Consider the following 47,821-nt stretch of genomic DNA (forward strand, 5'->3'; position numbering starts at 1 on the left):
GCGGTGTGTTCTCGTGGGCGTCGAGCCAGGCCCCCACGGCGGCGGGGTCGTCCGGGTCGACACCGTCGGCGGTCAGCAGCGACGCGTACCAGCGGTGCCAGGTCAGATTCGCCGGGTCCGCCATGGCGCGGCGGAAGCCGGGCACGGCGTCCTCGACGGCGGCGAGCAGGCGTGCGTGACGCTTGGCGTTGAGCCGGCCCGCTGCCCGGACCCGGTCGGCGAGGGTGCCGAGGACGCCGGGCAGGGCGTCCAGCTCGTCGTCGCCGGCGCACAGCAGCTGCGGCAGGTCCTCGTGCAGCACCTGCCGCAGCAGGCCGGGGGTCGGCTCCGGCACGCCCGCCCTGCGGTCCGCTCCGCGCAGCGCGAGCATCGTCAGCACAGCGTCCGTGAGGCGCGCCGGCAGTGCGACGCCTCTCTCCCCCGTCGCCCAGCTGAGGAAGTCGTCGCGGCCGGTTTTCAAGGCGTTCGTACGAGTCACTCGTGGAGCGTATGAGTGCGGGCGGCCCCGGTGATCCTTCCGGGCCCGGGGTTAGCCCGATCGGGCGAGTGATACGTCTGTGCGGCCCGCTCCCCGGCACACCGGGCGGAGCGGCGGCGAGGCCGGTCGGAGCCCGGAACCGGCAGGGGCGGGGCGAGGTGGGGGCGGGGCGGGATTCGCGTGGTGGTGATGAGTTCGCGTCGGGCGGGCAGCCAGCACTGCACATGGACACCTCCGACACCACATCCCTGCCCGATCTCACTCCCGCCGCCCAGGCGGTGACGCAGCTGCTCGGCGCGATCGGCGACGAGCGCCTGGGCGCTCCGACCCCGTGTCCCGAGTACGCGGTGCGGGAGCTGCTGGCCCACATCGAGGGGCTGTCCCTCGCCCTCCGGGACGCGGCCCGCAAGGATCTCGGGCCGACGACCGACACGTCGCCCACTGCTTCGCTTCCGGTCCTGGAGGGCGGCCGGCGCGCCAGGATTCCGGTTCGGCTGGACGAGCTCGCCGGCGCGTGGCGGCGGCCGGAGTCCTGGGAGGGCATGACCCGCGCCGGAGGCGTGGACCTGCCCGCCGCGGTCGCGGGCCGCGTCGCGCTGAACGAGTTGGTGCTCCACGGCTGGGACCTGGCCAGGGCCACGGGGCAGGAGTACGACCCGGGTGAGGAGAGTGCCGCGGTGTCTTACGAGATCGTGCGGCCGACGGGTGACGACTCGCTGCGCGACGGGATCTTCGGCCCGCCGGACGACGCGCCGCTGCTGCTGCTGGACCGGGTGGTCGGACTCAGCGGACGGCGGCCCCACTGGCGTCCTGGCGACTGACTGACAGCGGCTCGTCCCGCCTCGGAGCGGGCCGTCGCACCGGACAGCGACGTCGCCTCGGCGGCGCCGTCGGCCGGTGGCGGGCAGACGGCGCCGGTCCGACAGCTGGCGCAGTTCGTCGGCAGGCATCTCGAACTGGAGCAGGATGTTCCCGAGACGCAGGCCGTCCAAGCTCTGCACGCCCGTGCCGAGGCACTACGGCTGGGGTTCAACCCCGGCCCGTAGCCAATGGGATCGTACCTTGGGCGCGAGCCCATTAACTGTCAGAGGGCATTACTGACTTCGGCGTTTTGGGGTCGGGCTGGGGCTGATCCTGTTGGCGTCTCCCGGATGCGGCGGTAGACCGGGAGGTATGAGGTACGCAGACGGTGGCGGGATGAACGCCAAAGAGCGTGCACGGCGTGAGGCGGTGCGCCTGCGGGCGGCCGAGCTGTTCGCGGCCGGGATCGGCGCGCCGGAGGTGGCCCGGCAGCTGCGGGTGTCGCCGAAGTCGGTCTGCCAGTGGCGACGGCCAGGGCCGCCTGCTCTACTCCGCGGCGGAACGGCCCGGCCGGATGCACGACCAGACCGCCGTGCGCACCGAGGGCATCGCCGAGCGGTTCCGGACCCGTCCCGGAGTGAAGGCCAAGGTCGACTCGGGCTATCAGGGCCTGGCCAAGGAGTTCCCCGACCAGGTGACCGCGTCGCCGAAGAAGCCGAAAGAGGACGCCTGCGACGGCGACAAGTACGCCTGGCGCGAGGCGAGGCGACGGCAGTCCTCGGCCCGGATCTGCGTTGAGCACGCCAACGCCAAGCTGCGGCAGTGGGCCCCGATGCGGCGGTTCACCGGACGCCGCGAGGCCTTCCCCGAGACCCAGCGGGCCATCGCCGCCCTGATCTCCGACCGGGCCGCCAAGAGGCCCACCCGCCACGAGCACAGCACCGAACTCGTCCTCGCCCGCGACGCCGCCTGCTGATCACCCACCAGCCGAACCGTCAGGCCAGCACGCCCCGAACTCAATCGCGGGGGAGGTCGTTACTGCTACACCGGCCTGCCCCTGCCCCGACCGGGAACGTCCGCCAGGGTTGGGGCATGGTGGTGGATGATGTCGCGGGCTGCTTGCCGGGTTGCTTCGAAATCGATAGACGCCCTTCGGGTTGGTCGGCGAGTATTCGTGGGTGACAGATGGAGCCGATCACCAGAGACCGTCCATGCGGAGCCCGAAACAGGTCCGTTTTGTCGAGCTGAACGGCGGGGTGATGTCCGCATTGCTCGATGGAGACCTGCCCGCAGCCAGCAGGATGGCCGGGGTTTCGCTGACCGAGCACTTCGTGACGGACAGAGCGCGGTGGCTGTGGCAGTTCCGGCTCGATCAAATGGCCGCCGATCCTGACCATGCGCGGTGGATGGTGCGGCAGGCGGTCGTCGACGATAAGGGTCTCGTCGTGGGACACGGTGGGTTCCACGGACCGCCGGATGAGGTCGGCATGGTCGAGATCGGCTATGCCGTCGCCAGGGATACGCCCGTTCCACACTGATCGAGTTGCTTCGCCGGGCAGCAGCCGAAACCGCGGTCACGACCGTGCGGGCGACGATCAGCCCCGACAACGTGGCATCCCTGGCCACGATCTCAGGCTTCGGCTTCGTTGAGATCGGGGAGCAGTGGGATGAAGAGGACGGTCTCGAACTCGTCTTTGAGGTCCCTGCCCGCCGGGTTCCACCCGCTTGATGGGAGGGTTCGCGGTCGGCTGTGACTGGGGCGTCCGGCGAGGTAGTCAGGCCACGGCAGCGAGTGGGCGTCCTCCCCAGCAGCGAGTGGGCGTCCTCCCCAGCAGATGCCCTACTCGCTGCGGATGCGGGCGCCTTCGCGTCGTTGAGTGGCCAGCACGTCGGGATGGCGGGCATTGGCATTGCGCCGTATGACGGAACAGATGTAAGGGCTTCGCAGGGTGCGGCCCGGCGGCCGTTTCCAAAACTGATCCGCCATTGCGCGATTTCATACTCACAAGTATATTTTTCAGTATAGTAAGCGGTGATACTTTGTCGCATTTTGCGCATTATTTCCGCAGGGGGAATTTTTTGTGTAGATCGCCAGTGCGTTATCCGTCGGCATTGCGGCAGCCCCGCGATCCGCGCCCGCAGCCGTGGCGCGACCGTGTTGTCGGCTTCGTACGCCTGGAGGAGATCTCGTTGGAGGTGCCTGCGAGGGAAGGGAAACGTTCATGCACCTCGTCCCGCACACTTCTGCCCAGATCGTCCCGGGCGGTTTGTTTTGGGGAGTTGCGCGTCGGTCATCCCGTACGCGCAGGAGGTCCACGGCGCGTGGGGTCGGCCCTCGGGCGGTAGGTGAGGGCGACCGGGGTCCGGACGAGCGAATCCTCGTCCGTGCCGCGTGTCTCCACCGGTCCAGCCTCGCGCTGGCAATCTGGTAAGTGAGGACAGTCCATGGAGTTCCATCATTTACGGGCGTTCCAGGAGGTGGCCCGGACGTTGAGCTTCACCCAGGCCGGCAGGAACCTGCACTGCGCGCAGTCCACCGTGACCGCGCAGATCAAAAGTCTGGAGAGGAGGATCGGCGTGCTGCTCTTCCACCGCAGAGGGCGCTGTCCCATCAAGCTCACCGAGGCCGGCGTCCTGCTGCAGGAGCACGCCACGCTCATCCTGGACGCGATCGAGTGCGCCGACCGGGACGTCCGCCTCGCCGCCGTCCCGCGGCCGCGGGTCCGGTAACTCGGCCGCAAGCCGCCTGCCCCTCCCGACGGCGTGCGGGCTGCTCACCGGGGTACCTTCACCCCGGTAGTCGCAACGGATTGGACAGGGGAGGGTCCAGCTTGGTGGAGCGCGCGCCGTGCGGGACGGGCCGGCTTCCGGGACCACTGCGCGCACGGCCGCCGGAGAGCTGCCGCCGTGCGGAGGGCAGCGTCAGTCGGGAATGCGCTGCAGGGCCGGGAGCACGGTGTCCCACATCGACCGCAGCGCGCCCGCGGCGTCGTCCCGCCCGATGCCGAGGCCGGATTCATGAGTGCCGAGCACGAGCGCGGTCAGTAGCCGACCGAGCAGCTCCGGGCGATGCCCCACCGGGATATCCCCCTGCTTCTGGGAGAGCAGCACCAGGGACGTCATCAGGCCGTGCAGCTCGGCGAGGTGGGGCACCTCGGTGCACGCGGCCCGGGCGGCTTCCATGGTCAGGCGCAGGCCCGCCATGAACCGTATGTCTTCGGCCATACGCCGAGTCAGCTCCAGCGCCAGCCAGGTCAGCGTCTGCAGGGCGGGGCGGGCGCTGTGCCGGGCGTCGGCCGTCATTTCGCGCCAGCTCGCCTCGAAGGACTCGATCACCGCCGCAGCGAGTGCCGCTTTCGAGGGGAAGTGCCCGTACAGCGCGCCTTTGGTGAGACCGGTACGGGCCGCCACCCATTGGAGGTTGGTGGCGGCGAAGCCATGGGCCGCGAAAACCTCACCCGCCGCGTCGAGGATCACCGTGTGAGTAAGGCGTGCCCTCGCCTGCTTCATCTGGGCGCTCCTTCAGTTCAGACAGGTCGGCCGAGAATATCGTCGCATTCGCATCTTTTCTGATCCCTGTTCGTACTTTCAAGCAGTGACTCCATATTTCGGTAACAGTCCAGTTAATCCCCTTCATTAATCCCCTTCGGGTGTTGAGAGTCTGCTTTCGGACGAACGTGGCCGGTTCTCGTGGTGGTCCTGTATGCCTGTCGGCCAGGACTGGAGGCGCACGAATGACCCGCGGGAGTCACCGAAGCCGACCGATGATTTTCTGCCATTCACGCCGTGCGAACATCCCGCGGCGCCGCGGGATCCGCGGTTCACCAGCGCTGCGTCTCCGCGAAGAAGTCCGGCACCGCGAGGGCCTTCCCCACGGCGCGGGCCCGCTGGTGCACGAAGGCCCCGAGCGCGAGGTCGAGGATGCCGAGACCGAACGGCGAGAAGACCACCGGCCGGTTGTCCGGCACGGACACATCGCCGTTGAGCACCCCGGCCAGCGTCCCCGTGACGAACTCCCGTCCGCCCGTGGCCTGCTCGGCCAAGTGCGGCGAGGTGTTGGCCTTCATGCAGTGTTCGACGTCGTCGAAGATGTTGGACGCCGCAAGGATCACCTTGGGGGCGAGGTCGCGAAGCGACAGGTTCAGCACGATCTGGCTGGGCTTGAACGGCGTGTGTACATAGGGCGTGCCGGCGGTGGTGGTGAAGACGACCGTGTCAGCTTCCAGCGCGGTGCCGAGGTCGTCGGTGAAGCCGGCGTTCTCCCCGAGCTCGTCGTTCAAGTGGTCGACGAGCGCCTGTCCGGACTCGGCGTGCAGGTCGTGCACCACGTACGCATCGGGAGTACAGCCGGCCGCCTTGAGGTACTCGCACACGTTGCGGGCGATGATGCCGGCGCCGATCACGGCGACGCGGGTGCCGCGGTGGTCGCCCGGCCGCAGCGCGATGGCCGCGACGGCCGCGGACGCGGCGGTACGGGCGGCGCTGATCTGGGCCGCCTCCAGGCAGGCGATCGGGTAGCCGGTCTCGTAGTCGTTGAGGATCAGTAGGGCCGAGGCACGCGGTATGGACTTCTTCGTGTTGGACGGGAAGCTGGAGATCCACTTGATGCCGGCGAGCTGCACGTCGGCGCCGAGGAAGGAAGGCAGGGCGATGATGCGCGCGTCGGGCTTCTCGGGGAAGCGCAGGAAGTAGCTGTCGGGGTTGACCGACTCGCCGGCCTCGTGGTCCAGGTAGGTCTGCTTTACGAGATCGAGCACGGCAGGGCGGTTGCCGGTCAGGACCTCGTGGACCACCAGTCCGGGGACCAGGTCGAACTCGAACATGGAAGTGTTCTCCCTCTGTGGGTCGTGCTGGAGATCGCCGCTTGTCCGCGCGGGAAGGCGGCTGCCGTCGTGGCTTGGGGGGGTCACTACGTACGGGCCAGGGGGAGGAGCGCCTGCGGTCCGAAGTGCTGGAGGACCCAGGCGTCGTTGTAGACCGTGTCGAGGTAGCGGTCCCCCATGTCCGGGGAGATGCACACCGCGCGCAGGGCGCGCTGCGGGTCGTTCCGGTCGAGCCAGGTGCGGGCGCCGTCGACGACGGTTCCGGTGGAGCCGCCGAACAGCAGGCCCTGCGCCGACAGGGCGCGGCACATCCGGATGGCGGCTTCCTCGGGGACGTGCACCACATCGTCGAAGGCGTCCGGGTCGAGCATCGGTGGTACGACACCCGCGCCAAGGCCCGGTATCAGGCGGGTGGCGGCGGGGGTGCCGAAGCTGACGGACCCGACCGAGTCGATGGCAACGACACGGGCGGTGCTGCCGAGGTCGCGGAAGTAGCGCACGCAGCCCATCGCGGTGCCCGACGTGCCGACACCGACGAACAGGATGTCCAGGTCGGGGAAGTGCTTGAGGATGCCCTTCGCCGTCTCTTCGTAGTGGACCAGCCAGTTCGCCTCGTTGGAGTATTGGTTCAGCCAGACGTGGCGGTCGTCCTCGGCGCAGCGGTGACGTACGAGGTCGAGCCTGGCCTTGAGGAATCCGCCCTCGGGGTCCGGTTCGTCGACCACCACGAGTCGCGTACCGAGTGCCCGCATGACGGACGCCGTCAGGTCGTTGCACCTGCGGTCGGTCACACAGGTGAAGGGGATCCCCTTCGCCGCCGCGATGATGCTGAGGGCGACGCCGAGGTTACCGGAGGAAGACTCGATGAGGACGGAATCCTCACGGATGAGGCCGTCCCGTTCGGCGCTGGCGACCATGCTCGCCGCCGCCTTCATCTTGATGGAGCCGCCGAAGTTCAGTCCTTCGCACTTGATGTAGAGGCTGCGTCCCAGTAACGGTTCGAGGTCGACGTACAGATCCGAGTCGACCAGTTCATGCGGTGACGTGATGATGGGCACTGGCTGCTCACTCCGCGGTGACGAGGGACGGTTCGGGGCGGCGGGTGACGCGCACGACGGTGTCGGCGAGGGCGAGCAGGTCCGGATTGTGGGAGACGACCACCCACGCGCCGGGCCACATGCCGGGCACGGTCTGCCAGATGTCGCGCGCGGTCGGGCCGTCCAGCGACGAGTCGCAGTCGTCGACCAGGTAGACCTCGGCCGGACGGCACAGCATGCGGGCCAGGGCGAGGCGTTGCCGCTGTCCGCCAGAGAGCCGACTGGCCTCGCCCGAGTCGAGGAAGGTGTCCAGGCCCTCGGGGAGTTCGGGGGTGCCGGGACGCAGGTGGACGGCGGAAAGCGCCCGGTTCATGCGCTCTTCGGTGACCGTGTCGTCGCCGAGCCTCAGGTTGTCGCGGACGGTGCCGGCGACGAAGCGGGGCGACTGGCGGGCGTAGCCGATGTGCGGGGCGCCGAGCCGGCCGCGGTCACCGGTGATGTCGGTGTCGTTCCAGTGGAGCCGTCCCGCCGCGTCGGGTTGCAGCGCGAGCAGGGCGCGTACGACCGTGCTCTTGCCGACGCCGATGTCGCCCGCGATCGCGACGAGTTGACCGGGTCGGAGGGTGAAGTCGACCGGCTCGGGGGCAGGGCCGCCGTCCGGGGCGTGGCGGGTCAGACCGGTGGCCGTCAGCTCGCGCAGCGGCTCGACGAGGGCCGGCTGCGCCGGGGTCGGCTCCGCACCACTGCTCATGCCGGTCAGGCGCTGGTAGGACACCTTGCCGCTCTGGTAACGGGCGAGGATCTTGCCGAAGAAGAACATCTGCTGGCCCAGCCAGCTCGAGTACGTCATGAACAGTACGAGCTTGCCGACGGTGAAGTCGCCCGCGGTGATCCGCACGCTCGCGGTCAGCAGGACCACAGCTGTGCCGATCATGACCAGGTTGCGGAACAGGTCGGAGAGCAGGTCAGCGTAGACCTGGTACTTCTGCTGCAGACGGCGACGCCCGGCGAAGCTCTGCTCCAACTTGGCCATCCGACCGGTGATGGCGCCGGACAGGCGCAGATCGCGGATCCCGGTCAGCGTGTCCGTGATCGCGCCGCCGATACGGCCCTGCTCAACACGGATCTGCGTCTGCAGGGACGCCACCCGGTTCTTCAGGAAGATCGAGACGAGCAGTCCGCCGAGCAGCAGGACCAGCGGTACGGTCATGACCAGATCGGTACTGGCGAGCACGGCGACCGCGATGACGACAAGCACCGACCGGTAGATCAGATCGGTGGTCCACTCCAGCAGCCCCCCGATCTCCTCCGTGTCGTCGCGCAGCCGGTTGATCGTCTCGCCGTTGCTCACGGCTTTGTCGCGGACGGCGGGGCGGCTGAGCAGGCCTCGCAGGACACACACTTTGAGCCAGGCGCTGGTCTTGAAGATCAGCGTGAAGGTCAATTGCAGTCCGCCCCAGAGGACGACGGCCCGCAGCGCCATCAGCCCGACGGCGAGCGCGAGCAGCCACCAGGTCACGGAGTCGACGGAGCCGCCCCCGGCGCGGTCGATGAGCCGGGAGATGGCCAGACCGACGACGAGCGGGAGGGCGTAGATGACTGTCCAGCTCGCGATCGCGCCGAGGTAGAGGCCCCCCACCAGGCGGCCCGCATGGAACAGGAACCGGTTGAACGGTTGTGAATCCAGGTGGAGTTGATGCTCCCCGGGCGGGGCGGTGTCGGTGGACGGGCTCACTTGGCGGCTCCTTCGCGGGGACGGTCGACGTATGTGATCCGACCGCCGGCCATGGCGATGATCTGGTCAACGCCGTTCAGGGCGGCCTGGCGGTGCTCGACCATGACGACCGTGCGGTCCTTCGTCACGGTCTCGAGGAGGGCCGACCAGGTGCGCTCCGCCTCGGGATCGAGTTTGGAGACTCCTTCGTCGACGACGAGCAGGCCGACCGGCCGGATCAGGGCGCGGGCGCAGGCGACGACCTGCATCTCCCCCTCCGACAGGGCTCGCCCTGCCGTGCCAATGACGGTGTCGAGGCTGTCGGGCAGCGCGCGGATCCAACCGTCCGCGTTGAGCTGCTCCAGGACCTGCCAGATCCGGTCGTCGGAGACGGAGTCCTCGAAGAGGGCGACGTTGTCACGTACGGATGCGGCGAAGACGTGCGCGCGCTGGCTGAGCACGGTCAGCCGCTCGGCGAACTCGGCGGGGGCGACGCGGTCGACATCGACTCCACCGATCATTACGCGGCCTTCGTCCGGTGAGGCGAGCCCGCAGAGCAGGTTGATCAGGGTGCTTTTACCGGCGCCGGTCTGTCCGACGATGCCGAGGCTACGCCCGGCCGCGACCGTGAAGGACACGTCGCGAACCACCGGGGTACCGCCGTAGCCGAAGCTGACGTGCTCGAAGGCCACGTCCAGCGGTCCCTCGGGGAGGGAGCCGGGCGGCAGTGTGTCCACGCCCTCGCCAGCTGTCGGCTCCTCCAGGGTACGGGCCGCGGTGCCGAGGACGGCCATGGTCTTCTGCAACTCGCCCCACTGGGAGGACATCTCCTCCACCGGCTTCTGCAGCAGATCCACGTACAGGTAGATCATCGTCAACGTGCCGATGGATAGGGAACCTTGGCCGAGGCCCTGCAGCCCGAAGCCGAAGCCGAGACCGAAGGCGACGGCGAAGAACAACTGGGTCAGCGGCCAGAACGCGCGGCCGCTGATGTAGGCGCGGCCCTCGGTGCGCAGCAGCCCGGCCAGCTTGTCCTGGATGGTGTCGGTGGCCCAGACGGACTTGCCCAGCGGCAGCAGATCGTCCCGGGCGGCCAGCGAGTCGCCGACGAACCCGAAGAGTTCGGCCTGCTGTTGGCGGGCCAGCTCCCAGCGGGTGACGGCGCGTCGGGCCAGCCGGGTGAGGAGCAGGCACACAGCGACGATGAGCACCGCGATACCGGCGCCCGCGGCGGGGACCGCGACGACCATCACGGTGAGTGTGCCGAAGACGATCGCCACGTTGCCGATCATCTGGAAGCCGGCCTCGGCGATGGACTTGCCGACGATGTCGCAGTTGCCCTCGACCTTCTCCAGCACCTCGCCCACGGGGCGGCTCTCCACCTCCAGCACGGGGCGCTCGACGGCGGTCCGGCGCAGCAGCCGGGTACGCAGGCTGTCCGCGATCTGCCAGGCGCTGCGCACCGCCAGGTATCCGGCACCGATGCGGGCCGCGCCGCCGACCAGCGCGACGGCCAGATAGACCAGCGCGACGGTGACAAGCACCGACTGGGTGCTGCCCTCGGTGGCGCGGTCGACGAAGTACTGGACGAGCAGCGGGCCCGCCAGTGTGGCGAGGACGCTGACGATCAGCACGCTCAGGGCGCCGGCCACCACGGATCGGACGGGGCGGATCTCCTGGCGCAGCAGTCGTGTTGCTGTGTTCTGTCCACGGTTCATCCGGTTGGCGTTTCGGCGTGCTGCGACGTCATCGCTTCTCTCCTCACTACGGTGCCTGGCTGCGGACCTGTGCACAGTCGGCTGGAAGAAGAAGAACAAACCTCTTTCGACGGTTTCAAATGAGATCAGGCATCTCGATCGAAGTTCAGCTCCCTGAATCACACACGATTCATTTGATCGAGATGTCCGATCTCATTTGAAACCGTCGGGAAAGTTTTGCTGTCCTGGCAGCCACGGCGGCGGGCACGACGCCTCCACCGGATGCAGATACGCGCAGTCGAGCGCAGGCGCAGATGCGGACAGAGGGGCGATTTTGAACGAGTCCAGTGGGCTGATACAGCAGCTGCTCGCGGAGCAGGTCAGGACCCGGCCGGACAGCGTGGCCGTGGAGTACGGCGACGAGCGACTCACGTACGATCAGCTGCTCACGCGCGTGCGGTCGCTGGCCTGGTCTCTGCGCGAGGACCACAGGGTCGGGCGGGACACCTTGGTGCCGCTGCTGTTCGAGCGCTCCCTGGACATGGTCGTCGGCATCCTCGCCGTCATCGAGGCGGGCGGCGCCTGCCTGCCGCTGGACCCCAAGCACCCCGTCGCGCGGCACCGGTTCATCCTGAAGGACTGCGGAGCACGCCTGCTGCTCGCCAACACCGACTCGGACCCCGGCCTCGGCGAACTCGTCCATGTCCTCGACCTTCGCGAGGAGCCCTCCTGGCCCGAGCGGAACGCGGAGCTGCCGGTGGTCGGCACCACCGACGACCTCGTCTACTGCCTGTACACCTCCGGTTCCACCGGCGAGCCCAAGGGCGTACTCATCGAACACCGCGGGGTGCGCAACGTGGTGCGGTGGGGCGAGGAGTACTTCAAGATCACACCCGATGACCGGGTACTGCAGAAGACGACCTACACCTTCGACATCTCCATCATGGAGCTGCTCCTGCCCCTGATCAGCGGCGCCCGGCTCGTCCTGCTGGAAGCGGGTGCGGAGACGTCGCCGCCGGCGATCCGCGAGGCCGTCACACGACATGGCATCACGTTGATCCAGTTCGTGCCGTCGGGACTCGCCTCGTACCTGGCCGTCATGGACGTCGTCGATCCGCTGCCCGGTGTCCTGCGCTGCCTCGTAGCGGGTGAGCCGCTCAAGCCCGGTCTGCGCACGGCGTTCTACGCCGCCACCACCGGCTGCGACCTGTTCAACCTGTACGGCCCCACCGAGACGTCGATCTACGCGACGGCCTGCCTGGTGGACCGCGAGGCACCCGTGACGGTGGGCGGGCCGCTCGCCAACACGACGCTGCTGATCGTCGACAAGGACAACGTGCCCTGCCCGGTGGGCGCGACCGGTGAACTGCTCATCGCGGGTGAGGGGTTGACCCGCGGCTACCTCAACCGGGACGAGCTCACCCGCGAGCGGTACGTCCGTGACCCGACCGGCAGCGGTGACCGCGCGTACCGCACCGGGGACCTGGCGACCCGGTTGGAGAGCGGCGAGATCGACCTGGTGGGCCGCATGGACCACCAGGTCAAGATCCGCGGCTACCGCATCGAGCTCGGCGAGATCGACAGCGCGCTGTCCGCGCTGCCCGGCGTGCACAACAGCGCGGTGGTCGCCGCCGACATCAACGGCCGGCAGGAGCTCGTCGCCTACTGGGTCGGCGACGGCCGCGCTGACACCGCGTCCCTGCGTGCGGGCCTGTCCGAGTCGCTGCCCGCCTACATGGTGCCCGCCCGCTTCATGCGCCTGGACGCCTTCCCCCTGACCTCCAGCGGCAAGATCCAGCGCGCCGCCCTGCCCGCGCCGGACCTGGACGCCGAGTTCGACGGCACCGCGTACGTGGCGCCGGTCGATGAGATGGGCCGCGAACTGTGCGGCATCCTCCAGAAGGTCCTCGGCTGGGGGCGGGTGGGATTGGCGGACCGGTTCCTCGACCTGGGTGGCGACAGCCTCAAGGCCGTCCGCGTCGTTCTGCTGGCCCGCAAGCGGCTGCGGCGCGAGCTGGGCATGGACGCTCTGCTGCGCAACGAGACCGTCGCCGAACTCACCGCCCGCCTCCACGAGGCCGGGCAACAGGGCGCGGGCGACGCGCCGCCGGCGATCGGTCCCGCCGCCCCCGCCCCATGGCACCCGCTGTCCTCGGGCCAGCTGTCGATGTGGCTCCTGGAACAGGCCGGCGTCCCCCACGCGGCCTACACCGTGCCCGCCATGTACGAACTGCGCGGCACCCTGGACCGGGAAGCCCTGCACGGCGCGCTCGCCAGGCTCCTGACCCGTCATGAGTCGCTGCGCACGGCCTACGGCGAGGTCGCCGGGGTGCCCATGCAGCGGGTGCGGGAGGGGGCCACCCTCGACTGGCAGGTCACGACCGCCGCTGACGAGGACGCGGCGCAGCGCACGATCGCCGCCTTCATCCAGCGGGACTTCGACCTCACGGCGGGCCGCCTGGTCCGCTTCCTGCTGGTCGAGCGCGCCCAGGACCACCACGTCCTCGTCCTGAGTGCCCACCACATCGCGGTCGACGGCTGGTCGCTGACCGTACTGATCGACGACGTCATCGCCGCGTACAACGCCCTGCTCGACGGCCGGCAGCCCGAGGAGGCTCCTCCGGAGGTGCAGTACAAGGACTACGCGCACTGGCAGCAGCGGCTGCTGGACCAGCCGGCCGCCGAGGAGTCGCGCGCCTACTGGAGCCGGAGGCTCGCCGAGGCCGCCGAGCCGCTCGATCTGCCCGCCGACCGCTCGCGCCCCGCCACCCGCAGCTACCGGGGCGCGGTCCTGCGCCGCACGGTCTCCTCGGAGTGCCTGCAGGGCCTGAAGTCGCTGTGCCGCGAGGAGAGTTCGACCCTGTACGCGGGCCTTGGCGCGGCCCTGCGCGTGCTCTTCTACCGCTATACCGGTCAGCGCGACATCGTGCTCGGCACCTCGGCGCTCGGCCGCCCGGTGGAGGCCCTGCACGACCAGGTCGGCTACTACGTCAACAGCCTGGCCCTGCGCGCGGAGGTCGCCGCCGGCACGTCGTTCCGGACGCTGCTGCGTACCGTGCGGGACTCCCTCACCGAGTCCGTCCGGCACAGTGACCACCCCTTCGACCAGGTAGTCCGCGACACCCGCGCGGTCACCACGGGCAATCACAACCCGCTGTTCGACGTCATGGTGATGATGGATCCCGCGTGGGGCACACCCACCTCCGAGGCCACCGGACTGCAGATCCGGCACCTCGACCACCCCGTCCAGCACAGCAAGATGGACCTCACCCTCTTCTTCAAGGAGACGGACGAGGGCCTGAAGATCACCGCCGAGTACGCGACGGACCTGTTCGACAAGGTGCGCGTCGAGCGGTTGCTCACCCACTTCGAGACGCTGCTCACCAGCGTCACCGCCGCGCCTCTGGCCCCCGTGGAAGAGCTCGAACTGCTCACCGCGGCCGAGCGCGCGCTGGTGCTGACCGACTTCAACGCCACGGACACCGGTTACGAGACGGACACCACGGTCCAGCGGCTCTTCGAGCAGCAGGCGGCCCGCACCCCGGAGCGCACCGCCACCGTCGACGAGCACCGCGCCCTGACCTTCGCCGAGCTCAACGCCAAGGCGAACGCCCTTGCGTGGACGCTGCGCGAGGACCACGGAGTCGGTGCCGGCACCCTGGTCGCCCTGTACCTGGACCGGAGCGTCGACATGACGGCCGCCGTCCTGGGCGTGCTCAAGGCGGGCGGTGCCTATCTGCCGCTGTCCATCACCGACCCGGCCGACCGCACAGCCGCCATCCTGGAGGACTCCGGTGCCACGGTCCTCCTGGCCGACACGGCCCGCCTCCGGACGATGGCCGCACCCGACCGCACCGTCGTCGACGTCACCGCCTTCCCGGCGGACGCCGCCCGCGCCGACAACCCGCCACCGCTGGCCGGCCCCGACGGCATCGCGTACTGCATCTACACGTCCGGCTCGACCGGCGTGCCCAACGGTGTCCTGGTCGAGCACCGCGGCCTGGTCAACCGGCTCCGCTGGACGATCGAAGACCTGGAGCTGACCGAGCGGGACGTCATCCTGCAGAAGACGCCGTACGTCTTCGACGTGTCGGTGTGGGAGCTGCTGCTACCTGCCGTGACCGGTGCCCGCCAGGTGATGCTCGCGCCCGGCCGTCAGTCCGACCCGGCGCTGATCCGCGACACCGTCGAACGCCACGGGGTGACGGTGTTGCACTTCGTGCCGTCGATGCTCAGCCAGTACCTGGCCGCGGTCGAGCACGGCTTCACGGGCGTGCGCAGCGTCGTGTGCAGCGGTGAGGAACTCGGCAGGGACCTCGCCGCCCGGTTCTTCGCCGCCACCGCGGAGACGGGCACGCGGCTGCACAACTACTACGGGCCGACCGAGGCCACCGTCGATGTCTCGTTCCTCGAGGTCGCCGACACACCGGGGCCGGTCACGATCGGCCGCCCCGCCGCCAACACCCGCCTGTACGTCCTCGACGGGTCGGGCCGGCCCTGCCCGGTCGGCATCGCCGGCGAGCTGTACATCAGCGGCGTACAGGTGGCCCGCGGCTACCTCAACCGGCCCGGGAAGAGCGCCGAGAGGTTCACCGCCGACCCGTTCCGGCCCGGGGCGCGCATGTACCGGACCGGGGACCTGGCGCGCTGGCAGGAGAGCGGCGAGGTGCTCTACCTCGGCCGCCGTGACCACCAGGTCAAGCTGCGCGGCTTCCGTATCGAACTCGGCGAGATCGAGCAGGCCCTGGCCGGGCAGGCGGGCGTCGAGCGTGCCGTCGTGATGGTGCAGAAAGACCCGGCCGGCGCCGAGGGGCTGTGCGCGTACGTCGAGAACACGGTCCCGGGCGCGCCCGCGGCCCCCGCCGAGCTGCGGGCCGCCCTCGGCGCGCGGCTGCCGGAGTACATGGTGCCGACGTACTTCGTCTTCACCGACGCCATCCCAGTCACCCGCAACGGCAAGGCCGACCGCCGCGCCCTGCTCGCGCTGAGCGGCACCGCACAGGTCGCCAGCAGCCGGTACGTCGCACCGCGCACCGACGCCGAGCGGCGGCTGGCCGGAATCTGGACGGGGCTGCTGCCGCTGGAACGGGTGGGCGTGGAGGACGACTTCTTCGCGCTGGGCGGCAACTCGCTCAGCGCGCTGCAGCTGTCCACCCGCATCGGCCAGGTCTTCGGCGTCGAGCCGAAGCTCGCCGCGCTGTTCACCCACCGCACCGTCGCCGCCCAGGCCGGGCTGATCGCCGGCTCAGCGAAGTCGACATCGTCCGCGCCGGTGCCGACGCGCGTCGCGCGCGGCGAGCGGCACGTCCTGTCGTTCGCCCAGGAGCGCATGTGGTTCCTGCACATGCTCGACCCCGACAGCGGCGCCTACAACATCCCCGTCCTGGCCCGCCTCGACGGTGCGATCGACGCTGAGGTGATGGGGCAGGCCGTCGTGAGCCTGGTCGCCCGGCACGAGATGCTGCGCACGACGTTCACCAGCGAAGGCGGAAGCGTCTTCCAGACGGTGCGCGAGGACCTCCCCGTTCCGTACGAGGTACGGGACCTGGGCGACCTCCCGGCCGAGGCCGCACGCGCCGAGGCGGCCCGGCTGGTGCGTGAGATCGGCTCCACGCCTTTCCACCTCGGGGACTCCTCGCCACTGCGGGTCGTGCTCTGCCGGATCGACGACGGGGAGTGGCTGCTGCTGGTCGTGGTGCACCACATCGCGGGTGACGGCTGGACGCTGCGCCTGATGACGCAGGAGCTCTCCAGCCTGTACGCGCAGCACGCCGTCGGCGCCGGCGACCGGCTGCCCGCCCCCGCCGTGCAGTACATCGACCACGCGGCGGCCGTGCGCCACCCCGGCAACACGGCAGCCATCGAGGGTGACCTGACGTACTGGGTGGACCGTCTCGCGGACGCCCCGCCCCTGGAACTGCCCACAGACGAGCTGGACAAGGCCGTACTCGACGAGTCCGTCGGTGTTACGACCGTGCGGGTCGGCGCCGAAACCGGCCGCAGGCTGCGGGAGCTGGGGTCGCGCACCGCCACCACCCCCTTCGAGATCACGATGGCCGCCCTCAACCTGCTTCTGTCACGTCTGAGTGACCAGCAGGACGTGGTGGTCGGATTCCCGGTCCTGGGCCGGCCAGACATCAACCTGGAGGGGACGGTCGGTCTCTTCCTCAACACCATGGTGCTGCGCACCGACCTGACCGGCGCCCCCACCTTCACCGGCCTCCTCGAGCAGGTCAGCACGGGGGTGCGGGAGGCGTACGAGCACCAGACCGCGCCGTTCGAACTGCTCGTCGAGCGCCTCAATCCGGTGCGCGACCTGGACCGCACGCCGGTGTTCGACGTGCTGCTGAACTATCTGGGCGATCTGCGCGAGGACCTGACCATCGACGGCGTCACCGCCGAGGTCGACGACCACGCTTTCGACCTCCGGGCCAAATTCCCGCTCACCTTCTACGTCCGCGACGAGCCGGACGGCGGCATGCTGATCGAGCTGGTCCACCGGACCGACCTGTTCTCGCCCGCACGCGCCAGGACGATGGCCGCCCAGCTGGCCGAGGTCCTCGGCCTCGCCGTGACAGACCCCGGGCAGCCGATCACCTCGTACTCACTGATGGCCGGGGCCGCCGGGAACCAAGGGGCGGAGCTCGCGGCACCGCTGGAGCAGCCCGAGCAGCGGCCGGTGACCGAGCTGATCGCCCGCGCCGCCGCAGGCCATCCGGACCGGGTCGCCGTCCAGCAGGGCGGCAGGACGCTAACCTACGGCGAACTGGTCGCCCGCAGCGAGGCCGTCGCCCGCCGCCTGGTGGCGCGTGGCTGCGGGCGCGGAGATGTGATCGGGGTGACCGGCCCGCGCGGGATCGGCTTCGTCGTCGGCCTGCTCGGTGTGCTGCGCAGCGGGGCCGTCGCGTTCCCGGTGGACCCGGCGCTGCCCGAGGGGCGCAAGCGCCACCTCCTGGAGATCGGCAGGCCTGGTCTGTTCGTGAGGGTCGTGGACGGTGCCGACGACCGGGCGGCGGCCCCCGTCACCGGCGGCCTGGAGACCGTCGACGTCGATGCCGGTGGGCTGTCCGCGCACGACACGGACGGAGCCGCCGCGACACGGCTCCCGGTGGTGTCCGCTGCGGACCCGGCTTACCTTTTCTTCACCTCCGGCACCACCGGCCTGCCGCGGGGGGTGCTCGGCCGACACGGTTCGCTCAGCCACTTCCTCACGTGGCAGGCCGCCGAGTTCTCCCTCGGTGAGAACGACCGGTGCTCGCAGCTGACCAGCGTCTCCTTCGACGTGATGCTCCGCGACACGTTCCTCGCGCTGGTCTCGGGCGCCACGCTCGTGGCGCCGGAGGCGGCGGACGAACTGGGCGGCAAGGCCATCTTCCGCTGGCTGGACCGCGAGCGGGTCACCGTCCTGCACGCCGCCCCGACCGTCCTGCAGACCTGGCTCCTGGACGCCCCCGACGACGCCCGCCTCGAAGATCTCCGGCTGACGTTCTGCGCGGGCGAACCCCTGAAGGCCGCCCTGGTGGAGAACATCCGCGGCCGCTACCCGAGCACCGAGGTGGTGAACCTGTACGGGCCGACGGAGACGACGATGGCGAAGTTCTTCCACCGCGTCCCGGACGGGCCGCTGCCCCCGATCCTTCCGGTCGGCACGCCGCTGCCGCAGACGCAGTGCGTCGTGATGCGCGACAGCGGCGACGGCGCCGTGCTGTGCGGTGTCGGTGAGCCCGGCGAGATCATCATCCGCACCCCGTTCCGCACCTACGGCTACCTGAACGACCCGCGGTCCACGGACGCGAGCTTCTTCCGAAACCCGCTGCGCGAGGACGAAGCCGATCTGCTGTACCGCACCGGTGACATCGGGCGGCTGCGCCCCGACGGACTGCTGGAGATCCTCGGCCGCGCGGACCACCAGGTGAAGATCAGCGGGATTCGCATCCAGCCCGCCGAGGTCGAGAACGCCCTCACCGGGCACCCGGCCGTCTCCACGAGCATCGTCGTCGCCCACAAGGACCCGCGCGGAGAGGCCCACTTGGTCGCCTACGTGGTCCCCGAAAATCGCGACCGGGACGGGCTGGTCCTCGCCGCGGAGCTGCGCGCCTATCTGACGGGCCTGCTGCCCGGGGCGATGATCCCCGGCGAGTACATCGCCCTGGACCGTGTCCCCACCAACGCCAACGGCAAGCCCGACCGTGCCGCCCTGCCCGCGCCGCGCTTCGTGCAGGACCTGCCGCCGAGCGTGTCGGCCGCCCCCCGCACCGACGGCGAGCGCGGCATCGGCGACATCTGGGCGACCGTGCTTGACCGTCCCGTGCCGGGGGTCGAGGACGACTTCTTCGCCCTGGGCGGTACGTCGCTGAAGCTGCTGCGCCTGTACGCACTGCTCGACGAGCGCTTCCCGGGCACCTTCCGCGTCGCCCAGCTGTTCAGCCACCCCACGATCGCCACGCAAGCGGCGCTGGTCGCGCCCGTCCCCACCCAGTCTGAAGACGAGGTCACCGAGCATGAGTTCTGAGATCAACGCGAGCGGCGCGGCCCGCGGCACAGGTGCCGTGGCGGGTGCCACCGGGCCCGCGGCCGGCGCCGGCCGGGACATCGCCGTGATCGGCATGGCGGCCCGGCTGCCCGAGGCGGACGACCTCCATCAGTTCCTGCGCAACCTGCGCGGGGGCCGCGACAGCGTCCGTCAATTGACCGAGGACCGCATCACGCGGACCTCGCTCTCGCCGACCGAGCAGTACCAGCTGTGCGGCTTCCTCGACGACATCGACACCTTCGACCACGCCTTCTTCGGTATTTCCAGGGGCGAGGCGCACAACATGGCGCCCGAGCACCGGCTGCTGCTCCAGGTCGCCTACCAGGCGGTCGAGAACGCCGGCTACGCCCCCAGGACGCTCGACGGCGTGCGTGGTTCGGTGTACGTCGGCGACACGAAGATCGAGTACGACCAGCTGGCGCTCGACCCCGAACCGACGATGGTGATGGGTACACATGTGTCCGCCATCGCCGGGCGGCTGTCGCGCTTCTTCGGCCTGCATGGCGCCTCCGCCATGGTCGACTCGGCCTGCTCGTCCACCCTGCTCGCCGTGCACCACGCGGTGAACGACCTGCTGCTCGGCGAGTCCGAGCTGGCCATGGTGTGCGGAGTCAGCCTCAACGTCCTGGCCGACCGCAAGAGCGGTGACCTGGACATCGGCATCCGCTCGGCCGACGGCAAGGCCCGGGCCTTTTCCGCCGACGCCGCCGGCACCGGCTCGGGCGAGGCCGTCGCCGCCGTCCTGCTCAAGCCGCTCGACGCAGCCCTGCGCGACGGCGACACGGTGCACGCCGTCATCAAGGGCACCGCCGCCAACAGTGGTGCGTCCCGCTCCAGCACCCTGACCGCTCCGGACAGCTCTGCCCAGGCCGAGGTCATCGAACTGGCCTGGCGCAAGGCGGGGATCGACCCGGCGACCGTCTCCTACGTCGAGGCCCACGGCACGGGCACCCGTCTGGGCGACCCGATCGAGATCGAAGGACTCGACCTGGCCTTCGGGCGGGTGACCGGGCAGAAGAACTTCGTCGCCCTGTCGACCGTGAAGTCCAACCTCGGCCACACCTGGAGCGCATCCGGTCTGGTCGGCCTGATCAAGGCGGCCCTCGCCCTGCGCAGCCGGCAACTGTTCCCGAGCCTGCACGCCGCCGAGCTCAACCCGCTGATCGACTTCGCGAACTCGGCCGTGTCGGTCACGCGGGAGCTCACGCCCTGGGAACCAGCCGTCGGGGTACGCCGCGCGGGCGTCAGCTCGTTCGGCGTGATGGGTACCAATGTGCACGCGGTCCTGGAGGAGGCACCCGCCTCCCCGGCCCCGAGCGCGCGGGGCTCCGGCGGAACGTACTTCGTCCCGCTGTCGGGCAAGAGCGCTGCCGCCCTCGAAGCCAACGCGGCCGCGCTGCGCCGCTGGATCGAGGAGCGGCCGGAGCTGGAGCCGGCGGACATCGAGCGCACGCTGACGGCGGGCCGCGACCACCACCCGTACCGCATCGCCCTGACCGCGAGCAACCTGGCCGGGCTCACCGACGCCCTCGCCGCCGCGCCGCTCGCCTCCACCACGCCCACCGGGCCGGTCACGACGGCACTGCTGGTCTCGGGTTCCTGCCAGGCCACGCCCGCGCTCACCGCCGGGCTCCGGGCCCGCCACCCGCACTTCAACGGGCTGTACCAGGAGGCCCTGGACGCGGCGTCCGGGCTCGGCCTGTGGGACGAGCAGTTCGCGTTCCAGTACGCCTTCGTGGGCTTGCTGCGCCACATCGGCCTGGACTTCGAGCACGTCGTCGCCCAGAGCGCGGGCAAGCACGCCCTGGACGCCGCCAATGGCCGCGTCGGTCTCGGAGAGGCGCTGCGCCGCGCCGCGGCCGAGGACCGGTCCGTGCCCGCGGACCTCGACGCCCGCGTGGACCGGCTCCTGGGCAAGCTCACCGGCCCGCGGCGGGTCCTGTTCGTGGAGGCGGGCCCGCTGTCCACGATCTCCCGGTTGCTGACCGAGCGCGCGGGAGAGGGCTACGACGTGGTGGCCGTGGACGAGACCGGCTTCGCCGGCTTCCTGCGCGGCCTGTACGCGGCGGGTGCCCAGTGGCGATGGGACGCCCGCACCGGTCCGGGCAGCCGCATCGAGCTGCCGTCGTACCAGTTCGACCGCATCCGCTGCTGGCTGGACGACAGCAAGGTCCGCACCGGCTCTACGACGGCCGCCGACGTGACCACACCGTCGGCCGTGACCGGACCGGCGGCCGTGACCGAGCCCCTGGAGGCCGTCCTGGAGGTGTGGCGGGACGTCCTCGGCCTCGACTCGCCGGACACCGACGCCTCCTTCTTCGACCTGGGCGGCGACTCGATCAGCGGCATGCAGGTCATGAGCCGCCTCAGCGCCCTCTTCGCCGTCGAACTCGACGAATACGCCATCTTCGACCACGAGACCCCGCAGCAGCTCGCCGCCCACATCCAGGCAGCCCTGTCCGTCCCCGTGGCGGCGCCCGTGGTGGACACCACTCCGTCGGAGGCGTTCCCGGCCTCCCCGGCCCAGCTGAACATCTGGCTCGCCTCGCAGTTCGAGGGCGGTTCCGCCGCCTTCAACCTCACCCGCAGCTTCCGGCTCGACGGGCAGGTGGACACGGACGCTCTGCGGCAGGCCCTGGACGCGCTGGCCCGCCGTCACGAGGCCCTGCGTGCCACGTTCGCCTTCGCCGACAGTGAGCTGACCCAAGCCACGGCCGCCGCCGGGGAGTTCACAGTCCCCCTCCAGCTGGAGGGGTCGACCGAAGCCCGGCCAGACGACACCGGCATCACGGCGTACGTGCGTCCCTTCGCGGCCACCCCGTTCGACCTGGCGGCCGGTCCCCTGGTCCGTGCCCAGCTGGCCGGCTTCGCGGGCGACGAGCACGTCCTCACGCTCAGTACGCACCACATCGTGGCCGACGGCTGGTCACTGGAGCTTCTGGTCCGCGACCTGTCCGCGTTCTACGCCTCCTTCGCGCGGGGCGTCCCACTCGGACTGCCGGAGGTGGAACTCGGCTACCGCGACCACCACATCGAGGGCAGGCAGCGCGCCGACGAGCGCAAGGAGGAGGCGTCCGCGTACTGGATGGAACAGTACGCGGACGTGCCTGCGGCGATCGACCTGCCGGTTCGCTCCGGCGTCGGCGGCGAGGCATTCAGCGGCGCCTACCGCGACTACACGGTGCCCGAGGCACTCTGGGAGCGGCTGAAGCGGTTCGCAAAGGACGAGGGCGGTACCGCCTTCTCCTCGGTCGTCAGCGCCTTCGCTGCACTGCTCGCCCGCTACACCGACCAGGGCGAGCTGGTGCTCGGCACCTCGCTGAGTGGTCGCGGCAAGCCGGGCACCGAGCAGCTCGTCGGCATGCTGGTGCGCACGCTGCCGCTGCGCGTGCGGATCGACGACGAGGCCGACTTCCGGGCACTGTTCAGCCAGGTCCGCTCCCGGTTCACGGCCGGCGCCCGGCACAGCGACTACCCGTACGAGGAGCTTGTCCAGGAGCTTCAGCAGCGCGGGCTCGCCCGCTCCCCACACCTGTTCAACGTGCTGATCGAGTTCGAGCAGTTCGCGGGCGACGACGAGCGAGCCCTGCACGCGATGGGGAACGAGAGCCTGCGGGTGACCCCCTTGGACGTCACCCTGCAGACCAGTGTGTTCCCGCTGAACATCATGCTCGCCGAGCAGGCCGGCACCCTTGAGGCGGCCATCCGCTTCGACACCCGCCTGTTCGACGCGCGCATCGTCGACCAGCTGTGGGAGTCCTTCACCGGACTGCTCGGCGCCGTCCTGGACCGCCCGGACGCGGCCCTGCGGCAGATCCCGCACCTGACGGAGGCCGAGCAGCGGCGCGTCCGCGCCATCGGCGCGCACGACTTCGACTTCGACGCCTCGCTGAAGATCCACCTGGCGGTCGAGCGGTTCGCCCGCACGAGCCCGGACCGCGTCTGCCTCGTGGCCGGCTCCGAGCAGCGGACGTACGCCGGTCTCAACGCTCGTGCCAACCGGCTCGCCCGCTACTTCAGGGACGAGCTGGGGGTGGGGGTCGAAGAGGTCGTGGCCCTCGTCATGGACCGTTCCATCCTGACTGTCGAGGCGATCCTCGCGCTGTGGAAGTGCGGCGCCGCCTACCTGCCGGTCGACCCGGGCTATCCGCCGTCGTACGTGCGGTCGATGCTGGAGTCCTCGCAGGTCCGCGTCGTCGCCGTGGACCCTGCACGGATGTCACCCGAGCTGCGCGGCCACATCGGCGACGAGCGCACCGTGGTCGAGTTGACGGACGCCACCGGCGCGGACCTCGACGCCGGCGACCTGGACGTCACGACCGGCGACTCGGCGATGTCGTACGTCATCTACACCTCGGGCTCGACGGGTGTGCCGAAGGGCGTGATGGTCGAACACCTCGGGATGCTCAACCACCTCCACTCGAAGATCAACGACCTGTCGTTGACCGAGCGGAGCGTGGTGGTGCAGAACGCGTCGAACAGCTTTGACATCTCCGTGTGGCAGATGTTCGCGGCTCCGTACGTCGGTGGCAGGACGGTGATCTACGAGGCCGCGCTGCAGCTCGACCCGGTGCGCTTCGGCGAGCGCCTCGATGCGGACGGGATCACGGTCCTCGAGGTCGTCCCCTCGTACCTCGACACCATGCTCGACACCTGGGAGCGCGTCGGCCGCCCCTTCGGTCTGCGGACTCTCACCCACCTGATGGTGACCGGCGAGGCGGTGCTGCCCCGCTCGGTCAACCGCTGGCTGGCGCACTACCCGCACATCCCCGTCGTCAACGCCTACGGCCCCACCGAGGCGTCCGACGACGTCACGCACTACGTGATGGCCGAGCCCGTGAACACGGACACCGTGCCGCTGGGCGCGCCGATCCACAACACCCTGATCTACGTGCTGGACGAGCACCTGCGGGTCTGCCCGCAGGGGATGAAGGGCGAGCTCTACGTCTCGGGCATCGGCGTCAGCCGTGGGTACCTCAACGCTCCCGAGCAGACCGCCGCGGTGTTCATGCGCGACCCCTTCCAGCCGGAGCGGCGCATGTACCGCACCGGCGACGCCGGGCGCTGGACCGCGGAGGGCACCCTGGAGTACCTGGGACGCACCGACAACCAGGTCAAGGTACGGGGCTTCCGGATCGACCTCGGCGAGATCGAGCGCCGCGTGGACGCCTGCCCCGGTGTGAAGGCGGCCGCGGTCGTCATCCGCGCCGACGCCAAGGACCGGCTGTGCGCGTACGTCGTGCTGGAGCCCGGCACCACGGTCGCCGAGTGCCGCACCCTGCTGCACGGCGAGCTGCCCCACCACATGGTCCCGGCCGACTTCGTCGCGATCGACGCGATGCCGCTGACGTCCAACGGCAAGATCGACCGCAAGTCCCTCGCCCGCATCGAGCCGCCCCGGCCGCGCGCCGCCGGTGTCGCCGGGCCGCGCACGGAGTCGGAGCGAGCCCTCGCCGGGATCTGGCGGGAGGTGCTGGGTGCCGAAGAGGTCGGCGTCCATGACCAGTTCTTCGAGATCGGCGGCAACTCGCTGCGCGCCATCCAGATCCTGTCCCGGATCCGCAGCCAGCTGGGCGTGGCCCTGGACCTGGAGGTGCTGTTCTCGCAGCCGACCATCGCTGAGCTGGCCACGGCCCTACAGCACGTCGAGGGCCGTGCGGACGGGGACGAGGCGATCGTCAGCCTCGGCGGCCCGGGCACCTACCCGGTCGCGCACACGCAGACCCTGTTGCTCGGCATGGAGGAGACCTACGCCCGGCCCGACGGGTTCAACCGCAACGACCTGTACGAGCTGCACGGCGACGTCGACGCGGTGGCGCTGGAGCGCGGCTTCGCACGGCTCGTAGAGCGGCACGAGACGCTGCGGACGACGTTCGCGAAGGAGGGCGGCCGGTGGACGCAGATCGTCCACGCGCCGGGCGCGCTGCCGCTGCCGTTCGCGGTCCACGACTTCTCGGGCCGGCCGGCCGCCGACGCCCGTGCCTTCGCCGAAGACCGGGTTCGGGCCGCCTTCGCGGTGACCGAGGAGCCGCTGATGCGCGCCGACTTGCTGCGCACGGACGAGGGCTGGCTGATGGTGACGTCCATGCACCAGCTCGTGTCCGATGGGCGAACAGTGGACGTGCTGGTCGAGGACTGGCTGAGGCTGTACGACGCCGAGGCGGAGGGCCGCGGCGCGGAACTCGACCCGTTGGCGGTGCAGTACAAGGACACGGCCCAGTGGCGCAACGCCCGTATGACAGGTGAGCGGGCGGAGGAGCACCGCGAGTTCTGGAGGGAGGAGCTGACGGGCGCCAGTACGGTCGTGCCGCTCGCCACAGACAGGCCGCGGCCTGCCCGGACCGCCTTCGCCGCGGGCCGGCTGCGCCGCCCGGTGCCGGAGGTCGCCTCGCGCCTCGCGAGCCTGGCGGGCGCCCACGGGGTGACGGAGTTCGTCGTCGCCAAGACGGCGGTCAGCCTCCTGCTGCTGGCCGAGACCGGCGGCAGCGACATCACCGTCGGCACGTACACCCGGGGCCGCAACCGTCTTGACTTCGAGAACCAGCTGGGCTTCTACATCAACACCGTTCCGCTGCGCACACGGCTGCAGCCCGACGAGACGGTTGCCTCGGTGCTGCGCACCGCCCAGCACGACGTGCTGCGCGCCTTCCAGCACGAGGAGTATCCGTACGGGTGGACGATGCTGGACCTGGGCTGGGAGCGGGGCCCGGACCGCAGCCCCATCTTCGATGTGATGGTGGCCATGGACATGGCCGAGGCGCCGGAGCCCTCCGGCGCGGACGGACACCTGGTGGAGTTCCGCCGGCTGGTGCTGCCGCGCCGTGCTAAGGAGGCCGACCTGCAGTTCGTATTCGACCGCGCCCCCGACGGCGGGACGGAGATCGCGGTGACGTACAACTCCGAGATCTTCGACGCCTCCCGCGTCGAGCGCATGGCCGGGCGGCTGGAGGGGATCGTCGAGGGTCTCGCCGAGAACCTGCCGCTGATCGAGATCCTGAAGAAGGAGCCCGGCTCGGCCGGGTAGTCACCGGACCTGCGGGGTGCCGCCGTGCCGTCGCCACGGCGCGGCGGCACCCGTGTCAGAGCCGGGAGCCGATCGTCTCCACGATGTGCGGCAGGTGCTCGTCGACGAAGAAGTGGCCGCCGGGCAGGACCTGCATCTCGAAGCCAGCCCGGGTCTCCCGCCCCCACGGGGCGACGGCGTCGACGGCCACCCGCGGGTCGCGATCCCCGGCCAGGGCGATGACCGGGCAGTCCAGCCCCGCTCCGGGTACGTAGGTGTAGTCCTGCAGCATCCGGTAGTCCGCGCGCAGCGCCGGCAGGGCGAGACGCAGCAGCGCTGGGTGGTCCAGCGCCTCCGCGTCCTGGCCGGCCAGCAGGCGCAACTCCTCGACCAGCAGCGCGGCGTCGGCATCCCACAGCGACGGCACCCCGGGCGGGGGCCAGGGCAGCGACGGCGCCTGACGCCCCGACACGACCAGGACGGCGGGCTTGCGCCCGTCCCCCGCCAGCCGCCGCGCGGTCTCGAATGCCAGCACCGCGCCCATGCTGTGCCCGAAGAGCCCGAACGGCAGCCCGTCACCGAGCACCGGGCGGAACTCCGCGGTCACGGCGTCCACGAGCAGGTCCACCCGCTCGACACAAGCCTCACGGAAGCGCTCCTGCCGCCCCGGGTACTGAACAGCCCAGGCCCTCCACGCCCACCTCGGCCAGAGCGGCGGACAGGGAGTGGTACGCACTCGCCGAACCCCCCGCGTGCGGAAAACACACCAGCCGCGCCCGGGCCTCCAGAAGGGGATGGAAACACCGTGCCCACGTACTCACCAACGACCTCCACGCCAACGCTTTTCCGCCACGCTACCGACCCGCCGCCGCTCACCCCGGGCGCGGGTCCCCTGCTCCATCTCCTGGACGCCGGGGAGCACGCTCTCGCCGCCACCCGTCTCGCCCCCGAGGTTCTCTCCCCTGCGGAATGGAGCCGCGCCGCCTCTTTCCACCATCCACGGGACCGTGACACCTACGTCACCGCCCACGTGGCCCTGCGCACCCTGTTCGCCGCCCACCTCGGCACCGCGCCTGCCGAGGTCCGCATCGGCCGTGCTCCATGCCCCGCGTGCGGCGCCCCGAACGGCCGTCCTGTCACGGGCCGTGACGATCTCCACTTCTCCCTCTCCCACACCGGTCCGCTGACGCTGCTGGCCATCGCCGCCACCCCGGTCGGCGTCGGGCATCGTCTCCAGGAACTGCGACAGACACCGTGCGTCCGTCAACGGGGCCGGTGCAGTGGCCTGAGCCAGTTGATCCAGCGCGGAGGGCATGAGAGAAGATGGAGGAGCAGGCACGGACTCACCAAGTGTTCATGGGACTTCGACACTCACATGATCACTGAGACCGTGCCTGCGCTGCGTTCGCCCTCCGTCCGGACCGGGGCGCCCCACCCCAACTGCGAACCAACCCGACGTTCCAGACAGAACCGATCATGCAACGGACCCTGGCACGTCACCATCCCGCGTAGGGCGCGCAAGGAGGAACGGAAGAATAAGCAGGAAGTAAATCCGTGGAATGTCAAGGAAGTTCAGGCGTTCATTCAGGGCGTCAGGGCAGACCGGCTCTATGCTCCTCTTCTGCTTTCCCTCATGGGTCTGCGTCCGGGTGAAGTCTGCGGACTTAGATGGGAAGACGTTGGCTTGGAGGATGCCACGATGACCATCGCCAACACGCGGACGATGATGGGGAATCGATATGTGGTGGAAAAGGACACGAAGTCCCTGGCCGGAGAACGCGATCTGCCCTTGCCGGCTCCGGTGCTGGCTGCCCTCAAGTCGTTCAAGGCTCTCCAGGCCAAGGAGAAGCTCGTCCTCGGTGAGGCTTACTCGGACTCCGGGTACGTCGTGGTGCACGAGACCGGGGAAGCCTTCACGATCGAGCAGCTCCGTAGACGCGCGTACCGGCTCATGGAGATCCTTGGCCTTCGCCGAGTACGCCTGTACGACGCTCGCTCGTCCTGTCTCACCTATCTCGCCAACAACGGCGTGCCGGATCACATCCTCGCCCGATGGGCCGGGCACACGAACGTCAGGACCACGAAGAAGTGGTACGTGAAGCCGGACGTGGAGGACCTCCGCGGAGCCGCGACCACGTGGGATGGCCTTCACGGTTCTGAGGCGGAGAAGTGAGCGTGAGCCAGGAAGCCTGGCGGCGGAGCGATTTGCCCAGCCGTATGAAAGCCAAGATCGAGGTGGATCCGGACACCGGCTGCTGGTTGTGGACCGGCAGCTGCAACGGGGAGGGGCGGTCAGGCTATGGCCAAGTCTCCTACGAGGGAAAGACACGGCTTGTCCACCGTGTGGTGTTCCGGCTGCTGGTCGGTGAGATCCCGGAAGGCTTTCAGGTGCGTCGTGCTGATCCTTGGGGCCGGCGGTATACGCTTTGCTGCAAATCGGACCGCTTGAAAGCCGTGCCGAAGCAGGAAGCTCTGCGGAGCAGGGACGGGGAGAGCGCGCGTGTCAGGAGGATGCGCTGTCCGGGCGGCCACGCGTACACGCCGGAGAACTCGTACCTGGGTCCCCGAGGGTTCCGGCAGCGCCGGCGGTGTGGCGTTGCCGGGCGCGGGAGTCGCCGGGTTTTTCCCGGGCCGTGTGACAGCTCGTGACACGTGAGAGGGTTTGGGGCGTGAGTGAGACACCACCGAACACCCTGCAATACCGCTTTGACGGGCCGGAAGACGCGCCCGTGCTGATCCTGGGCCCCTCCCTGGGTACCACATGGCACATGTGGGACCGGCAGATCCCCGAGCTGACAAAACAGTGGCGTGTGTTCCGGTTCGACATGCCGGGACACGGAGGCGCCCCCGCATACCCGGGGGGATCGGTCGGCGATCTCACCGCGCGGCTGCTCGCCACCCTCGAAGGCCTCGGCGTGCAGCGCTTCGGCTACGCGGGCTGCGCGCTCGGCGGTGCGATCGGCCTCGAACTGGCCCTGCGCCACCCCGAACGCCTCGCCTCCCTCGCCCTGATCGCCGCATCGCCCCGGTTCGGCACCGCCGACGAGTTCCGCCAGCGCGGGGTGATCGTCCGCACGAACGGACTCGACCCGATCGCCCGCACCGCGCCCGACCGCTGGTTCACCAGTGGTTTCGCGGCCGCGCAGCCCGCGATCACCGAGTGGGCCGTGCAGATGGTGCGCACCACCGACCCGGGCTGCTACATCGCCGCCTGCGAGGCCCTCGCCTCGTTCGACGTACGGGCCGAACTCGGCAGCGTCGGCGTGCCGACGCTGGTGCTGGTCGGCTCGGACGACCAGGTCACCGGTCCCGCCGAGGCCCGCACGCTGGTCGCCGGGGTGCCGGACGCCCGACTGGCCGTCGTGCCCGGCGCCTCCCATCTCGTGCCGGTGGAGCAGCCCGCCGCCGTCACCGACCTTCTGGTCCGGCACTTCTCCACCGCCTGGCAGCCCGGCTTCGAGGCCGCCACCGGACACATCGCCCTGCCCGCCGTCCAGGTCAAGGCGGGGCAGGTGGTCGTACCGCAGCAGACCGGGCCGGTCGCCGAGATCGCCGCCGCCGTCCCGCCGCAGCCCCGGGGCGGCGGACCCGACCCGTACGAGGCCGGGATCAAGGTCCGCCGTGAGGTGCTGGGCGACGCGCACGTCGACCAGGTGCTGGCACAGACCGACGACTTCTCGGGCGACTTCCAGGAGTACGTCACCCGCTCCGTCTGGGGCGGGGTCTGGGACCGGCCCGGCCTGGACCGGCGCATCCGCAGCTGCGTCACCCTCACCGCCCTGGTCGTCGGCGGCCACCTGGAGGACCTCGCCGTCCACACCCGGGCGGCCCTGCGCAACGGCCTCACTCCCGCGGAGATCAAGGAGGTCCTGCTCCAGGCGGCCGTCTACTGCGGTGTGCCCGCGGCGAGCAGCGCGTTCCGGGTGGCCCAGCAGGTCGTGCGTGAGGAGACCACACCCCAGGAGTGAGTCCTGGGACCGGCCGGGAGGGCGAGTCCGCTTCGCGCCGGGGCAGGCCCGTAGGGGCAGGATGGACGCATGAGGCTCACGAAGAAATCGCACTCCTGTGTCCGCCTGGAGAAGGACGGCCGCACCCTCGTCGTCGACCCCGGAGGGTTCAGCGAGGAGGACGCCGCGCTCGGCGCGGACGTCATCCTCGTCACGCACGAGCACCCCGACCACTTCGACGAGGGAAGGCTCAGGGCCGCGCTGGAGGCCGACCCGGCCGCTGGGATCTGGACCCTGAAGTCCGTCGCGGACCAGCTCTCGGCCGCGTTCCCGGGCCGGGTGCACACCGTCGGCCACGGCGACACGTTCACCGCCGCGGGCTTCGAGGTGCAGGTGCACGGCGAGCTGCACGCGGTGATCCACCCGGACATCCCGCGGGTCACCAATGTCGGTTACCTCGTCGACGGCGGCGCCCTCTTCCACCCCGGCGACGCCCTCACCGTTCCCGACCACCCGGTCCGGACGCTGATGCTCCCCGTCATGGCCCCCTGGAACAAGATCTCGGAGGTCATCGACTACGTCCGCGAGGTCCGGCCGGAGCGTGCCTACGACATCCACGACGCCCTGCTCACCGATCTGGCCCGCCCGATCTACGACCGCCAGATCGGGGCCCTCGGCGGCGCTGAGCACCTGCGACTGGCCCCGGGGGCGACGGCCGAGCTGTGAGCCAGGGCCCCGGCCCCGACGGCCGGGCATGGTCGGAGGCGCCGGGTAGGTTGTGAGACATGCGCATCGCGACCTGGAACGTGAACTCGATCACCGCACGTCTGCCGAGGCTCCTGGCCTGGCTGGAGAGCAGCGGCACGGACGTGCTGTGCCTCCAGGAGGCCAAGGTCGCCGAGGAGAACTTCCCGGTGGAGCAACTGCGCGAGCTGGGCTACGAGTCGGCGGTGCACGCCACCGGCCGGTGGAACGGCGTGGCGGTGCTCTCCCGCGTAGGCCTCGAGGACGTCGTCAAGGGCCTGCCCGGCGGCCCGGGCTACGACGGCTCGCTGGAGCCCCGAGCCGTCTCCGCGACCTGCGGCCCGGTCCGCGTCTGGTCGGTGTACGTGCCCAACGGGCGTGAGGTGGACCACGCGCACTACGCGTACAAGCTCAAGTGGTTCGAGGCGCTGAAGGCCGCCGTGGCCGGCGACGCGGCGGGCAGCCGCCCGTTCGCGGTCCTCGGCGACTACAACGTGGCGCCGACCGACGACGACGTGCACGACATCACCGTCTTCGAGGGCTCCACCCATGTCACCCCGGCCGAGCGCGCCGCCCTCGCCGCCCTGCGCGAGACCGGCCTGACCGACGTGGTCCCGCGCCCGCTGAAGTACGACCACCCGTTCACGTACTGGGACTACCGCCAGCTCGGCTTCCCCAAGAACCGCGGCATGCGCATCGACCTGGTGTACGGCAACGAGCCGTTCGCCAAGGCCGTTTCCGACGCCTACGTCGACCGCGAGGAGCGCAAGGGCAAGGGCGCCTCGGACCACGCGCCGGTCGTGGTCGACCTGGACGTGTGCTCACCGGCCACCGACGATCAGTAACCGGCCACCCGACGGCAGTTGTCCGCGCGCCCTGTGGTGCGGATGGCGGTACGAATGTCACGCTGGAGGGATGAACATCCCCTTCCTGGGCAACCGGCGCCAGAAGCACGGAGTCCTCCGCGATCCCGAAGGCCTCGCGGAACTCCTCGCCGAGTGCGAACTGCTGCGCTCCCAGGTGTCCCGGGCCGGTGTCCGGCTGGACGACTCCCCGGCCTCGTTGGAGGCGCTGGACCAGCTGGTCCCGGGAAGCTGGCGGGACGACGAGGACACCCTGACCTGGCTGGGCAACGACGCCGGGCTGTATCTGGGCACGGTCATCGTGCGCACCGTACCGGGAGCCGTCTGGGAGATCCGGTCCGACGGCCAGCCCGTCGTACGACTCGCCTCCGGGCGGGAGCTCGATGTCGTGGACTCCGGGCACGCCTGGGCCGCCGGCGGTGTACCCGAACTGTCCCAGCTGTACGCCGAAGTCGCGGAGGCCTGAGACGCCGGACGGCGCTCCGGTCCCGACCGGTCCGCGCCCCGGCGCCCATCGGGCGGGCCGAGCTCCGGAGCTGCGTGCCCCGCGGGACATCGACCTCACCGCGGGCAGGGGAGAGGCGGTCGTCGTCATCGGCCCTTCGGGACCGGGCAGTTCGCCCCGGTGTCGGGCAATCAACCGGCTGGAGACCGTCAGGTCCGGCACGATCCTGATCGACGGGCAGCCGCTGCCGACGACTCTGCTGCACACTTCCGCGGGGCCGCGGGGCCGCGGGGCCGCGGGGCCGCGGGGCCGCACTCCGCGACCTGCGGCGACGCGGCCATGCCCGGCGCTCCGAGCGGCTGTTCCTACGGGGCCGGCGAATTGCGCAGCAGAGTCGCCGACGAGGGCAAAACCCCAGCGCGGCCGCGCGCCGACGTCGGGATGGTCCTCCCCTCCTTCGACCTCTTCGCGCACAGGACCGCTCTGCAGAACGTCCCCCTGGGACAGGTCAAGCTCCGCGGACGCAAGAGCGTGGCGATCGCACGGGCGCCGGCCAGGGAACCCAGGGCGATGATCTTCGGCGAACCGGCCTCGGCACTCGCCTCCGAGACGATCAACGAGGTCCTGGACTTCATGCGGTACCTGGCCGAAGCGGACATGACCGTGATCGTCGTCACGTACGGGAGGGCTTCGCCCGTTCTGCCGTCAGCCGGTCGTCTGCATGGCCAACGGCCGTATCGTCGAGGACCGTACGCCCGAGGAGTCCTTCACGGATCCGAGCAGGGACCGGGCCAAGGACTTCCTTGCCAGGACCCTCAAGCAGTGAGCGGGGTGACGCGGGGACGTTCGCCCCGTCCGGTCTCGACTACGATGTTTTCTCCATCCCGGTGGGGAGGGGGACTTCGCGGTCGGAGCGGGGGACACCGCCGTCGGGAGGGGCCCACCGCCCCACGTCCGTGGGGGCGGCGGTTCACATCGGCCAGTCCCGTCCGGCGGCAGTCGGAGATCACTGCCCGCGCGGCGAAGACGGCCCGTACCACGGGTTGTTCGCCGGCGAGCAGAAGGTCAGCTGCACGTCGGACGGGTTGCGCCCGGCCACCCGCCCGTGCACTTCCCCGAGCGGTTCAGGGCTTCTGCTGCTTCTTGCGCGAGGCGGGCGCCGGAGCGGGCGCCGGGGCGGGGGAGGATTCGGCGGCGGCGGGGGCCGGCAGGGGGGTCTGCGCGGCGCGCGTCACGTCCCCGACCACCTCGACGACATCAGGGCCGTACGCCTGCGAGTTGACGACCTTCAACAGCAGGACGAAGGAATGGGAACCGTGCTTGCGAGCCAGACGCTCGTGATGGCGGGCGAGATAGCGGGTGGCGGCCTGGTTGGTGATCGCGCGCTGGCCGCAGAACAGGAACACCGGCCGGGTGCCGCGCTGTTCACCGACGGTGAGCCGGGCGAGCAGGACGTACTCGGTGACACCCGGTTCCATCCGGTAGAGCTCGGTGCCGATCCGGAAGGCGCCCCGGTCCGGGCCCGGTTCCGGATCTATGTTGACGCGCACCCCCGGCAGCATCGCCGCCATGTGGGCCACCATCCGCCGGTTCGACGCGGGACCCCCCACGCAGAATTCCGTGCGCTCGCCAAAACCCTGATGGGCCGCGTCCTGCGTGACCACCTGGACATGTGCCCCGCAGTCCTTGATCAGTGCCGAGAGCTCGAGCAGCGAGAACACGTCGAAACGATGCACGGCCGGTTCCGCCGTGGCAGGATCGCGGTTGACGACGAGGAGCGACTCGGAGTTGTCCGGCAGTCCGAAGAAGGCCTGCTTGCGCCTGAGCTTGCGCTTCCACAGGGAGGTACGGGCGATCCAGCCCAGCGCGGCGAAGAGGCCGGAAGCGACCACACCCAGAACAATGTTGCGTACGTCGTCACTCATGGGCGCGCATGCTAGCGGGCTCGAGCAAACCCGTGTTCGGGACGTTCGAGGAAAGGGCGTCCGGGGAGGCCGCGGCGGCACGCCCCGCGAGGTTCCTGACGTGGGCATGGCGATGAACTAGGCTGCGCGGACGGCCCTTCAACGGAGGTGCGGATGCGTCATCGTGTCGGACGGAAGCTGACGGTTCTGGCGGTCGCCGCCGTCGTGGTCTCGTCGGGAGCGGCAGCGCCGCCATCGGCCGCCACGCCGCAGGGCGGCGGGCCCGGCCGGGCCCCTGACAAGACCCCGGTGGCCGTCGGCCACGGCGGAGCGGTCTCCAGCGTCGATGCCGACGCCTCAGCCGCCGGCATCGAGGTCCTCAGGAAGGGCGGCAACGCCGTCGACGCGGCCGTCGCCACCGCCGCCGCGCTCGGCGTCACCGAGCCCTACTCGGCCGGCATCGGCGGAGGCGGCTACTTCGTCCACTACGACGCCAGGTCCCGCACCGTGCAGACGATCGACGGACGCGAGACCGCCCCGCTGACCGCCGACTCCGGCCTCTTCCTGGAGAACGGCACCCCCGTCCCCTTCGCCCAAGCCGTCACCAGCGGCCTCGCCGTCGGCACCCCGGGCACCCCGGCCACCTGGCAGCGGGCGCTGGACACGTGGGGCACCAAGTCCCTGCGGACGGTCCTGAAGCCCGCCGAGCGGCTCGCCCGCGACGGATTCACCGTCGACAGCACGTTCCGTGAGCAGACCGCCGCCAACGAGACCCGCTTCCGTCACTTCCCCGACACCGCCGAGCTGTTCCTGCCCGGCGGGCGGCTCCCGGTCGTCGGCACCACCTTCAAGAACCCCGATCTCGCCCGCACCTACGCGGAGCTGAGCGGGAAGGGCGCCGACGCGCTGTACCGGGGCGGCATCGGCCGGGACATCGTGAACACGGTCAACGAGCCGCCCGTGGACCCGGACTCCGGCTGGAACGCCCGTCCCGGCGAGCTGTCCGTCCGGGACCTCACGGCGTACCGGGCCAAACTCCAGCCGCCCACGAAGACGTCGTACCGCGGCCTGGACGTCTACTCCATGGCGCCCTCCTCCTCGGGCGGCACCACCGTCGGCGAGGCCCTCAACATCCTGGAGCGGACCGACCTCTCCCGCGCCGACGAGACCCGCTACCTGCACCGCCTCATCGAAGCCAGCCGCATCGCGTTCGCCGACCGGGGCCGCTGGCTCGGCGACCCCGCCTTCGAGGACGTACCGACGAAGGAACTGCTCTCTCAGCGGTACGCCGACTCCCGCGCGTGCCTCATCCAGGACGACGCCGTCCTCACCAGCCCGCTCGCCCCCGGCGACCCGCGCGCCCCCGCGCCCTGCGCGACGGGCGGCACCACGGCCCCGACGACGTACGAGGGCGAGAGCACCACGCACCTCACCACCGCCGACCGGTGGGGCAACGTCGTCGCCTACACGCTCACCATCGAGCAGACCGGCGGCAGCGGCATCACCGTGCCCGGCCGCGGGTTCCTGCTCAACAACGAGCTGACGGACTTCTCCTTCGCCCCGGCGAACCCGGCCGTGCACGACCCGAACCTGCCGGGCCCCGGCAAGCGGCCCCGGTCCTCGATGGCCCCGACGATCGTGCTCGACGGGCACGGCCGGCCGGTCGTGGCGCTGGGTTCGCCCGGCGGGTCGACCATCATCACCACCGTGCTGCAGACCCTCACCGGCTTCCTCGACCGCGGTCTGCCGCTGGTCGACGCGATCGCCGCGCCGCGCGCCAGCCAGCGCAACACAGCCCGCACGGACCTCGAACCCGGCCTGTACGACAGCGCGACACGGAAGAAGCTGGAGGCCATCGGGCACTCCTTCCAGGCCAACCCGGAGATCGGCGCGACCACCGCCGTGCAGCGGCTGCCGGACGGCCGGTGGGTCGCCGCGGCGGAGAAGACCCGCCGGGGCGGCGGCTCGGCGATGGTGGTGCGCCCGGGGAGGTAGGCCGTAGGGCCTGTCGTGTGGATCGGGCTGGGCTCGCGGGGTCCGGCACCGCGCCTCGCCGCGTTGTCGTCGGTCCCCGTGGCTCCTTCCCCGAGCTCTCGGCTTCTCCCCCACTCTCGGCTTCGCTCGAGCGGGGGGACCCCCATGAGCGGGGGAGACCCCAACGGCCCCCTCTTCCGCCTGCGGGGCACGGCACCGGACTCCGCTCCCTGATCCGGCCTGACCCAGACGAAAGACCCTGGGCCCGCTCGGCGGCAGGGCGCCCGTGCCTCTCGGCGGGAACAGGCGCCCGCACGCTCATTGCCCGGGCGGCTCGGGCGCTGGAGGCTCCTCGCGGCCGATGGCGGATTCGGTGCCGGCCGTTGCACCGCCGCCGCCGGTGCCGGCTCCGGTCCCGGTCCCGGCCGTTGAGCCGGTCCTGGTCCCTGCGCCGGTGCCGGTGTCGGTGCCGGCGCCGGTACCTGCCCCGGTCCGGAACGCGAGGTTCCCGTCCGCCGCGTCCACCGTCACCCGGTCACCGCTGCGGACGCTGCCGTCCAGCAGCAGCCGCGAGAGCTGGTTGTCGACCTCCCGCTGGATGGTGCGGCGCAGCGGCCGAGCCCCGTACTCGGGCTGATGGCCGCGCCGTGCCAGCCAGTCCACGGCCGCCTCGGTGAACTCGACCGTGACGCCCTGCCCCCGCAGCCCGCGCCGCGTCGCCTCCAGCAGCAGATCGGTGATCTGCCGCAGCTCCTGGGCGGTGAGCTGACGGAACACCACCATCTCGTCGATCCGGTTGAGGAACTCGGGCCGGAAGTGCTCCCGCAGCGGCCGCAGGATCTGCTCCCGCCGCGCCTCCTCGTCCGCGTCCGCGCCGCCCGCCGCGAAGCCCAGCGCCCCGCCGCGCCGGGTGATGGCCTCCGAACCGAGGTTGCTCGTCATCACGATCACGGTGTTGCTGAAGTCCACCGTCCGGCCCTGGGCGTCGGTCAGCCGGCCGTCGTCGAGGACCTGGAGCAGGATGTTGAAGACGTCCGGATGCGCCTTCTCCACCTCGTCGAGCAGGAGCAGCGAGTACGGATGCCTGCGCACCACCTCGGTCAGTTGCCCCGCCTCCTCGTGGCCGACGTACCCGGGCGGAGCGCCCACCAGCCGGCTGACGGTGTGCCGCTCCTGGTACTCGCTCATGTCGAGGCGGACCATGCGGTCCTCGCTGCCGAACAGGGCCTCGGCCAGCGCCCGCGCCAGCTCCGTCTTGCCGACGCCGGTCGGCCCCAGGAACATGAAACTGCCGATCGGCCGGTCGGGACTGGCGAGCCCGGCCCGGGAACGCAGCACCGCGTCCGCGACCACCCGCACCGCCTCGTCCTGGCCGACGACACGCCGGCGCAGATGCTCCTCCAGGCCCAGCAGTCGGTGCTTCTCCTCCTCGGTGAGACTGCTGACCGGGATGCCGGTCTGCCGGGACACCACTTCCGCGATCGCCTCGGCGTCCACCACCAGACTCTGGCCCTCGTCGACCCGGCCCTCGCCCCCGGCCTCGGCGATACGTTCCTTCAGCTCGCCGATGCGGTCCCGCAGCTGGGTCGCCTGCTCGTACTTCTCGTCGGCCACCGCCTGGTCCTTGTCGCAGGTCAGCTGATCCAGCTCCTGCTCCAGGGCGCGTACGTCCGTGCCCTTGGTCCGGGACCGCAACCGCACCCGGGCGCCGGCCTGGTCGATCAGGTCGATCGCCTTGTCCGGCAGGCGGCGGTCGCTGAGGTAGCGGTCGGACAGCTCCACGGCCGCCACCAGCGCCTCGTCGGTGTAGCGGACCTGGTGGTGGGCCTCGTACCGGTCCCGCAGACCGCGCAGGATCTCGATCGCGTCCGCGGGGGTGGGCTCCGGCACCATGATCGGCTGGAAGCGGCGGGCCAGCGCCGCGTCCTTCTCGATCCGGCGGTACTCCTCCAGCGTGGTCGCGCCCACGATGTGCAGCTCGCCGCGGGCCAGCGCAGGCTTGAGGATGTTGCCGGCGTCCATCGAACCGCCCTCGCCGCCGCCCCCGGCGCCCACGACGGTGTGCAGCTCGTCGATGAAGACGATCAGCCGGTCGGAATGGGCGCGGATCTCGTCGACGATGGCGGTCATCCGCTCCTCGAAGTCGCCCCGGTAGCGGGTCCCGGCGACCACGGCCGTCAGGTCCAGCGCGACCACCCGCCGGGCCATCAGCACGTCGGGCACGTCCCCGTCGGCGATCCGCTGGGCCAGACCCTCCACCACGGCGGTCTTGCCGACGCCCGCTTCTCCGATCAGCACCGGGTTGTTCTTGCCGCGCCGGGAGAGCACCTCGATGGTCTGCTCGATCTCCTCCTCCCGTCCGATCACCGGGTCGACGCGGCCCTCGCGGGCCAGCTCGGTGAGGTCACGGCCGTACTTGTCCAGGGTCGGCGTACCCGTCGCCGGGCGGGGCCGCTCGGTACGGGGCTGCGGTGCGTCCGGTGCGTCGGGCGGCATGCCGGCGGCGGCGTACCGGGCCGCGTCCAGGATGTGCCCGGCGGCCGAGTCGGGGTTGGCGGCCAGCGCGCTGAGCACATGCTCCGGGCCGATGTATCCGGCCCCGGTCGACCGGGCCATCTCGTGCGCGTCCAGCAGGGCCCGCTTGACGGCGGGGGTGAGCGAGAGCGATGTCGGCGGCGGGGTGTCGTCCGGTCCGTGCTGGACGGGGCCCGACCGCTCGTCGATCTCCGACGCCAGCGAGTCGGGGTCGGTGCCCGCCCGGCTGAGCAGGCCGCGGGTCGGCTCGGTGGCCAGCGCGGCGCGCAAGAGGTGCTGGGTGTCGAGGTCCCGGCTGCCGTGCTCGGCGGCGTACTGCGCGGCACCGCGCACCAGCTCCCTGGCGGGCTGGCTCAGCAGTCGGCCGATGTCGACCTGCCGGGGGCGCGGCCCGCCGAAGAAACGTGCGAGGAACTCTTCGAAGGGGTCCGAGCCGTAGCCCTCCGGACCCGTGAACCCGCTGCTCATGGACATCCGTTCCGGCGCCCCTGCGGGATCCCCCTGGGCCGGGCGGAACCGGGAACCTGAAGGAGGCCCGGGGCGCGCTCACTGCTCGATGTACGGTCCGGACGCGGGTGCCCGGCCGTTTCCCGGTTACACATAGGCGTGTCCCCGCGGTGCGGGTGCCGCCTGTGGCGCGCTCGAGAACACCCTCGCACGATCGCTCCGGGGCAGCACCTCGGAACCGCACCACCGCGCGGGGCGCGTTCAGCGGGCGGTGAGGATGCGCGGGCCCGCATGGGTGATGGCCACGGTGTGTTCGGTGTGGGCGGCTCGGGAGCGGTCGTCGGTGCGCAGGGTCCAGCCGTCGGAGGCGGCGTGGAAGCCGTCCGTGCCGCCGCCCACGAGCATGGGCTCGATCGCGAGGACCATGCCGTGCCGCAAGGGCATGCCCCGGCCCGGTCGGCCCTCGTTCGGGACCGATGGGTCCTCGTGCATGCGGCGGCCGATGCCGTGACCGCCGAAGCCGTCCGGGATGCCGTAGCCCGCCGCGCGGCACACCGTGCCGATCGCGTGGGCGATGTCCCCGATGCGGTTGCCGACCACGGCGGCCCCGATGCCCGCCGCCAGGGCCCGCTCCGCGGTCTCGACCAGCCGCACGTCGTCCGCGCGGGGCGTGCCCACGATGAAACTGATCGCCGAGTCGCCGGCCCAGCCGCCCAGCTCCGCGCCGAAGTCCACGGAGACCAGGTCACCGTCGCGCAGCCGATAGCCGTCCGGGATGCCGTGCACGATCGCGTCGTTGACCGACGCGCAGATGACGGCGGGGAACGGGGTCGGTGCGAAGGGGGGCAGGTAGTCCAGGAAGGGTGAGGTCGCGCCCGCCCCGCGCAGCACCTCCCGGGCCACCTCGTCCAGCTCCAGCAGGGATACGCCCACCCCGGAGGCCTTCCGTACGGCCTTCAGAGCGTCCGCGACGACCTGACCCGTCTTGTACATCGCGTCGATCGCTGTGTCGGTCTTCAGCTCTACCATGCCAATTACTATACCGGTATTAGAATGGCGTCATGGTGCGCACCCCTCTCACCCCCGAAGAGCGCGAACGCGGCGAGCGGCTCGGCCGGCTGCTGCGCGAGGCGCGCGGCGACCGCAGCATGACGCGGGTCGCGCAGAGCGCCGGCATTTCCCCGGAGACCCTCCGGAAGATCGAGACCGGACGGGCCCCCACCCCGGCGTTCTTCACGGTGGCCGCCCTCGCCCGCGCGCTCGACCTGTCGATGGACGAGCTGGTGGGCCGCTGCGCGCCGGTCGTGCCACCGGTCGCGGCCTGACCGGGCCCCGTCGGGCAGGCCCTGACCGGCCGGCTCCGGAACTCACCCACCGGAGTGCGAAACATGATCGACTCCGCGGCTTCACGACGATGGTCTTGGCAAGGCCGCCCGAGAGGCTTACGTTCGTCCCTCTACGACCGCTTCTACGGGCGTAGAGGCGCTGACGTCGCGTCGAAGGAGTAGCTCATGGCCAACGTCGTACGTGCCGCCCTGGTCCAGGCCACCTGGACCGGCGACACCGAGTCCATGCTGGCGAAACACGAGGAGCACGCGCGCGAGGCGGCCCGGCGGGGCGCGAAGATCATCGGGTTCCAGGAGGTCTTCAACTCCCCTTACTTCTGTCAGGTCCAGGACGCCGAGCACTACCGCTGGGCCGAGCCCGTGCCCGACGGGCCGACCGTCACCCGGATGCGGGAACTGGCCCGCGAGACCGGCATGGTGATCGTCGTGCCGGTGTTCGAGGTCGAACAGTCGGGGTTCTACTACAACACCGCGGCCGTGATCGACGCCGACGGCACCGTCCTCGGCAAGTACCGCAAGCACCACATCCCCCAGGTGAAGGGCTTCTGGGAGAAGTTCTACTTCAAGCCAGGCAACCTCGGCTGGCCCGTCTTCGACACCGCCGTCGGCAAGGTCGGCGTCTACATCTGCTACGACCGTCACTTCCCGGAGGGCTGGCGCCAACTCGGTCTCAACGGAGCCCAGTTGGTCTACAACCCGTCCGCCACGCACCGCGGCCTCTCCTCCCACCTGTGGCAGCTGGAACAGCCGGCCGCAGCCGTCGCGAACGAGTACTTCATCGCCGCGATCAACCGCGTGGGCCAGGAGGAGTACGGGGACAACGACTTCTACGGCACGTCGTACTTCGTCGACCCCCGCGGACAGTTCGTCGGCGACGTCGCCAGCGACAGCAAGGAGGAACTCGTGGTCAGGGACCTCGACTTCGACCTCATCGAGGACGTGCGGCAGCAGTGGGCCTTCTACCGCGACCGCCGACCCGACGCCTACGAAGGGCTGGTGCGGCCGTGACCGACGACCTCCTGGGCCGCCACCGCTCCGTACTTCCCGACTGGCTCGCCCTCTACTACGAGGAACCCCTCGAGATCACCCACGGCGAGGGCCGCCACGTCTGGGACTCCGAAGGCAACCGGTACCTCGACTTCTTCGGCGGCATCCTCACCACCATGACCGCCCACGCCCTGCCCGAGGTGACGAAGGCGGTCGCCGAGCAGGCCGGGCGGATCATCCACTCCTCCACCCTCTACCTCAACCGGCAGATGGTGGAACTCGCCGAACGTGTCGCCCAGTTGAGCGGCATTCCGGATGCCCGGGTCTTCTTCACCACCTCCGGCACCGAAGCCAACGACACCGCCCTGCTGCTCGCCACCACCTACCGGCGCAGCAACACCGTCCTGGCGATGCGCAACAGCTACCACGGCCGCTCCTTCAGCGCCGTCGGCATCACCGGCAATCGCGGCTGGTCCCCGACCTCGCTGTCCCCGCTGCAGACCCTGTACGTGCACGGCGGCGTGCGCACCCGCGGCCCGTTCGCCCCGCTCGGCGACGACGAGTTCATCGCGGCCTGCGTCGACGACCTCAAGGATCTGCTCGGCCACACCCGCCCGCCCGCCGCCCTGATCGCCGAGCCGATCCAGGGCGTCGGCGGCTTCACCTCACCGCCCGACGGACTGTACGCGGCGTTCCGCGAAGTCCTGCACGCCCACGGCGTGCTGTGGATCTCGGACGAGGTGCAGACCGGCTGGGGCCGCACCGGCGACCACTTCTGGGGCTGGCAGGCGCACGCCCGGGGCGGGCCACCCGACATCGTGACCTTCGCCAAGGGCATCGGCAACGGCATGTCCATCGGCGGCGTCGTCGCCCGCGCCGAGATCATGAACTGCCTGGACTCCAACAGTATTTCGACGTTCGGCGGCACCCAGGTCACCATGGCCGCCGGCCTGGCCAACCTCACCTACCTGCTCGAACACGACCTCCAGGGCAACGCCCGGCGGGTCGGCGGCCTGCTCATCGAGCGTCTGCGGGCCGTCGCCGCCCAGGTGCCCGCCGTACGGGAGGTCCGCGGGCGCGGGCTGATGATCGGCGTCGAGCTGACCAAACCGGGCACCGACCAGGCCGATCCGCAGGCGGCCTCCGCCGTACTGGAGGCGGCCCGCCGGGGCGGGCTGCTCATCGGCAAGGGAGGCGGCCACAACACCAGCGCCCTGCGCATCGCCCCGCCCCTGTCCCTCAACGTCGCGGAGGCCGAGGAGGGCGCCGCCATCCTCGAACAGGCTCTGCGGAGCCTCCAGTAGCGGCCCGACGCCCACTCCCGGTTGCCCGCGTCCCCCGTGCGGGGCGAAGCCCTCGGGGAGCGCGGGGCCGGGATCGATGTGCGGCTACCGCCGCGCGGGCGCGACCAGCCACCAACGACCCGCACCTTTCGACCACGACCCAGCGGAGCGTGCACGCATGAGCCGTACTGTCATCCGTGGTGGCCTCGTCATCACCGCCTCCGACGAACTCCACGCCGACGTCCTGATCGAGAACGGCCGCATCGCCGCCTCGGGCACCCCGGCCGCGGAAACGTTCACCGCCGGCCGGACCATCGACGCCACCGGGAAGTACGTCCTGCCGGGCGGCGTCGACGCCCACACCCACATGGAGCTGCCGTTCGGCGGCACCTTCGCCTCCGACACCTTCGAGACCGGCACCCGGGCCGCCGCCTGGGGTGGCACGACGACCGTCGTCGACTTCGCCGTACAGAGCGTCGGCCACTCCCTGCGCGAGGGACTGGACACCTGGCACGCCAAGGCCGAGGGCAACTGCGCCATCGACTACGGCTTCCACATGATCGTCTCCCACGTGAACCCGGGCACCCTCAAGGAGATGGACCGGCTGGTGGAGGAGGGCGTCACCTCCTTCAAGGGTTTCATTCGGCCGCGTGACCAGGGGTTTTCTAGCGGAGTAGGCCGTGTGCCGTGCGAGATGGCGGCGTGAGGGGGCGGGTGGGCCGGGGCGTGGTCCCGGCCTGTGTCGGTGGTGGCGTGGTCGGCGGGTATGAAGGGATGGCTGGGAAATGACTCGGACTCTGATTACCGGTGGTCTTGTGATCACGGCCGCGGACGAGGTGCACGCGGATGTGCTGATCGAGCACGGCCGGGTGGTGGCGTTGGCGGCGCCGGGGACGCAGGAGTGGACGGCTGACCGTTTTATCGACGCGTCGCAGAAGTACGTGATCCCGGGCGGGGTCGACGCGCACACGCATATGGAGCTGCCGTTCGGTGGGACGTTCGCTTCGGACACGTTCGAGACGGGGACGCGGGCGGCGGCGTGGGGCGGGACGACGACGATCGTTGATTTCGCGGTGCAGTCAAAGGGCCATTCGCTGCAGGCCGGCCTGAATGCCTGGCTGGAGAAGGCGGACGGGAAGTGCGCGATCGACTACGCGTTCCACATGATCATGTCGGACGTGAACGAGGCGACGCTCAAGGAGATGCCGAAGCTCATCGAGCATGGCATTTCCTCGTTCAAATTGTTTATGGCCTATCCGGGGGTCTTTTATTCGGATGACGGCCAGATCCTGCGGGCGATGCAGGTTGCTGGTGACACGGCCGGTCTGATCATGATGCACGCGGAGAACGGCATCGCGATCGACGTCCTGGTGGAGCAGGCCCTGGCCCGCGGCGAGACCGATCCGCGCCATCACGGGGAGGTCCGCAAGACGCTCCTTGAGGCGGAGGCGACCCACCGGGCGATCCAGCTCGCCCGGGTGGCCGGCGCGCCGCTCTACGTCGTCCACGTCTCGGCCCAGGAGGCGGTGGCGGAGCTGGCGGCGGCGAGGGACATGGGGCTGCCGGTGTTCGGCGAGACCTGCCCGCAGTACCTGTTCCTGTCGACGGACAATCTGGCGGAGCCGGACTTCGAGGGCGCCAAGTACGTGTGCTCGACGCCGCTGAGGCCGAAGGAGCATCAGACGGCGCTGTGGCGGGGTCTGCGGACGAACGACCTCCAGGTGGTGTCGACGGATCACTGCCCGTTCTGCTTCGTGGGCCAGAAGGAGCTGGGCCGGGGCGACTTCTCGAAGATCCCCAATGGCCTGCCTGGCGTCGAGAACCGGATGGACCTGCTGCACCAGGCTGTCGTCGAAGGGCACATCTCACGCCGCCGCTGGATCGAGATCGCCTGCGCGACCCCGGCCCGGATGTTCGGCCTCTACCCGCAGAAGGGCACGATCGCGCCGGGCGCCGACGCCGACGTGGTGATCTACGACCCGCACGTCACCCAGACGCTCTCGGCCGAGACTCACCACATGAACGTCGACTATTCGGCGTACGAGGGGAAGACGGTGACCGGCCAGGTCGAGACCGTGCTCTCGCGGGGTGAGGTCGTCATCGACCAGCGCAAGTACGTCGGTCACGCCGGCCACGGCACGTTTGTCCCGCGCTCCACCTGCCAGTACCTGGGCTGACCCCCAGGGTCTCCCCGCACCGATTTGAACTGGAGGTCCCGCGTTGGACTTCGGACTCGTCCTGCAGACCGACCCGCCGGCGTCGCAGGTCGTCGGGCTGATGCGCCGGGCGGAGCGCAACGGCTTCCGCTACGGCTGGACCTTCGACTCGGCCGTGCTGTGGCAGGAGCCCTTCGTCATCTACAGCCGGATCCTGGAACACACCACGAAGCTGCACGTGGGTCCGATGGTGACGAACCCCGGCACCCGCACCTGGGAGGTCACGGCCTCCACCTTCGCCACCCTCAACGACATGTACGGCAACCGGACCGTCTGCGGCATCGGCCGCGGCGACTCCGCGATGCGTGTCGCCGGCCGCAAGCCCAACACCCTGGCCCGGCTCGGCGAGGCCATCGAGGTCATCCGCGACCTCGCCGAGGGCCGGGAGGCGCTGGTCGACGGCAACCCGGTCCGCCTCCCGTGGATCAAGAACGGCAAGCTGCCGGTCTGGATGGCCGCGTACGGCCCGAAGGCGCTGGCGCTCGCCGGCCAGAAGGCCGACGGCTTCATCCTCCAGCTCGCCGACCCCTTCCTCACCGAATGGATGGTCAAGGCGGTACGGAAGGCGGCCCAGGACGCCGGCCGGGACCCCGACGCCCTCACGATCTGCGTCGCCGCGCCCGCATATGTCACGGCCGACGACTCGCCCGATGCCCTGGCACACGCCCGGGACCAGTGCCGGTGGTTCGGCGGCATGGTCGGCAACCACGTCGCCGACCTCGTCGCCAAGTACGGCGAGCACTCCGCCATGGTCCCCGACGAGCTCACCACGTACATCAAGGACCGCCACGGCTACGACTACAGCCACCACGGCCGCGCCGACAACCCGTCCACCGACTTCGTCCCCGACGAGATCGTCGACCGCTTCTGCCTCCTCGGCCCCACCGAGGCCCACATCGACAAGCTCCGGCACCTCAAGGACCTGGGCGTCGACCAGTTCGCCGTCTACGACATGCACGACAACCGCGAAGCCACCATCGACGCCTACGGCACCGACATCATCCCCGCCCTTCGCTGACGAAGTTGTTCGGTCCAGGCGCCGATGCAGCTGAACGGGGGACTGTAAAACGTTCGGCCCTGTCTCACATTCGGTGGTGACAGCGCGTCATCACTGATGTGTCTGGTCCGAGCTTCAAGGAGAGCAGCCGCAGACGTGCCATCGAGCAGGGCGAGCACGGCGCCGACGGTCGCGTCACCCGTGCTGGCCTGGGAGTGTCACTACCAGACACGACAACTACTTACCGTCACCGCCGCATGTGAGACAGGTCCAATTTAACGGCTCTGTTCCGTAGTCGGTGGTAACGCTGCGTCCTCGCTATGGGAGGAGGATGCGGTGACGGAGGAGGTCGAATCCGGCACGACCGGGCATCTGGCGCATGATCTTCTTGGTGCGGGTGTTGACGCCTTCGGTGCGGCCGTTGTGGTGGGGCAGGGTGAGGCCGGCGTTCACGGCGGCGCGGTCGAGTTCGAGGCCGTTGCAAAAGCTCTGCAGGTGAGGCAGGTCAGCGGCGCGGACTGCGTTGATCCACTCGGTGAGCCGGGCGTCGTTGCCCGCGGCAGGGGTCAGCAGCTCGACGAAGTCGCGGACGAATTGGGCGAGTTTGGTCATCTCGGGGCACGCGGCGGTGAGGGCTGCCAGGAGGGCGGTCTCCTTGGTGCGCAGGTGGTCGGGGTGGGTGAGCAGGAGCCGGGTGGCGCGGCGTGGGGTGGTCACCGGGCGGTCGCCTTCGGCGCGGCCCTGGTTGAGGTAGCGGTAGAGCAGGCTGAGGCTTCCGGTGTAGCCCTGTTCCTTGATCTCGCGGAACAGGTGGAGGACGGGCACGCCGGGATCGGCTGCGCGCCTTGTGCGCAGGTGGCCGCGGTAGGGATCGACCAGGGTGGGTCGGTACTGGGGGCGATGCGCAGCATGGTCGGCTCGGGGATGCGGGCGTAGCGTTTGACGGTGTTCAGGGCCAGGCCCAGGCGGCGGGAGCAGTCGAGCAGGCCGACGCCCTGGCCGAGCAGGTCGTGGATCTTGTGCCAGCGGTCGCGGGTGGTCTGCTCGCGGACGCCGCCGGGGTGTGGTGGGTTGACAGTGGCCCAGCAGCCGGCGTGGGTACGGACCTTGAGCTGCTCCTGCTTTCGTGGAGTCCCTGAAGCCTGGGTTACGATCCAGGCGTAAGGAGAACCACCAGCAGTGCCAGCACCCCGTAAGTACCCCGATGAACTCCGCGAGCGCGCCGTCCGCGAGGTCCGCTCGACCGGCCGGCCCGTGGCGCACGTCGCCCGCAATCTCGGCATCCACAAGGAGGCCCTGCGGCCCTGGGTCCGCCAGGCCGAGGCCGACGACGGTGAGCGCGACGACCGCCTCACCATCGCCGAACGCGACGAGCTGAAAGAACTCCGCAGGGAGAATGCCGAGTTGAGGCGGGCCAACGAGATCCTCAAAGCGGCCGGCTTAGATTCAACCGGTCAGAGCAACAGCGCTGGTTGAGGACGGTACACGTGGCGAGACTGGGCCGGCCGGGGATGTCGGTGGGGAGGGCAGCTCCATGGTCAGGTGCAGGCGCACCGATCCGGTACGGACGGCAGTGGAGGCGCTGGGTGCCGCCGGTCCGCTCGGGTCGGGCGGGAGGGCGGCGCGCCGGGACTGTGCCGTGCGGCCTGGGCGGCGATACGGGCGACCACCCTGTCCGGGATGACGGTGGTGCCTCGCTCGGCCGGAAGCGGCAGACCGGCGGCCCGCCCTGGTGGGCCGGGCCCTTCGTCGAAGGGTGGGGAGCCGGGCCGGGTCCTCACCGCTGCCTCCGTCCGCGGACGTCGAGGTCGCCCTGCATGACGAGGCCGACGATCAGCCCCGCCGCCCCCAGGGCCAGAACCAGCAGGAATGCCCAGAAGTCGCCGAAGTAACCGGCGAAGCCCAGGGCCATCCCGGCCGCGAGGCCCGTCGTCGCTGTGTTCATCATGCACTCACCCGTCTCGCGAGCGTCGTCCGCGTGATCAGCCGCTTACGCCGGGACGCGGCGGTGGCGGTGGTCACGGCGGATCACCTCACGCGGCCCTCG

General features: G+C 70.5%; 29 protein-coding genes and 6 pseudogenes (1 of these 35 running past the window's edge). 22 read left to right on the plus strand and 13 right to left on the minus strand.

Going from position 1 to position 47,821, the window contains the following annotated elements; genetic code table 11:
- Positions 1-478, minus strand: the 5' end (the start) of a protein-coding gene (locus ACFPZI_RS16390; RefSeq protein ID WP_381363694.1) for a hypothetical protein. 1,673 nt of this gene lie to the left of the window's left edge; only the first 478 of its 2,151 coding nucleotides appear in the window; its start codon is at positions 476-478; its stop codon lies beyond the left edge, outside the window.
- Between the two features lie 224 nt (positions 479-702).
- Here ACFPZI_RS16390 and ACFPZI_RS16395 point away from each other — a divergent pair, with 224 nt between their 5' ends.
- The 4 genes and pseudogenes from ACFPZI_RS16395 to ACFPZI_RS16410 all read left to right on the plus strand — a co-directional run bounded on the left by ACFPZI_RS16395 (position 703) and on the right by ACFPZI_RS16410 (position 2,817).
- On the plus strand, positions 703-1,299 hold the full coding sequence (locus ACFPZI_RS16395; protein WP_381363696.1) for a TIGR03086 family metal-binding protein: 597 nt from the start codon (positions 703-705) through the stop codon (positions 1,297-1,299).
- A 376-nt stretch (positions 1,300-1,675) separates the two neighbouring features.
- Positions 1,676-1,756, plus strand: a pseudogene (locus ACFPZI_RS16400) (hypothetical protein); the annotation flags it as partial.
- A 64-nt stretch (positions 1,757-1,820) separates the two neighbouring features.
- Positions 1,821-2,255, plus strand: coding sequence for a transposase family protein (locus ACFPZI_RS16405; protein ID WP_381363743.1), 435 nt, complete (start codon positions 1,821-1,823; stop codon positions 2,253-2,255).
- Between the two features lie 235 nt (positions 2,256-2,490).
- On the plus strand, positions 2,491-2,817 hold the full coding sequence (locus ACFPZI_RS16410) for a GNAT family N-acetyltransferase (RefSeq protein ID WP_381363697.1): 327 nt from the start codon (positions 2,491-2,493) through the stop codon (positions 2,815-2,817).
- Positions 2,818-3,119: 302 nt separating this feature from the next.
- Here the strand turns inward: ACFPZI_RS16410 and ACFPZI_RS16415 are convergent.
- Positions 3,120-3,197, minus strand: a pseudogene (locus tag ACFPZI_RS16415) (integrase); the annotation flags it as partial.
- A 527-nt stretch (positions 3,198-3,724) separates the two neighbouring features.
- Here ACFPZI_RS16415 and ACFPZI_RS16420 point away from each other — a divergent pair.
- Positions 3,725-4,009 carry a LysR family transcriptional regulator gene (locus tag ACFPZI_RS16420; RefSeq protein ID WP_381363699.1) on the plus strand — a complete coding sequence of 95 codons (285 nt, stop codon included), beginning with the start codon at positions 3,725-3,727 and terminating at the stop codon, positions 4,007-4,009.
- Positions 4,010-4,201: 192 nt separating this feature from the next.
- On the opposite strand, the gene ACFPZI_RS16425 is transcribed toward ACFPZI_RS16420, so the two are convergent.
- The 5 genes from ACFPZI_RS16425 to ACFPZI_RS16445 form a co-directional block, all read right to left on the minus strand.
- Complete coding sequence (locus ACFPZI_RS16425; RefSeq protein ID WP_381363700.1) at positions 4,202-4,789, minus strand: TetR family transcriptional regulator; 588 nt, start codon at positions 4,787-4,789, stop codon at positions 4,202-4,204.
- 311 nt (positions 4,790-5,100) lie between these two features.
- A complete protein-coding gene (gene sbnB / locus ACFPZI_RS16430) occupies positions 5,101-6,102 on the minus strand; it encodes a 2,3-diaminopropionate biosynthesis protein SbnB (protein ID WP_381363702.1) in 1,002 nt (333 codons plus the stop codon).
- 86 nt (positions 6,103-6,188) lie between these two features.
- Positions 6,189-7,160, minus strand: a complete 972-nt coding sequence (gene sbnA / locus ACFPZI_RS16435) for a 2,3-diaminopropionate biosynthesis protein SbnA (protein WP_381363704.1) — start codon at positions 7,158-7,160, stop codon at positions 6,189-6,191.
- A 7-nt stretch (positions 7,161-7,167) separates the two neighbouring features.
- Positions 7,168-8,874 carry an ATP-binding cassette domain-containing protein gene (locus ACFPZI_RS16440; protein ID WP_381363706.1) on the minus strand — a complete coding sequence of 569 codons (1,707 nt, stop codon included), beginning with the start codon at positions 8,872-8,874 and terminating at the stop codon, positions 7,168-7,170.
- Positions 8,871-10,571 carry an ABC transporter ATP-binding protein gene (locus ACFPZI_RS16445; RefSeq protein ID WP_381363708.1) on the minus strand — a complete coding sequence of 567 codons (1,701 nt, stop codon included), beginning with the start codon at positions 10,569-10,571 and terminating at the stop codon, positions 8,871-8,873. The genes ACFPZI_RS16440 and ACFPZI_RS16445 overlap by 4 nt, the downstream gene beginning before the upstream one ends.
- A gap of 313 nt (positions 10,572-10,884) precedes the next feature.
- On the opposite strand from ACFPZI_RS16445, the gene ACFPZI_RS16450 reads away from it, so the two are divergent.
- Together ACFPZI_RS16450 and ACFPZI_RS16455 are read left to right on the plus strand one after the other, a co-directional pair.
- On the plus strand, positions 10,885-19,062 hold the full coding sequence (locus tag ACFPZI_RS16450) for an amino acid adenylation domain-containing protein (protein ID WP_381363710.1): 8,178 nt from the start codon (positions 10,885-10,887) through the stop codon (positions 19,060-19,062).
- Positions 19,052-26,107 (plus strand): amino acid adenylation domain-containing protein, encoded by a 7,056-nt coding sequence (locus ACFPZI_RS16455; protein ID WP_381363712.1) that lies wholly within the window; start codon positions 19,052-19,054, stop codon positions 26,105-26,107. The genes ACFPZI_RS16450 and ACFPZI_RS16455 overlap by 11 nt, the downstream gene beginning before the upstream one ends.
- 55 nt (positions 26,108-26,162) lie before the next feature.
- On the opposite strand, the gene ACFPZI_RS16460 is transcribed toward ACFPZI_RS16455, so the two are convergent.
- The gene (locus ACFPZI_RS16460; RefSeq protein ID WP_381363714.1) at positions 26,163-26,822 is read right to left on the minus strand and encodes a thioesterase II family protein; all 660 of its coding nucleotides are present in this window, start codon (positions 26,820-26,822) and stop codon (positions 26,163-26,165) included.
- A gap of 639 nt (positions 26,823-27,461) precedes the next feature.
- Here ACFPZI_RS16460 and ACFPZI_RS16465 point away from each other — a divergent pair.
- From ACFPZI_RS16465 to ACFPZI_RS16495, 7 genes and pseudogenes are all read left to right on the plus strand, one after another.
- Positions 27,462-28,259: a site-specific integrase gene (locus tag ACFPZI_RS16465; RefSeq protein ID WP_381363744.1), complete on the plus strand. Its 798-nt coding sequence runs from the start codon at positions 27,462-27,464 to the stop codon at positions 28,257-28,259.
- 496 nt (positions 28,260-28,755) lie between these two features.
- Positions 28,756-30,054 (plus strand): bifunctional 3-oxoadipate enol-lactonase/4-carboxymuconolactone decarboxylase PcaDC, encoded by a 1,299-nt coding sequence (pcaDC, locus tag ACFPZI_RS16470; RefSeq protein WP_381363715.1) that lies wholly within the window; start codon positions 28,756-28,758, stop codon positions 30,052-30,054.
- A 69-nt stretch (positions 30,055-30,123) separates the two neighbouring features.
- The gene (locus ACFPZI_RS16475) at positions 30,124-30,759 is read left to right on the plus strand and encodes an MBL fold metallo-hydrolase (RefSeq protein ID WP_381363717.1); all 636 of its coding nucleotides are present in this window, start codon (positions 30,124-30,126) and stop codon (positions 30,757-30,759) included.
- A 59-nt stretch (positions 30,760-30,818) separates the two neighbouring features.
- Entirely contained in the window at positions 30,819-31,622 is an 804-nt protein-coding gene (locus tag ACFPZI_RS16480; RefSeq protein WP_381363719.1) for an exodeoxyribonuclease III, read from the plus strand.
- Between the two features lie 70 nt (positions 31,623-31,692).
- Complete coding sequence (locus tag ACFPZI_RS16485) at positions 31,693-32,106, plus strand: DUF6278 family protein (protein ID WP_381363721.1); 414 nt, start codon at positions 31,693-31,695, stop codon at positions 32,104-32,106.
- Between the two features lie 70 nt (positions 32,107-32,176).
- Positions 32,177-32,335: pseudogene (locus tag ACFPZI_RS16490) on the plus strand (ATP-binding cassette domain-containing protein); the annotation flags it as partial.
- A gap of 149 nt (positions 32,336-32,484) precedes the next feature.
- Positions 32,485-32,911: pseudogene (locus ACFPZI_RS16495) on the plus strand (ATP-binding cassette domain-containing protein); the annotation flags it as partial.
- A gap of 298 nt (positions 32,912-33,209) precedes the next feature.
- Here ACFPZI_RS16495 and ACFPZI_RS16500 read toward each other — a convergent pair.
- Entirely contained in the window at positions 33,210-34,010 is an 801-nt protein-coding gene (locus ACFPZI_RS16500; protein ID WP_381363722.1) for a hypothetical protein, read from the minus strand.
- Positions 34,011-34,163: 153 nt separating this feature from the next.
- On the opposite strand from ACFPZI_RS16500, the gene ggt reads away from it, so the two are divergent.
- Positions 34,164-35,984, plus strand: a complete 1,821-nt coding sequence (ggt, locus tag ACFPZI_RS16505) for a gamma-glutamyltransferase (protein WP_381363724.1) — start codon at positions 34,164-34,166, stop codon at positions 35,982-35,984.
- A 297-nt stretch (positions 35,985-36,281) separates the two neighbouring features.
- Here the strand turns inward: ggt and ACFPZI_RS16510 are convergent, their stop codons facing one another.
- Together ACFPZI_RS16510 and map are read right to left on the minus strand one after the other, a co-directional pair.
- Positions 36,282-38,966 carry an ATP-dependent Clp protease ATP-binding subunit gene (locus ACFPZI_RS16510; protein WP_381363726.1) on the minus strand — a complete coding sequence of 895 codons (2,685 nt, stop codon included), beginning with the start codon at positions 38,964-38,966 and terminating at the stop codon, positions 36,282-36,284.
- A 240-nt stretch (positions 38,967-39,206) separates the two neighbouring features.
- A complete protein-coding gene (map, locus tag ACFPZI_RS16515) occupies positions 39,207-39,974 on the minus strand; it encodes a type I methionyl aminopeptidase (protein ID WP_381363729.1) in 768 nt (255 codons plus the stop codon).
- Positions 39,975-40,006: 32 nt separating this feature from the next.
- Between map and ACFPZI_RS16520 the strand changes: the two genes are divergently transcribed.
- From ACFPZI_RS16520 to ACFPZI_RS16545, 6 genes and pseudogenes are all read left to right on the plus strand, one after another.
- Positions 40,007-40,270: a helix-turn-helix domain-containing protein gene (locus ACFPZI_RS16520; protein ID WP_381363731.1), complete on the plus strand. Its 264-nt coding sequence runs from the start codon at positions 40,007-40,009 to the stop codon at positions 40,268-40,270.
- Between the two features lie 186 nt (positions 40,271-40,456).
- A complete protein-coding gene (locus ACFPZI_RS16525) occupies positions 40,457-41,299 on the plus strand; it encodes a nitrilase-related carbon-nitrogen hydrolase (protein WP_381363732.1) in 843 nt (280 codons plus the stop codon).
- The gene (locus ACFPZI_RS16530; protein WP_381363734.1) at positions 41,296-42,582 is read left to right on the plus strand and encodes an aspartate aminotransferase family protein; all 1,287 of its coding nucleotides are present in this window, start codon (positions 41,296-41,298) and stop codon (positions 42,580-42,582) included. The genes ACFPZI_RS16525 and ACFPZI_RS16530 overlap by 4 nt, the downstream gene beginning before the upstream one ends.
- 157 nt (positions 42,583-42,739) lie before the next feature.
- Positions 42,740-43,204: pseudogene (locus ACFPZI_RS16535) on the plus strand (amidohydrolase family protein); the annotation flags it as partial.
- A 142-nt stretch (positions 43,205-43,346) separates the two neighbouring features.
- A complete protein-coding gene (hydA, locus tag ACFPZI_RS16540) occupies positions 43,347-44,738 on the plus strand; it encodes a dihydropyrimidinase (RefSeq protein ID WP_381363736.1) in 1,392 nt (463 codons plus the stop codon).
- A 43-nt stretch (positions 44,739-44,781) separates the two neighbouring features.
- Positions 44,782-45,795: a TIGR03842 family LLM class F420-dependent oxidoreductase gene (locus ACFPZI_RS16545; RefSeq protein WP_381363737.1), complete on the plus strand. Its 1,014-nt coding sequence runs from the start codon at positions 44,782-44,784 to the stop codon at positions 45,793-45,795.
- 297 nt (positions 45,796-46,092) lie between these two features.
- On the opposite strand, the pseudogene ACFPZI_RS16550 reads toward ACFPZI_RS16545, so the two are convergent.
- Positions 46,093-46,883: pseudogene (locus tag ACFPZI_RS16550) on the minus strand (transposase); the annotation flags it as partial.
- A gap of 70 nt (positions 46,884-46,953) precedes the next feature.
- On the opposite strand from ACFPZI_RS16550, the gene ACFPZI_RS16555 reads away from it, so the two are divergent.
- Positions 46,954-47,250: a transposase gene (locus ACFPZI_RS16555; protein WP_381215110.1), complete on the plus strand. Its 297-nt coding sequence runs from the start codon at positions 46,954-46,956 to the stop codon at positions 47,248-47,250.
- A 301-nt stretch (positions 47,251-47,551) separates the two neighbouring features.
- Here ACFPZI_RS16555 and ACFPZI_RS16560 read toward each other — a convergent pair whose 3' ends face one another.
- Positions 47,552-47,722, minus strand: a complete 171-nt coding sequence (locus ACFPZI_RS16560) for a hypothetical protein (protein WP_381363738.1) — start codon at positions 47,720-47,722, stop codon at positions 47,552-47,554.
- Positions 47,723-47,821 lie beyond the last annotated feature (99 nt).

It is taken from the genome of Streptomyces chlorus, from assembly GCF_042655885.1.
In the GTDB taxonomy this organism is placed as follows: Bacteria; Actinomycetota; Actinomycetes; order Streptomycetales; family Streptomycetaceae; genus Streptomyces; species Streptomyces chlorus.

What these genes read in the sequence shown, in the direction of transcription:
- ACFPZI_RS16395 (WP_381363696.1), top strand. Translation starts at nt 703, where the DNA reads ATGGACACCTCCGACACCACATCCCTGCCCGATCTCACTCCCGCCGCC.
- ACFPZI_RS16410 (WP_381363697.1), top strand. Translation starts at nt 2,491, where the DNA reads ATGCGGAGCCCGAAACAGGTCCGTTTTGTCGAGCTGAACGGCGGGGTG.
- ACFPZI_RS16420 (WP_381363699.1), top strand. Translation starts at nt 3,725, where the DNA reads ATGGAGTTCCATCATTTACGGGCGTTCCAGGAGGTGGCCCGGACGTTG.
- ACFPZI_RS16425 (WP_381363700.1), bottom strand. Translation starts at nt 4,789, where the DNA reads ATGAAGCAGGCGAGGGCACGCCTTACTCACACGGTGATCCTCGACGCG.
- sbnB (WP_381363702.1), bottom strand. Translation starts at nt 6,102, where the DNA reads ATGTTCGAGTTCGACCTGGTCCCCGGACTGGTGGTCCACGAGGTCCTG.
- ACFPZI_RS16445 (WP_381363708.1), bottom strand. Translation starts at nt 10,571, where the DNA reads ATGAACCGTGGACAGAACACAGCAACACGACTGCTGCGCCAGGAGATC.
- ACFPZI_RS16455 (WP_381363712.1), top strand. Translation starts at nt 19,052, where the DNA reads ATGAGTTCTGAGATCAACGCGAGCGGCGCGGCCCGCGGCACAGGTGCC.
- ACFPZI_RS16465 (WP_381363744.1), top strand. Translation starts at nt 27,462, where the DNA reads ATGATCACTGAGACCGTGCCTGCGCTGCGTTCGCCCTCCGTCCGGACC.
- ACFPZI_RS16475 (WP_381363717.1), top strand. Translation starts at nt 30,124, where the DNA reads ATGAGGCTCACGAAGAAATCGCACTCCTGTGTCCGCCTGGAGAAGGAC.
- ACFPZI_RS16480 (WP_381363719.1), top strand. Translation starts at nt 30,819, where the DNA reads ATGCGCATCGCGACCTGGAACGTGAACTCGATCACCGCACGTCTGCCG.
- ACFPZI_RS16485 (WP_381363721.1), top strand. Translation starts at nt 31,693, where the DNA reads ATGAACATCCCCTTCCTGGGCAACCGGCGCCAGAAGCACGGAGTCCTC.
- ACFPZI_RS16500 (WP_381363722.1), bottom strand. Translation starts at nt 34,010, where the DNA reads ATGAGTGACGACGTACGCAACATTGTTCTGGGTGTGGTCGCTTCCGGC.
- ggt (WP_381363724.1), top strand. Translation starts at nt 34,164, where the DNA reads ATGCGTCATCGTGTCGGACGGAAGCTGACGGTTCTGGCGGTCGCCGCC.
- ACFPZI_RS16510 (WP_381363726.1), bottom strand. Translation starts at nt 38,966, where the DNA reads ATGAGCAGCGGGTTCACGGGTCCGGAGGGCTACGGCTCGGACCCCTTC.
- map (WP_381363729.1), bottom strand. Translation starts at nt 39,974, where the DNA reads ATGGTAGAGCTGAAGACCGACACAGCGATCGACGCGATGTACAAGACG.
- ACFPZI_RS16520 (WP_381363731.1), top strand. Translation starts at nt 40,007, where the DNA reads ATGGTGCGCACCCCTCTCACCCCCGAAGAGCGCGAACGCGGCGAGCGG.
- ACFPZI_RS16525 (WP_381363732.1), top strand. Translation starts at nt 40,457, where the DNA reads ATGGCCAACGTCGTACGTGCCGCCCTGGTCCAGGCCACCTGGACCGGC.
- hydA (WP_381363736.1), top strand. Translation starts at nt 43,347, where the DNA reads ATGACTCGGACTCTGATTACCGGTGGTCTTGTGATCACGGCCGCGGAC.
- ACFPZI_RS16560 (WP_381363738.1), bottom strand. Translation starts at nt 47,722, where the DNA reads ATGATGAACACAGCGACGACGGGCCTCGCGGCCGGGATGGCCCTGGGC.